Below are 57,671 nucleotides of genomic sequence, written 5' to 3' on the forward strand. Positions count from 1 at the left end.
AGCCACAGGGTCCGACCACGGTACCGCTGACATCACGCACGTCTGGCGCGTGCCAGGTACGATGAACTGGCCCAACGGGGCGAAGTTGGCGCGCGGGAGGTCACCAGAACCGGTCACAGTTGCCGTAGCTGAGCCTTGGGACGGCACGTTTACCGACTCTACCGCATTTGCGGTTTCGGTGTCGCAATTCGCGGGCAAGGTAGACGCACCGCCTGTAGTTTTGGGCGACCTTCCAGATGTCGACGGCGTCGAGGTTTCAGTGGAAGCTGCGTTGCTTCTCGCGGCGAACGATGAGAGGGACAGGTCGTCACACGCTGCCCGCGTAGTCGAGAGGTTGGCATTCGACGGCCTCGCTGCGGAAGTTGCTGCGGCGCTATTCCTGTCAGCCACCGGTGATTGGCTCGGGCGTTATCCTACCGAACAAGCAGCCCGCACGGACTTCGCGAGGCTATGGGGGAAATTCGGCCAAGAGCAAACGCCCGTAGCTACTAGCGCCATCGCTGCACTCACCGCACCGAAGCCGAAACGTGAACCACCTGTGCCTGCGAATGATAATCGGAAGCCTGAGAAGAAGCGCTTTCCAGGTGTGCAATCGAGTGGTGACTTCGTGCGCGATTTCGTACCGCCGGATTATCATATCGACGGCATTGCGCAGGCCGCTTTCTTCTATTCGCTGACGGGAATGACGGGCGCCGGCAAGACTGCCGTACTGCTGCTCATTGCCTATTGCACCGCCTTGGGAAAGCGCCTGGGTGACCGNTTCTTCTATTCGCTGACGGGAATGACGGGCGCCGGCAAGACTGCCGTACTGCTGCTCATTGCCTATTGCACCGCCTTGGGAAAGCGCCTGGGTGACCGTGACGTCCGTAAAGGCAAGGTCATCTACAGCGCTGGCGAGAACCCCGTGGACGTCCAGATGCGTTGGATTGCCATGGCGGCGGAGCTTGGCTTTGACCCCGAAAATATCGACGTCCACTTCATCGCCGGAACCTACAATATCCCGGAGTCTATCGGAGAAATAAAGAAAGCGGCCACGGCGATGGGGGGCGTCGACCTCATCATCATCGACACCAGTGCCGCATTCTTTCAGGGCGATGACGAAAACTCCAACGTCCAGAACGGCAAACACGCCAGGGACATGCGCGCACTGACGGAACTGCCCGGCGCGCCTTGCGTATTCACTGCCGCGCACCCGGTGAAGAATGCAGGGGCCGACAATCTCTTGCCCCGCGGAGGCGGCGCATTCCTGAACGAGGTGGACGGGAATCTGACCTTAGCCAAGGCACCTGGTGGTGCACGGATGCACTGGCAAGGCAAACACCGCGGCGTCGAGTTCGACCCGATACAGTTCGAGCTTCAGACGGTGTCCGCACCGCAGCTTGTCGACAGTAAGGGCCGGCAAATTCCCACGGTGATGGCAAGGTCGTTAACATCCTCGGACGCACGGGCCAACGCCGCCACGGCCCGTAGGGACGAGGACTCCGTACTTCTGGAAATCAGGCGCGATGGCAAGCAGTCGCTCAAGTCCATGGCTGAGAGCCTTGGCTGGATGAAGGATGGCGAGCCAGACAAGCGGCGCGTCTCGTACGCATCCGACAAACTGAAGCGCGACAAACTGGTCACCTATGCCCGCAACGGATGGAAATTATCCAAACCGGGCGAAGCAGCAGCCGCTGAAGCTGCTGCCGACAGGCACAGTGCGGAGGCAATAGAGGCTTTCGTAGGCAAGGCAAACAAGCGTTACGGCGATGACGAATAGGCCGTCCCAAACGCCTCAAAACGATGGGACGGCAAGAGCACGATTTTGAGCCAAGCGTCCCACAATCGTCCCATCGGACGAAATCACGGACGGAGCGCATCAAAATCGGCAGAAACATCAACGAAATCAAACAGTACGATACGGACGGCTATTTCTTAAAAACAATAGGTGGTGGGGGGGCATTTATGCCCCACCCCACGTCGTCCGTACGGACCAGTTTACTGGGTAACGGACGATGGGACGATTTCAGCATTGGAGCTCCAGCATGACCATTACCACCGACGAACCCATCCGCGACATGACCGGCCGCCCCGTCACTGTGGCTCGGCCACGGCTTGGCAGGCGCATCACCTGGGCCGAGCTTTACAAGGAACGCCCTGACCTCCGACCCGCCAACCAGAACGACCGCGAGAGGGACGCGGCATGAGGGGGGGTACGTCAGTCTCTGCCAACCTCCATCCCATGACCGTCGCACCTAGCCACAGAAATCCGCGTGCATAATGGCGGAAAAAAAAGTGGGAGGGGGTGGGTCGCCTTTCTGGGGCGTTCACCGCCAACACTGGCGGCTTAAGGAACTTTTCGCATCCGCAAAATACGAAATTCTGAAGCCGCACTAAGACGGCGATCATAAGGACAAACCAAGATGACGAAATACAGAGGCGGAATGCCGGCCCTGCGCTGGCTCGCCAAAAAAGATCCCGCTGCCGCGCTTGCGGTGATTGAGGCAATCCGCGACTCCCGCCACCAGACACATCACGAGTCGGCACCAGGCTATCTGAATCCGGCTGGTGTAAATGCCGATGATGCTGAAACCTGTGTCGCACCCGATGAGACGTTGACCAGCGAAACGCTAGCAGAGCCAACGCAAGGCGGCCCGGACGAGATCCACGCCGAGGCATTGCACGAAATCCGTCCATCAGAGCGCGATCTATGCCGCGCCCTCGGGTGGGTCGAGTTCCCCTATACGGGGCGCTCCGCACCGCTAGGCTGGTGCATGCGATTACCACACCGGATGATGTGGCCAACGGAAGGCGGCCACCTTCGACCCACTTTTGACGGCACGCGCGCGCACCTGGCAGGAATGACATTCGCGACCGGTAAGGGTGCCGTCAAGCAGCATGGCGGTCTCATGATCAGCTACACCGACGCCACCGGCAAGGAACAGCGGCCATCGTATACCACCAGCAAGCCGCGTGGCGGAAAGCGACCCCACCGGACGAATGCCGCGATTGCGGCCTATCTCGCAATGCCCGCGGCTATCCCGTCACCATTGCGCGTTGATGGCTACCGGCGACCCATGTCTGGCGAACCGGCCTTGATGCCCATGCTGACGCCCCTGCAGCGGCGCGCTCCTGATAAATCGATGAATATCTGCGGCCAGATCGATCGCGAGGGCAGATACGGCGTTGCGGAAGCGCGGGCTGAGCTTGTGGCGTTTGGGGTTGACGGTAGCGTTCCGTTCGAAAGATTGCCGTTCCCTGCGACGCGTTGCCCGACCGTCATAGCACGGGGGGCTCGCTTCATTGCGGGAATCAGCAGCGCCAAACAGACGGCCAGCGTTCCAGCGCCGTCGTGGCAGATGCCCGAGACCAAGGCCCTGTCGCCAATCATCGAGGAAGTAGCGGCTCGCGGCAATCTGGAATCGATCGGCGGAGTCCTTGGCTACAAAGGTGGCTCAAGAGATCGCGCCGGAGGAAAGGCCCTGTTGGCCGCAAGCCGAGCATTGGTTGCGAGTAACGACAATCGCCCGCAGCGCGCAGCACAGGCGGCCTAAGCTTGTTTCTGGTACTTGCCTAGCCAAACAAGAAGGATCGCGCCAGCGGGGCTGTACGGCCTAAACAACTCGGTGCCAAATCACGTTAGGCCGACGCGTAAGTAGTGACACCACAGTGCTATGCTCTGTTGTTGTCCTTAGCACCTTGCCCGGCTTCGTGCCGGGTTTTCTTTTACCCTCAACAATAGTCATTTTCCAAAATCGAAAGGTAAACCAATGCCAACCACATTGGAGGCCATCGACGCCCTGTGCGCTCGGATAGGCTTCGATAAACCCCGCGCCAAGGCAGTCGCCCGCGCGCTCACCGACGCCGGCAGGTTGCCTGCTGGCGGCCCCGGTAAATCACCGGAACTCGACGCGGAACACGTCGTGGACATCGTGATCGGATGTTCTGTCGATGCGCCCCTCCGCGCCATTGCAGACAGCGTTGCGGCTTATCGTGCCATGACGCCGGGTGGTGCCAATCTTGATGGTGCGCCTGCCTCTATCGACACGGCCGGCCGCGCCCTCGACATCTGGGCAGACATCGCCATCCACGGCGACGCTGCCCTTCTGCGGCGCGAGCAGATCGAGATGATCTCGAACTGGCCGGAGATCGCCATCCACTCAACCGGCAGCGCGTCCCGCTTCCGCGAGATCGGGGCGCTGGCGTCGCATTGGGCCGAAACCGGCCATCGTAAATCCACCACCATCAACGGCGCGGCCTTGGTCGATGCCCTGCGCGAACTTTTTACGGAGATAAAATGATGGCACTACTGAAGAAATCCGCGCCGGTAGCATCCGAGCCATACCGCGTGCCGTCCCTGTCTGAAGCCGATGGGGGTTATGCCGCCCTCCAGGTGAGGCGCGGTGAACTGCAGGATAAGCAGCGAGAACTGAGCACCGAGCAGCGCGCCCTGCAGAAAGCTATCGCCTCCGATACCAGCCATGAGGTCCGGCCCTCTATCGCCGAACTACTTGGCGACGAACCCGGAACGAAGGCTTTCAACCGGAAGCGGCTCGCCAAGGTCAACACTGATATTTCCGACTTGGACCAAGCCTTGCGCGTTATCGATCAGAGAATTCGGGACGCCAGGGGCGCTGCTTCACGTGTCGTCTGCGCTTCTGCCCGACCAGAATACGCTCGCCGCGTTCGGGCCATGGTAGCCGCCATGCGGACGCTGGATGAGGCCCACAAGGCTTATGACGAACTTCGTTGGCAGCTTGAGGCAGAGGATATCGCGTGGACGAGTCTGGTGCCCATGTCCCCAGTTTGGCTCGGAAGTTCGAATGAAGCCGACCGGCGCATTACCCGATTCATCCGCGATGCGGAGGCTGCCGGCTATGGCGATTGAAAAAAGCACCGAACGCCGCGCCAAGTCGAAGCGCACGATCAAGCTGCCCGGCAAGGTCGAGCGGTACGCCAACACCGATCCCGTGGATATCGCTCGGGAGCTTCGGTCAAAGTCCCGGCTTGGCCAGCGAGAGGCCAAGTTAGACGCAGCGGAGAAGAAACTTGCCCAATAATACAATCAGTGGCTATGCCGCACGGTTCGGTGACGCGACTGTCATTGCCGGCGAATTCCGTGAGAAACTGGCACCGGGCGCTTTCGCCCGGTCGCTGCGTGAGAAGCCGGATGTGGTGATGTTGCTGGACCATGATTCCGGCCGCGTGCTCGGACGGACGACTGCCGGTACGCTCACGCTGCGGGAGGACCGTATCGGGTTGTGGTTCAGCCTCGATGTCGATCCCTCCACGCCGGAGGGGCAGTCAGCGCTGGGAACAGTCGGTCGCCAGGATGTTAAAGGCTGCTCGTTTGGTTTTCGTGTCCGTGCCGAAAGGTGGGAGGACGGTGGTGTCAAGCTGCCGCTCCGTATCATCGAGGACGTGGATCTGTTTGAGATCACGCTCACGGCGTTTCCCGCATATCCGACGACAAGCGCCAGCATCTCGCGGTCCAACGCATCGAGCGCTGCTCGTCGTGTCCGCGCAAAGGCGGAAGCTGCCATGCACGCGAGGGGAATCTGATGCCGGTCGGTCGAGTAGTTAGCTTTCCCGGCCGGTTTGGCTTCATCGCCACCGACGCCGGCAACCTGTATTTCCGCGCCGCTGACTCTGAGCCGGTCGAGCGAGGCGATCATGTTCGCTACGATACAGAGCCCGGCCCTGATGGTCGCCCACGTGCGGTCAGTGTGCGGGTTGTCGACCCTGCTGCAATGGCAGAATGCGACCGCGTTTTTGGGACGTAGGGGGGGCTGGGTCAGATCCTTCCCGCCACTGCCTTTCACGGACCGGATGGGGCCAAGAGCGCACATAAATCAGATTGAAATGTTGAGGGTCACGCAGACGAAGGTCCCCGAGATGGTGCTGCTCGATAGTCTCCCCACTCATTGAACAACTCGATTTGCAACTGATACAAATCGGAGAATAAGTCTTCATCGCCAAGCGCTTTAGCCGCCAGGGCAGTATCCATCAGAGCACGATGAACGTACTGGCTGAACTGGTCGGCCATTGCCTCGACTGGATCATCTGTGGGTAACATGGGCGCGCGAAAAGCTATGCCGTCATATGCATCCATGATGTGGCACATCGCACCGTGAATAAATCCCGAAAACGTCTTTTCTATAGTTTCGGCTACAGCAACGGCTGCACTCACATCCGATCCTGCATTGTATGTGCGAGCCACGTAAGCCCTTATGTCGCGACGTGAAACGCGGTCACGCTTCTGGGTAGACTTCAGGGGACTTGGGTGGTCAAATTCTTCCTGAACGAACTCGTTGAGATATCGTTCGTGGCTCTTTTCTGGCTTCGATTGAAATATAAGCGGGCCGGCAAGAAATTGGATGTCAGACCCTGTTTCATCCAGTATCCGCATTATTGCGCCCGCATCGAGAGACAGTCCCGCTCGAATAAGCGCTCGAAGTGAAAGCAGCGCGCTGAGCATACGAACCGTTTTCAAGACTAAGGCCTCGCGTATGCCAGGATCACGATATCGAAAGTGTGGCACGGCACTCGTTTTCACGAGAACAGGTGCATCTAACTTCGCAGCCATCTTGGATATTGCATCTTGTATGGCAGCGATCGAGAGGTCTGCTGCCATCTCATAGACGTTAGTACCTGTCATTTTTTGCTCTCGATCGCCCGGAAATCAGTATCCAGGTCGCGAGATTGACAGCAAACCAGGACTAAACACCAGCCCGCCTCGCGCGGGTTTTTCATAGGAAACCTCATGGACTCTTACGACATTGCGCACGCTTCGGCGGAGCGCACTGCCGGCGCTTGCGTTGCGCTTGGCATTGACCCAACCATCACAGCGGACGCGCTGCTAACCGTTGCCTTAGCTACTTGGGCGGCGGAAACCGACAGGCTGGCCGACGCCATCGACTTGCTCACTATCTGGACGGAGGTGCGCGATGGCCGTTGATATGGAGAAACTCGTCGTCCAGCTATCGGCCGACATTAAAAAGTACGAGAACGCCCTTAACCGCGCGATGGGCGTGACCAACCGTCAAGCCAAGGCCATAGAGAGCCGATTTGCGCGGATGAATAAGCGCGTCGCGTCGTCAATGTCGTTTTCCGGCAGCTTCGGCCGGGGCTTGCTCGGTGGACTGGCGGCCGGATTCTCCGCTCAGGGTGTGCAGCAGTTGCTGGATTCCGCCACCAAAATTCAAAACGCACTTAAATCAACCGGCATTACCGGCGAGGAGCTGGCCAAAGTGTATGGCCAGTTGTTTGATGCGGCGCAGCGGAACCAGGCACCGATCGAAGGGCTTGTCACGCTCTATAGTCGGGTGTCGCTCGCCCAGAAAGAGCTTGGAGTTTCCTCCGAGCAGATTGTCGGCCTCGTCGACACCGTGGGCAAGGCAATCAAGCTATCCGGTGGCGATGCGGCCCAGGCCAGCGGCGCGCTGCTTCAGCTTTCGCAGGCTCTCGGTGGTGGCAAGATCCAGGCCGAAGAATACAACAGCTTGATCGACGGAATGCCGGGTCTTTTGCAAGCTGCAGCGGCGGGTATTACGGAGGCCGGCGGTTCGGTTGCGAAGCTCACCGCGTTGGTCAAGGGCGGCGATGTGTCCAGCAAGGCATTCTTTGACGGCATCCAAGCTGGCGCTTCAGTTCTGGATGAACGTCTTGCCGGCGCGGAGCAAACCGTTTCCGGCTCATTTGTTCGGCTGCAAAACGTCCTGACCGACGTGGCAACAAAACTCGGGGATTCGACTGACGCCAGCCGCGTGCTTTCGGATTTTCTGAACGGACCGTTGACCGGCGCGATTCAAGAAGCCGGTGCGGTATTTAACTGGCTGGTCGATCCGATTTCGCAGTTTATCAGCTACGTAGATTGGGCATCGGATGCCGTGCTGCAGCTATCCGCGGACATGGGTAGATTGACAGGCTTGGACGAGGTTGGCCGCGCCCTTGGCGCTAAGCCCTTTGTGTCTCAAGGCCGCATCAAAGATCGCATTGATGGCGCCTTTGTTGGTACCGCCGCGCCGAAGTCGGGGCGAGCTGGTACGGAACTGACCGTAAGCAAGGGGACCGTCGTGCGGCCGGTCACGTTGGCGGATTATCCAGTCACAGGCGGTAAGTCCGCCCGTGGTTCCCGTGGCTCCCGCGAACGCCAAGACGACCTGCAGCGCGAAATCGAGCAGATCAAGGAGCGCACGGCAGCCATACAAGCCGAAACGGCGGCGATGGCGGGGATCAATCCGCTGATCGACGACTACGGCTTTGCGCTAGAAAAGGCCCGGTCCACGCAGGACTTGCTCAACGCTGCGCAAAAGGCCGGTATTGCGGGAGCGTCCGAATTTACGGACGCTCAACAACTCCTGAATGGCAATTTGGAGGGAATGTCGCCGACCGCGCGGGCTTTGGCCGAATCGATACGAGGGTTGGCCACCGGATATGCCAACGCCAGCGTTGCGGCCGAGCAACTTGCGGAAAGCCAGGACAAGGCCCGCCAGTCCGCAGAAGAAATGCGTGATTTGGGCAAGGACGTCATGGGCGGGTTCATCCATGACCTGCTCGACGGCAAATCGGCTGCGGATGCGCTGGCAGGCGCACTAGGCAAGATCGGCGACAAGCTGCTCGATATGGCGCTGGATGGGCTGTTTGATGGGTTCGGCAAGGGCGGGTCCGGCGGCGGGTTTAAAGGTATCTTCGGCGGCGCCATCATTCCGGGAATTCTGCACAAGGGCGGTATTGCCGGCTCGTCGGGCTACGGGCACGGCCGTTCGTTCTCCCCCGGCGTATTTGCTGGCGCACCGCGTTATCACAGCGGCGGAATCGCTGGTCTAAAGCCCGGCGAAGTTCCGGCTATCCTGCAGAAAGGCGAGGTCGTGTTGCCGCGTGGGATGAAGTCGGGCGGCGGTGGGCTGACCATCGACGCTCGCACCACCATAGATGCGCGCGGCGCTGATCCGGCCGCAATCATACGGCTGGAAGCAGCCATGCGCAAGCGGGACGCAGAGTTGCCTGGCCGGGTTGTGGCTGCGGTGCGGGATGCACAGCGGCGGAACGTGTCGCTATGACGGCCGGGCTTCGGCCCGGCCTACTTCCTGCGCTCCCGCCACGACACGCGAACCGGCTGGTACTCTTCGGGATACCGCGCGTCGAGTGACACCGCCACCATGGTCGCCATGATAGCCACGGACGCGGTGAAGCCCGCAAACAAAAGCGACTCCAACACGCCGACGGTGGCCGCAATGGCAATCAGCGCTGCCACGACAACCGAGGCGACTACGAAGAGGGCAGACTTCGTTTGATTGCTCATGGCGTACATCCTTTCTTTTTTCGGATGTAGGCATGCCGCGCTCGATGCGCGACTTGACAGTGTGTTCAATCGGAGCCTGCCAGCCTAAATGCACGCATCACCACTAGGGCAGTGACGCTGTTAGCCAACGGCAAAGGCGCGTTTTGGTTCCGTCCCGGGTATCATGCGGCCCGCAGACGTCGGATGCTGGGATTTCCTCGCTGCGGGTAACGGCGTTCCCATTGTGGGGGGCAGGCGGAAGCCGATGTGCGGCTGTCAAGGATTCGCAGAGACGGAACGTGTCGCTGTAGAAAAACAAACGCACCGCGGGAAGACGGTAATTTTAGCGACTTGTGTAACGCGATGGAAGGCTCACTACGCTATAGACCGAGTTATGGGGATGCACGAGATCACAGCGTTACTTCGTGATAATATCGCCTCCGCCGCACTCGCAATTGTAGCGGTTGTATTCGCGTGCATGCTCGTACTGACCATAAACGGCGTAAGGCTCCGAAACCCCTTTCGGCGCAAAGTATCGTCGACCGAACTTCGATTTCGCAATGTCTTCGGGATGATGGGCGAGGAGCGTCGCCAGGCGCTGATCGACAGTTATTGTAAGAAGTATAAGTGCAATCGGGAGCAGGCCATGCGGCATGCCTTGGAAGAGCGCGATCGGGACGCAAGAAGTTGGCGTTAGCGCAGTCGTCAGGCAACCCCGGTGCCCTTACATCGCGTCTTCCGTGATTTTGAACAGGCCGGGGTGAGCGATCGACACCGCTCGTATTGCGTCCTCCAGTTCTCCGTTGTGAACAAGAGCAACCTTCAGTGCCTCCACGACGTCGCCGCCGTATGTGGCAATGGCTATTTCGGCAGCCTTTTGCAGCCGGACTTCGTCGCGCGGACTCAGTTTTTGTCTCACTCGCATAACACCACCTCGCGATTGACTCCTGCCATTATGTTCCTATTTTGTTCTCCATGCAAATAGAAACCCTCGGCGACGCATTTGCCTACAGCGGCAAGGTCTGGATGGCCTGCGCGCTTGGCCCGTACACCAATGGCATGAAGCGCGGGCGGGAGTGCAATTTTCGCCAGGATCTGGATTTGCCGACGCTGGTCGCGACTCGAGGCGCGTCGTTTCCGATCGGGCTGTTACCGCAACGATTAAAGTGTCCTCGGTGCTCGTCGCGCGTGGTGTGGAGCTTTCCTCCCGTCAGCAGCGAGCACAAGACGTGGGCGGTGGGGTAAACATGGTGCAAAAAAGCCCCGCCAAAGCGAGGCTGAGTTGTTGGAAGGAGAAGCTCGGATCGTCCCGAGCATCAACGCTGACTATGGGTGGCCAGCACGATTACAATACGGGGAATGGGGGCGCTCGGCAAGGGACGCTTCTACCGCCTCGCGTTAGGGCCAATCTGCGCAGCTGTACAAATGTCATCACCGCAAGCGCGGCGACACCGCCTAGGACAGTGATGGTGTAAAATGACCAGAAAAATTGATTGAACACGGCCGGATCCTCCGGCTCGCAAACGGGGTAACAGGCAGTTGGTTCCGCAGCGCTCAAATTTGAAGCCGGCGCGGGTGTGCAATAGATGATTTAACCCGCGCCGGCCTTAGTCATCCCGGCCTCGCGTTTGTGAGGGGAGTGAGGCCGGCACGCCGCCAAGTCGGGTGAACTTTAGCGACAGCTAACTATACGCCTTCTGATGGATGATGACTATTGGACTTGACGTCTAGACAGCCGCACGCCGCTTACGTCCAGGAACTCGATCCCAGCAGACTCTAGCGCTCCGATAATTTTTTCTTTAGTCGCGGAGGTTCCGCCAAGTTCGCCATCGGATGCTTCCAGCCGTTTCAAAGTAGTGGGAGCTACCGTGGCCCGAACGGCCAATTCCGCTTGTGACCAACGCAGTAGTACCTTTGCTGCCTTAACTTGGCGAGTTGTGACCAATCGGGTGGTCATTGTTTCAGCCGATCCCGCAGCCGCACGCCAGGCCCGTTGCCGTTGCTGTCGATGAATAGGACGCCGGCGGCTTCGAGGGCGGTGCGCAGAACCTGAAGGGTTGCTGGCTGAAGCGTCGTCTTGCTGCGTTCGAAATTCCTTATCGTCAGATCGCTCACGCCAGAAGCCTTGGCGAGGTCGCTCTGCGTCCAGTCCTTTAATGCTCTAGCTGCTCTGCATTGTTCGGGTGTCATAGCCAGCACATACGCAGGCCGCTTTGAAAATCGCAACCTCTTTTGAAAAACGTGTTGACTTTTGTTTTTCGAAAAAGGATAACGCTTTCGGTTTTCGAAAGAGGAGACACCAACTATGAACCAGCACAGCATTCCCACCGACATCCACCGCCGCCTCGGCCTGGACAACATTGATCTGTCCGGCGCGGAGGGCGATAGACGATTGGCCGACCTGGAAGCGAAGGCGAAAGAAGCGATCAAAGCGCTCGTGATGGAAGTCCGCATCTACATGTCGCTGCGGGCTTACGCCGATGAGGCGGGCAGCGACGAGGAAATCGAGGACTTTCAGGCTGTCCGCGTGATGGAGGCGCTGAATGCTTTTGAGGAAACCGGAGGTGAAGAAGAATGAACGCCCACACTAAACCCGATGCTCCGGCCAAGAGCTTCGACATGGAATCGGCCACCGCCGAGCTTTGTTCGCTTGTCCTGGCTATCGGCCAGCTACAATCCGAACCCAGCATGAAGGACGTATGCGGCTTTCTGCTCAACATCGCCAACCGCACGGCGCGCGAAATCGAGGCGGCGAGATGACCCCTTCAGCCGCCAAAAATAACGAGCCGTCGCCCGGTGGCCTCGACTCGCTGCGCCAGCGCAAGGCGAAATTACTCGCAGAAGCGGCCGCAGCCAAAACCGACTTCGAAGCCGGCGTGGCGCAAGCCGCAGCAGAGATGACGGCCATGGTCGCGGCCAAAATCTGGGGCGAGACGATCTAACCCTATTGCCCCTGTATCGGCCGAGGATTTCTAACCTTCTAGCCGTAATGGATGATGCGCGTTCGAATCGCGCCGGGGGATCCATCATTCATACGAACAATGCGGCATGATCAGCCGCAGGCTCGCGACGCTGACGCACCACCCGGCGGACGCGAGCTTCCCATCGGCGTGGTCCGGGCTTCATTCACCCGTCTCCTCCCGCGCTGTAGCCCGTCATCCGAAAGGGTGGCGGGCTTTTCTCTTAGGAGGCGCGAACATCGTTAGGCTTATCGTTATGATAAATTTGAATTATATGCCTAAACCATTGATTTTATTGATGGCATGGCGGATGGGGTGGGATTCGAACCCACGGTGAGTTGCCCCACGCCGGTTTTCAAGACCGGTGCCTTAAACCGCTCGGCCACCCATCCAGCATCGATTTCGTCAGCACTGCTCGCTTCTGATCGCTTTCGATTGAAGCGCTTTCGACCGTTCTGCTATCGAATGCCTTTACGGTTTCGCCTTTACCGCGCTGCAGATCGCAGCGTCAACCTGTTCTGCGGCATCCGCCTGCTTTCCTGGCGCCGCACGGGAATAGAGGCCGAGCGGGACGCCGATGGCAGTGCCTCCCAGGCGTTCGCCAGCAATCCTGGTATGGACACCAGCCTCGTTTCCGTAACTGTGCCTGCCCTCTTGTTGGGGTAAACCCATTTCACATAAGTCTATTTTTAGTAAATCCTTAAGTATTAACCAGTTGTAAATAATCTGAGGCTTCGCATATCTCGTTATATGGAGACATGCCGCCCCCCATTGATCGGTTGCAGATTTCATGGCTTCGATGCAACCAGTAAGAGAAGGGGTTTGGCATGGCTACCGAAGGCTTCAACGATAATCTGTACGCATCCGACGCAGCTCGCGAAGACGCTGAGCGCCCGATCGAATTCCAGAGCGAACAGCAAATCCAGGTTGCGCAAGCCGAGGTCGCACCCTCTGCCGGTGCCGCGCCTGCCCCCGCCGCGGTTGCCCCAGTTCCCGCTTCCGTCGTCGTCGCCATTGGGGAAAACAATACGGTCAAGCTGGCGGCTGGTACGTCGATCGAACGCATCGAGATCGACGGCGACAACCTGGTGCTGGTTCAGCCGGACGGCACCCGCATCGTCATTGAACATGCCGCCTTGCATGTGCCGACCTTCGTCATCGACGACGTCGAGATCCCGCAGGAAGCGCTTGTTGCCGCACTCCAGGCCAATGACATCAACGTGGCGGCCGGTCCTGACGGAACGCTTACCGCTGCAGCCGGCGGTTCGGAAAGCGCGGGCGGCAATTTCGATATGCCCTTCCCCGGCATCGGCGATGCCGGCCCCATCATCGACCTGCTGCCGCCGACAGCGCTGCAGTTCGGCGCGCTGGACGAGCGTGAATTTTTCCCGGGCCGTACCAATCGCGGCCCATTGATCGATCTCGACGATGACGACGTTATCGGCGGCGGCGGTGGCGGCGAGGGAGGCAATGGCGCCGGAGGCATCGAGTTGACCGACAAGCAGGTCATGGAAGCCGGCCTTGGCATCGGGACCAACTCCGGTAGCAACAGCGAGTTCGTACATGGGGTCTTTACCCTTTCCGATCCCGACACCATCACCGATATCGTCAGCCTGACGATCAATGGCCATCTGTTCGCCATCGACAGCCTGGCCGGCAAATCCGTGGACGGTCTGTACGGCAGGCTCACCATCACCAGCTACGATGTCGCGACCGGCAAGGCGACCTATGTCTACGAACTGACCAAAGCCTTCGACACCAATCCTGACACCAACAATGGCGCCAACATCGAACAGGATCGCGACCTCTTCGACCTGACGGTCACCGACCGTGGCGGCCTGTCCGGAGAAGCAACGATCCGCATCGACATCGTAGACGATGTTCCCACGATCAGCATTACGGCTGCCCAGAACGGCCAGTCGGAACTTGCCGTCGAGCTCGACGAGACGGTGCAGTCGGGTAACGGCGATCAGCCTCCGGCCCTCGCAGCGCTTGCGGTGGAGGTTTCAGCCGGCAACGACCGCTACAATGGCGGTATCGGCGAAGGCGAGGATGCCGGTGGCAACGCCAACACCGACGATGCCGCTGGCGTGCTCGCGCGCGTCTCAACGGCGGTCGACGGTGGCTTGACGGCCCTTTTCGCCGTCACCAAGCATTACGGCGCCGATCTCCAGGGCCAGAACGACGTCGGCAAGTTGAGCCTCATCGGCATTCCCGAGACGGGCATTGCCACGAATCTGTCCGCTACCCACGGCGGCCCGATCACGCTCTACCTCGAAGGCGGCATGATCGTCGGCAAGGCAATGATCGGTGGCGTCGAGACCAAGGTCCTGACGATCGGGATTTCCGGCGCTCCAGGCAGCGAGCAGCTGACCACGACGCTCTTTGAAGCGATCAATCACGGCAGCGACGGCAACCGGTTCGATACCGAGGCGGTGCTCAAGCTGGTCGGCGACGGTTCGGTCAAGCTGCAATACGAAGTGACGATCGAAGACGGCGACGGCGACAAGACCACGGCGCAGGGCGCGATCGACCTCATCACCAATAGCGGCTCGGCTTTCTCCTTCGACGATGACGGCCCCACACTGACCGTCGATGCGAAGGAAGGTGCGCGGTCACAATTGATGGCCGAACTGGACGAGACGGTTGGATCCGACCGCTACAACGGCAGCGAGTCTCAGGATGGTGGCCCGAACGACGACGTCAATACAAACAATGGCCCTATCCTTGCCCAGACCATCACCAAGATCTCCGACGGCCTGACCAGCCTGTTCGAGATCGGCGGCGATGCCGGCTCCGATGGCGAGCGCGACACGAGCGGCAAGTTGAGCTTTGTCGGCATTCCGACTGAGGGCGTGGCCACAAATCTGTCCGCAACAGATGGTGGCGCGATTAAGCTTCTTCTTGTGAATGGCGGCATCGTGGGTCGCGATACCCAAGGCGACGATGTGTTCACCATCAACATCGTCTACAAAAACGGCATCCCTCAGTTGCAGACGACGCTCTATGAAGCGGTCGAGCACAGCGACGACAACATTTTCGACAGCGAAGCGGTCCTCCGACTTGTCGGCGACGGTTCGGTCCAGCTCCAGTATGAAGTGACCCGCATCGACGGCGATGGTGATTCCATCACGAAGTCGGCGACGGTCGACCTGATCTCGCCCAACGGCTCGGTCTTCACCTTTGACGATGACGGCCCGAAGATCCTGGACGCGCAGGGAACCAGGCATATCGTCGACGAGGACGATATGCGCACATCGCAGTCGACGGGCACCAGCCCTGACGACGGCAATGGCGACGGCTCCTACACGGGCGACGCCAGTGTGAACGCTGGCGGCGCGGCGACGGTGACCGGCACGCTGGCCGGCTATGTCGATTTCGGTTCCGACGGCAAAGGCGGCTTCTCGATTTCCGACCAGGCTATCGCCCATTTCACCAGCCTGGGGCTGAGTTCCAAGGGCGATGACCTCCAGTATTCCGTCAATGGTACGGTGCTGACGGCGGTCGCGGACGGCCGCACGGTTTTCGAGTTCACGATCAACCCGCAGACAGGCGCCTACGAATTCCGCCTGTTCGACCAGCTCGACCATGACCGGCCGAGCAAAGGTGCCGACCAGAACTTCGACCTTCAGGGCGCGGTCCAGGGCGATGTCGTCTGGCTCGATTTCGGCGCAGCGGTGCGCGCCACCGATGGCGATGGCGACTGGGTCGACCTTGCCGGCAAACTGGAAATCAAGGTCCGCGACGACGTTCCGGAACTGGTGAAGGGCGGCAMGGAGTTCGTCACCGTCGACGAGGACGATATTCTGAACGACCAGTCGACGGGCACCAGCCCTGACGATGGCAATGGCGACGGCTCCTACACCGGCAACGCCAATGTGAACGCTGGCGGCGCGGCGACGGTGACCGGCACGTTGGCCAATCTTGTGCATTCGGGGGCGGACGATGGGCTGACCTTCTCGTTCATCGGGGAGAGCAGCGTTCGCAGCCAGCTGACGCAGTTGCATCTGGAATCGCAGGGCCGCGAACTGAGCTAYGACGTGMAGGRCAACGTGCTCTACGGCTTCGTCAAYGCGTCCGGCATCGGCCAGGAGTACAACGAGGGCCAGGACCGGCCGGTGTTCAAGCTGACCGTCAATGCCGATGGCAGCTACRAGTTCGARCTGATCGACCAACTCGACCATGATCTGGGCGGCAACCAGAATACCGGCCTGCAGGGTTCGAACGCCAATTCGATCGACTTTGGCAGCCTGATCAAGGCAACGGACTTTGACGGCGACAGCGTCGTGCTGAAGGACGTCTTCAAGGTCACCGTCCGCGACGACGTTCCGGAAGCCCAGATCGGACTGGGGTCTGGCGCGCAATTGGTGCTGGACGAGAGCGTTGGCGCCGATGCGGCCGATCTGAATGCCGCCGACGAGGCAGGCATTCCCAACCCGTTTGCCGCCTATGGCGACCTGATCGGCCATGCCAAGGCGGGTGAAGGCACGCTGTTCGTCGACAATTCGAAGGGCGGCGCTGATGATGTGGCCGCCACGGTCTACTCCCTGACGCTCGGTGCGAACGGTTCGGGCCTGACGGACACCGCCACCGGCAGCGACATCCTGCTGAAGGTCGATGGCGACAACGTCATCGGCTATGTCATGGAAGGCGGCGCGGAGAAAGTCTCGTTCGTTGTCGCGGTCAACCCGGATTCCGGGTTGGTCGAGGTATTCCAATACCGCGCCATCCAGCATCCCAACACAAGTGACCATGATGAGGCGGGTGCACCGCAGACGCTGGCGAGCGGCGCCATCAGCCTCGTGGTCACCGTCACCGACTTCGACGGCGACTCGGACTCGGATTCCGCCGATCTCGGCGGGGTCATCCGGTTCGAGGACGACGGTCCGACGCTGACGCTCAGCCATGTGGACGGTATCGTCAACGGCCTGTTCTTCAACGGGTTCACGCCGAACAACGATGCCTGGGGCGACGGAAGCGGCTTCACCAACGGATCTGCTGCGGGATGGAGCATCGGATCCTCCGACGAAGGCGGCTCCGGCTCGACCTTGCTCGAGAAGGTCGGCGACGGCTATCGCGACGCGCACAGCCCGACCAACAGCGTCATGGTCGATCTGGAAGCCACGCCGGGCAACGTCCAGGTTTCGCAGGCCATCGCCGGCCTCGCCGACGGCGCGGTCTACAACCTCACCTTCGAGATCGGACGCGGTACGCCCAATAGTGGCGATCACACCGGCACCGCCAAGGTCGAAGTCTTCTGGAATGGTGAGTCGATCGGCGTCTTCGAGCCGAACACCGGCAATATGCAGACGATTTCGCTGCCGGTCACCGCGATTGGCGGCAACAACGGACTGGTCTTCAAGGAGATCGGCGTCAGCGGCGACAGCACCGGCACTTATCTGGCCAACGTCAAGCTTTCCAACATCATCATCGTCGACGAGACGAACGGCAAGGACGCCGATTCGAGCGAAGTCGATGCATCGAGCGTTTCGGCCTTGTTCAGCGGCGTCAATGCCGGGACCGATGCGGACATGCCGGCGACGCAATATGCGCAAGGATCGGGCTCCATCGTCGCTGTCAGCGTCGACTACGGCTCGGATGGCGCCGCGAAATCGGGCAAGCTTGCCTATGCGTTCGATCTCGGTGGCAACGGCCCGGTCGATTCCGGCCTGAAGACCACCGAAGGTAACGCGATATCCCTCGTCAAGGATGCCGACGGGCTCGTGCTTGGCGTCTATTCGAATAGTGATGAAGTTGCCTTTGCGCTGCATATCGATGCGGCCAGCGGCCAGGTGACCGTGGCGCAGTACGTCTCGATCTGGCACGGCGATACCGCCAGCCATGACGAAGGCGTTTCGCTCGACGCGAATACGCTCGGCGTGTCGGTCACGGCGACCGATGGCGACGGGGATTCCGTCACCAGATCGCTCGACATTTCAGGCAAAATCCGCTTCGAGGATGACGGCCCGGCCCTGACCGTGACGCCGAATGGCGAAGCGGTCTCCCTGCTGACGATCGAACTCGACGAGACGGTTGGCGATGATCGCTACAATGTCGGCGACACACCCGATGGCGGCAACCCTGACGATGTGTCCGGTGCGCTCGCCCAGGTGACGACGAGCCTTGGTTCTGGCGGTCTCTCCAGCCTGTTCGACGTCCATGCAACCTATGGCGCGGATGGCAAGGGAGCGGAAGAGGTCCGCACATTCGAGTTCACCGGCTTCCCGGCGCAAGGCGGCTTGCTCACTGAGCTTTCCGCGACGAATGGCGGCCCGATCACCCTCTATCTCGAAGGCGGCATGATCGTCGGCAAGGCGATGATCGATGGCGTAGAGACCGAGGTCCTGACGATCGGGATTTCCGGCGTTCCGGGCAGCGAGCAGCTGACCACGACGCTCTTTGAAGCGATCGACCACGGCAGCGACGGCAACCTGTTCGACAGCGAGGCGATCCTGAAGCTGGTCGATGGTTCCATCGGGCTGCAGATGACGGTGACCGTCACGGACGGCGATGGTGACAAGGTGACGAAGTCGGCCACGGTCGATCTCATCACGTCGGACGGCTCGCCGTTCCATTTCGACGACGACGGTCCGGTGATCACCGGCGTTACGCCCGATCAAGGCGTGTACGGCCCGGAACTGATCGTCAATGGCGGCTTCGAGGACGGCCACGGTCTTGGCGGCAGCAACTGGAACATTTTCGACGGAATAACCGGCTGGACCAAGGGCGACAGCGTGCCGTTCGAGGTCCAGACCGGCGGCGCCGGCGGCGTTCCCGGCAACAACACCGCCATCATTGAACTGGATGGCGACACGCAAACCAACGGCAGCGGCGGCGTCCTGCCCGACGCCCACGGCCACACCAACGCCACCATCCAGCAGACCGTGAACGGCACACACGCCGGCGAGACCTATGAACTTACCTTCCAGTATACGCCGCGCGGCGATGCTGCGACGGCCGGCATGAAGGTCACTTTCGGCGGCGTTGAGGTGACTTTCGACTCTGCCACCTATTCGCAAGGCCAGTGGCACACGGTCACGATCCAGGTCACTGCTCCGATGGACAACGCCGTGCTGGCCTTCACCGGCACGGGCACGCCCGACGAGTTCGGCGCGCTTATCGACAATGTCAGCCTCAAGGCGGTTCATTCACAATCGGTGGACGACGAGAACCTCGTTGACGGTATCGCCGGCGGACCCGGCGACGACGGTTATGGGCTGGTTTCCTCCGGCAAGATCGGTTTCGATGCCGGCAGCGACGGCCTGCGCTCGATCTCGGCCGAACTGACCAATGGCAGTCTGCAGGGCATTCATGTCGGCACCGACGGCGTCGGTACGCCTCACGATATCAATACTGCCTGGCAAGCCGGTCCGGGTGCCGGCGGCACACTGGTCGGGACGATGAAGGTCGATGGCACCGATGTGCCTGCCTTCACGCTCGAAATCCGTCCGGACGGCACCTACACCTTCACGTTGCAGGCGCCGCTCAGCCATCCCGGCCACGGCGATAACGGATCGTTTGAGGACAATCTGGCGCTCGATTTCGACTTCACCATCACCGATGGCGACGGCGACACGGCAAGCAGTTCGTTCTCCATCGATGTCGACGACGACAGCCCGGCCCTGCGCGATGGTGCATCGGCGACAATCACCGTCGACGAGGACGATCTCAGCAACCACGGCGGCGATTCCGGCAACTTCATTCTCTTCGACATCATCGAAGGCTCGGCCGGCTCCAGTCCCAATGACGTAAATTCGGGTACGGATGAAAACAACTACCAGCAGACGCACGGGTTCCCTCTCGGCGACGTGCTGAATAGCGTCCTGAACGGCTCGGTCGTCGGCAACGGCTCGCTGTCGAATCTGGTCGATTTCGGTGCCGATGGGGCGCAGGCAGGCGGCGGCTTCCAACTGAACGCCGGTGCGGTTGACGCGCTCGCCGGCCAGAACCTGACCTCAAAGGGAGATTCCGTCTCCTACACCTCGATTGAATCCGACGCCGGGTCGATCGTCTTCGGCTACGTCAGCAACATCAACGATGGTGCAATCGACGTCATCTTCGGCGCCCTGCAAACCCTGCTGAACGGTGAATCTCTGAGCTTCGCCCAGTTTTTCCAGTTGGGGCAGGCTCTTGGCGACCTGCCGCAGGGCGCGGAGTTCCGCCTGGTGTTCGCGCTGGGCGCGGAAAGCGACGGCGACGTCCAGTTCCGCCTCTTCGACCAACTCGACCATGGCGCGGCCGGCCAGACCGGCGACAGTGACCAGATCTCCATCGACTTCTCGGCGCTGTTCAGCGCGACCGACGGCGATGGTGACAGCATCGGCCTTGGCGAAGGAAGCTTTGTCGTCAAGGTCAACGACGATGGCCCGATGGCCGACATCGTACTGACACCGGGTGCCGCGTTGGTGCTGGACGAGACAGTCGGCGTCAAGGCCGGCGATGGCAATGCAAATGACGAGCATGGCGTGGCGGATCCTTTCGGCAGCGCCTACGGCCAGATCATCGGTCATGCGGGCATAGCCCAGGGTGCGTTGCTTGCAAGCACCATCAAGGTGGGCGCCGACGAACCGGGCAGTGTTTCCTTCTCGTTGAGTGCCGACAAGACGGAATCCGGGCTACTCGATACCGCCACTGGCGCTGAAATCCTGCTCAGGGCCGAAGCCGGGAAAATCATCGGCTACGTCAACGAAAATGGCGCTGAGAAGGTTTCATTCGTCATCACTGTCGATGCCGCCTCCGGCAAGGTGGACGTCTACCAGTTCCGTGCGATCCAGCATAATGATCCGAACGATCACGACGAAAGTGGCGTTTCGGCAGCAATGTTGGCGAACGGCGCGGTCGGCCTGACGGTCACGGTGACCGATAACGACAATGACAGCCGTTCGGACTCCGTCGATCTCGGGTCGATCATCCGCTTCGAGGACGATGGGCCGGTTGCGGTTGCGGACACCGGCTCGGTGCAGGAAGGCCAGACGCTTCACGTCGATGCGGATGGCGGCGTTCTCCACAACGATGCGTTCGGTGCGGACGGAAGCGCATCCGATGGGGCTGTGGTCGGCGTGCGCGCCGCAGGCTCCGACACGACGACGGCGGTGACCGCGGGCGTCGGCGATGTCATCCACGGCGTGAACGGCACGCTGACGCTCCTCGCCGATGGCAGCTACAGCTACACGGCGAACTCGGTGACGGATGGCCAGGGCGATGTCTTCGTCTACACGATCAGGGACGGCGACCGTGATTTGTCGACGGCGACGCTGACGATCACGCCGCAGGACGTTTCCGGCGGCACGGCCTCCGTTACGGCAGTGGCGGAAACGGCCTATGAGGACGGGGCTGACAATGCTTCCGGCCAGCGCGCCAATGACGGCACCGATGCCCTCCTGACGCTCACGTTCGATATGAAGGTGACGACCTCGGATGCGGGCGACCCGGTGGACAGCGCCACGATCGGCGGAATTCCGTCCGGCGCGACCGCATCGGTGACGCTGAGCGACAACACCGTGTTCATCCTGACCAACGGTACGCTGACACGCGGTGCGGATGCCGGTGTCAATCGCCTTCTCGACGATCTGAAGGCGGGCATCGAGGTGAAGGTCAAACTTGCGGAGCATGATTCACGAGACGTGACGCTGACGCTGCAGGCCAAGGTGGACGGCACGGATACGGGCCAGGCGTCCGCGACGACCGTGGTCGACACGGTTGCCGCCCAGCCGACGCTGGACAATCCGGCCGATCAGTTGGTGGGCGAGAGCAATGGCGACAGCACGAGTTTCACCGTGATGGTGACGGCCAATTTCGCAGATCTCGGCGATGGCAACGAGGCACACCAGATCCTGCTCGGCGGCCTGCCGGCGGGCTGGGCGGTGACCGGCGTTGCCGGCAATGGCGCCGTCCCCCTTGCCGGCACCGCGCTCGGCTCCGGCCTTGCAGATGCCTATGCCGGGCAGGGCTTCACCACCTATGGCGTGACGCCCGGTGCCGATGGCACCGTGACCCTGACAGTGACGGTGACGGGGCCAGGCACGGTCGACGCCGATGTCTCCCAGACGCTCAAGATCGTGGCGCGCGCCTATGACGTGCCGAGCGACGGCGAAGTGGCGGGCAACCTTGTCAATAACGTCGCGGTGGCGGAACAGGACGTCATCCTGACGGTGCAGAACGTCAACCAGCCGCTCGTCATCAACGACGCCGTTTCGGGCGTCGTCGAGGAAGAGCACGTATTGCCGGGCGGACTTGAGGATGCCGACGACTTGCGGGGCCTCGATACGGACGAAAGCGACTTCGGCTCGGTCACGAACCAGGTGACCGGCAGCTTCGCCACCAATATCGACCCAAGCGGCATCGACGGCGACTTGAGCTTCGATTTCGCAGCGCTATCAGGCAATCCGGCCGTTATGCGCACAGATGGCGACCCCCTCACCTCGGGCGGCCAGCCGGTTCTGTTTGCCATGGATGGCGGAAACCTCATCGGCTACGTCAACAATGGTGGCGGAAGTGGCTACCAGAATGGCACCGATACCAAGGTGTTCACGCTGACGCTGGATCATGACACGGGCGACTACACCTTCACGCTGAACAGCAAGGTGGACCACCATCCGGTCAATGCTGCCGACGATGTGGAAAACATCATTTCCATCAATCTCGATGGCCGCGTCACCGTCACGGACCACGGCGGCCCGGATCAAGACACCAACGTGGCACTCGATGCATCGATCACCGTGATCGACGATATTCCGGTCGGGACCAATATGACCGTGGATGCCGAAGCCGGTGTCCGCCCGAGCGTCAACATCGTGCTGATGATCGACAACTCGAGCAGCATGAGCGCCACAGATGCCGGGGATGGCAAGAGCCGGCTGGCGCTCGCCAAGGAAGCAGCTCAAGAACTTCTGAACAATACGGACATTGATTATAATAACGTGATGGTCGTGGAGTTTGATGGCAGCGCCCAGGTTAGAGGTGGCGGGTGGTTGGGTGCGGCCACTGCGCAGTCCCAAATTGCCGGTATCACTTTAGGCAGCGGTACCAACTATGATGCTGCACTAAATGCTGTCATGAGCAATTGGGGTGCAGGGCCGGGCGCAGCGACCAAGACCGTTGTCTACTTCATCTCTGATGGCCGCCCCTTCCAGCCATCTGGTAGCGCCGGGATCGATCCGACAGAAGAGAAGAAATGGATAGATTTCCTCACTGACAAAAATGTTGATGCTTCCTTTGCAATTGGCGTGGGCAAAGACATTCAAGGTCCGGCAAATCTGGAGCCTATTTCCTGGGAGACCGGAAATGCCGATCTGCCACCGGTCCTCATCACCCAGGCGTCGCAACTTGAGCCCTTGCTCACCGGCTCGCTGCCGGGCAATCCGAGCGGCAACATTTTCGACAATGGCGGCGGATTCGGTGCCGATGGCGGTCATGTGCAGTCGGTCGAATATAGCGGGCATACCTATACCTTTGATGGCACTCACCCGCAGGTTGTCATCACCGACGCGCTCGGCGGCAAGCTGATCTTCAACTTCGTAGACAATGGTCTCAACAAGGCCGGCGATTGGGATTACTACGCACCGACCAACAATGGCGGAGCACTGAAGTTCGACTACACGCTGGTCGACGGTGACGGCGACCATGCCAAGGGCTCGCTGACCATCAACGTCAAGGTGGACAGCACGCCGGATATCGGCGGTCTTGGGGTCGATGGCGGCGATGCGACGGTCTATGAGGCTGGACTTGCGGACGGCAGTGGAGGGCATACGGCTTCCGATAACGGCAGCTTCACCATCACCTCGCCGGACGGCATCTCCGCGCTGACCATCGGTGGCCAGTCTGTTGCGGTCGATGGCAGCGAAACGACCGTCACGACCGGACTTAGCAATGAGCTGAAGGTCATCGTCACCGACAATGGCAATGGCACCTATACTGTCAACTATACATACACTCTGACGGACAATGAGACCCACAATAAGCCAACCAATGATCAGAACCTGTTCGAAGATCTGACCGTCAAGGTTGTCGACAACGACTCTTCCGGCACCAAGGAGGAAGATACCGGCATTCTTCGCGTGAAGATCGTCGACGACGTGCCGACCATCAATCTGGTGGCCAATGATCCGTCGATCGTCCTGACCACGCAGGATGCGCAGACCATCGGATCGAACAGCGACAGCGATAGCACCAGCTTCGCCAGTGCTTTCGACGCGACGGTCACGCCGGGCGCCGATGGGGTCGGTGCAACGAACTGGACCTACGGTCTCAGCGTTACGACGCAGGGCATGTCGTCCGGCCTGTCGAGCAATGGTGCTGCGATCAAGCTGTTCATGGTGGGTGGCGAAGTGGTCGGCACGACTGCCGCGAAACAGGGAGGTATCTCTTCCGACAACACCATCTTCAAGATCGCGGTGGATGCGGCCGGCAAGGTCACCTTGACCCAAAATGCCGAGATCGATCACGTTCCGAACAGCGATACCGGCAATTACGATCAGCAATTGGCCAAGTTGGAAAATGGCCTGGTCAAGCTGAACGCCACGGCGACCGTGACCGATGGTGACGGCGACATTGCGACCTCGACCAAGTCGATCGATCTTGGCGGCAACATCCAGTTTGCCGACCACGGCCCGACAGCGCGCGACGATTTTGCCACCGTTGCCGAAGGGCACGGCCAGAATTTCAACATTGCGTTTGTGATCGACTTCTCGGGGAGTATCTCCAATAGCGATTTCAATCTGCAGCGCACGGGAATCCTGAAAGCCGCGAAAACCTTCTTCGAAGGAACGAGCGGAGATGTGTCGGTGTCGGCGATCGCATTCGCCAACGGCGCCTATGTCATGTCCGGCAGCCCGTACTCCAGCTATGCTGCCTTCGAGACGGCATTCAACGCAATCTCGAATAGTGGCAATCGCGGTGGCGGCTCAGGATTTACGAATAATACGAACTATACGGCCGCGCTTAACTCGACGATGGCCCATTTCGTGCCTGTCAACGGCGCAACGAACCACGTGTTCTTCCTGAGCGATGGGAACCCGAACCAGCAGGGTTCGGTGAGTACACCGATCCAGTCGGCGACTGCGACCCTATGGAATGCGTTCATCAACAACACCGCCTATGATGTCGAAGTCACCTCGATCGGCGTTGGCAGTGACATCCAGACTGGCCCGCTGCAGGCAGTTGACGTTGACGGTAACGGTGCGCCAATCATGCTGTCCGGCTTTGACGCCCTTGTTGACGGCCTGGTCGACATCATCTCCACGGGTGACGTATCCGGCAACGTGTTGGAAGGCACCGATGGACAGGCCAATACCGCCGACGACGACAGCTTCGGGGCCGACGGTGCGGGCCACATCCTGTCGATCAAGATCGGCGGCGTCACCTACACATGGGACGGCAACAACGTCATCGATCCCGACAATTCAGCCACCAACATCTCGGGCACCAAGCTCGCCAACATCGCGACGCCGGAGGGCGGCAAGCTGACCTTCGACTTTGCTACAGGCGAGTGGAGCTATGTCGCGCCGGAAGGGCACACGGGCACCGAGACCTTCACGTACAAACTCATCGATGGCGATGGCGACACTTCCAGCGCCAATCTGACGATCAATGTCGTGGCGCCGCTGGGGGCTCAGGACGACATCGTGCTGACCAACATCACGGACGGTTCGCCGATCGTCATCCCGACCGAAGCCTTGCTGCACAACGATGGCGGCGGCGACCAGTCGGGACCATTGAGCGTCCAAAGGGTCAGCAGCGCGGCCGGCGGCACGGTGGCGAAGCCGGGCGAAGTGGTGTTCGATCCGACGAATCCGTCTGAATCTCCCGTGTTTAACGAGAATTTCTCGTCGAACTCATGGGGCGGATTTACCTATCAGGACAATCTCTACGGCGGAACGGGTGAGGGTGCGGGCGGCTCACAAAAAAAAGAAGGCCAGGATGGCAATAACGGAGCGCTACACCTCGATCTGGGTGGCCGCGACAAGGACGACCGTTCAGATATGAACGGCGGCTTCCAGCGTACCTTCGAACTCTCAACGGCAGGGCTGGTCGCGATTTCCTTCTCCTACCGCGCCCAACTCAGCGAAAAGACGGACAACGGAGAAGACGTCAGGGTTCTGGCGCGGATCAACGACAAAAGTCTGGACAGAGATGGTTTCGTGCATGAACTCAAAGGCGCAGACGGCGATAACTCGCAGGATTCCGGTTGGAAAACCGTCACATATGACGTCGGACTCGCTGCCGGCACCCACACGCTCGACCTTGGTGGCCTGATGACCGCCAAGACCGATAAAGACGAACACGCCGATATCGACTTCGACAATGTGTCGGTGAAAGTGACGCCAAACGTCTTCAGCGACGGCTCCTTCGAGTATGTCGCCAGCGACGGCACGAGCCAGGACAGCGCCACCGTCACGGTCAAGGCCGTGGAAGGAAGCACGATCACCGGCACCGATGCCGACGAGATTCTCATCGGCGGCGGCGGCAAGGACACGCTCATCGGCGGCGGCGGCAACGACTATCTGGTTGGCGGGGCCGGCGACGACATCCTCATCGGCGGTGACGGCGACGACATTCTTGCCGGTGGCCTCGGCCACAACACGCTGACGGGCAATGACGGCAACAATACCTTCGTTATCGACCATGCGGCGCTCACCGAGGGGCCGGCGATGGCCGATATCATCACCGACTATGAGTACAAAGTGGTTGGTGGCGATGAGGTCGATCTCTCCGCACTTCTGGGGGACAACGTCAACGCTGACAATATTGGCAATTTCGTCCGCACGCTCGAAGGCGGGGATGGCGCAGCCGACAAGTTGCAGGTGAACGAGAGCGGATCGGGCAACGACGCCGACTTCACCACCGTTGCCTTCCTGAACGCCGATGCCGGCGTGAAGATCCTCTACGATGATGATCTGTCAACTACGGTCAATCCTCACACCCCTTGATCAAGGGACAAGCATCGGCCGGCTTTCGCACCGGCCGATGTTGAATTCACGCACTGGTTGTTGTAGCTGTACTGGTGCAAGTTGGGCAGGTTTACGGGGACACGGAGCAATGATTTCAGCGCGCAAGATTCTGGCGATGGCGGCCTTGCTTTCCGTCGCCCTACCGGTGCAGGCAGCCGATCTCGGCGATGGCTACAATCAATGCCAGTTGGCGACCGGCTCCACCTTGCTCAGCCAGACCAGCAATGCGGCGCTCACCGAAGACGTCGTCAAGCTGATGAACGAGGCGGTCAGCGTTGCCGACGACAGCCAGTGGATCAATTCGCGGCGGCCGGCTTTCACCTGGGCTTCCGAAGCCAAGGCGGCATGCGGCAAGGCTTACGGCTACCTCCAGGCAAATTATCGCGACGACGACTCCATCAACAAGTGCGAGTGCTTCCACACCCGCATGGTCCAGTACATGAACTGACGGCGCGCATGGGCCTGTCTTTCCCCACCCGGCGTGGCGTTGTCTGCCTCGGGCTGATGCTGTTCGGACTCGTTGCAGGTTGCCAGTCGTCGGCCGGGCCGGATGCGCTGGAAAGCGTCAACGCCGGCGCAACAGGCGCTGCCGATGCCCCGCCTGTCGCCACCCAGTCATTCGGCAGCGGACCTGTCCGCGTCGACCTTTTCCTCGACGCCAGCATTGACGCCAACGACTATCGCGATGGCGCGGCACTGGCCGTCAAGGACCTTGGCGCAGGGCAATTGACCCTCACCGCCCACGACCTGCGGGCACAAGGCGCCGATGCCGCCGGCAAGATCAAGCAATCCGCCGAAAGCGGGGCGAAACTCCTCATCGGACCGCCTTCCCTCGCCAGGGCCATTGCCAACGGCCCCTCCAAAGCGGCCGCCATTCTTCTGGGCGCCGAGCCTGCGAACTCCGCGGTGGCAATCCAGTCCGACGAAATCGGCGCCGCCATTGAAGTCGCCTCCTATGCGGCGGGGGCCGGACTGGCCAGGATCATGGCCGTTTCGACACGCGCGCTCACCGCATCCGAGGCGCAACGCCTCAAGGCCGGCTTGAAGCAAGGCGGCGCGCAGTTGCTGGACATCGTCACCGATCCCACCTCCGCCGACGGGGAGACCAAACTTGCTCATCTCGGGCAAGCGCAAGCGGTCCTGCTGATCGGGGCCGACGCTCCCAAGGTCGCCGCCCCTGCCCTGCGCCAGCGTGGCGGGCTCGGCGCCAACGTGCCTTTCCTCGGCACCTTCGCCTGGCCAGCCAGCGCCTATGGCGAGCAGGCGCTTGACGGTTCGCTGCTTGCACTCGTCGACCAGAAAGCGCTGAAGCGCATATCGACGCGCTTCCAGGCCGCCTATGCGCGCCCGCTGTCGCTTGAAGCCGCTTATGGATTCGATGCGGTAGCCGTTGCCGCCGGCATCGTGCGTGCCAAGGGGCAGGACGGTCTTGACGCGGCGGCCCTGCGAACGCCTTCAGGGTTCGCAGGCGCGACCGGAGTTTTCCGCTTCAAAGCCGATGGCCGCGTGGAACGGCGTCTGGCCATCTACCGCCTGTCCGGTGGTAAGCCCGTGCTTCAGGACGGGGCGCCGTCGGGGTTCTGACCCTTTTGTTCTACCCGTAACTTGATCCGTTTATTCCTGGCGGAATGCTGGGCTACTGAAGCCTGTTGTCACCTTGCCCGGCTGCGGTTGACGCATTCAAGAACTGGTACTCGATCCAGTCGCGTCCCGGGCCCCGCGTCATGGCCAGCGTCCCTTCCGCCTCGCGCAGGAGATCGTCGAAGCCGATGCGGCTAGATACGATCACGGCGCCGGCACGGATGGACATCGGGTAGGAGGTGCCGGCCGGGTAGAATTGCATCTTGGAGACATTGTCATGGATACGCTCGGCAACGCCGCGCGCGTCGGTTTCGTGCGCACCAGGCAGGAAAACGCCGAACTGGTCGCCCGAGAGCCGGCCGACGATATCGCCGTTGCGCACGGTATTCCTGATTGTTGCCGCGACGCTGCTGAGAGCCTCGTTGCCCCAACTGAAGCCGAAACGAGCGTTGATAACCTTCAGGTCGTCGAGATTGATCAACAGGATCGTGCCGAGGGGATTGCCGCCGGATGCGACGTTGCGATTGGAATAGGTATCGACGAGTGCTGAAAAGGTCGCCTCGTTCAGGCAGGACGTCAAACCGTCATTCTGTGCAGATTTCTGTGCCTGCTTCCGCAAAACGGCGGTCTTCGCCGCCATCAACCCGCATGCCGTGGCAAGCGGCAGCGCGACCAGGAGGGACACCGTCAAGGTCAGGCCAAGTTCCCGTGCGGCAGCGGTCGACGGAGAGATTGCATTGAAAACGCCATAGACGACCAAAGCGACGGCGACGCCAGCGACAGTCCCCCCTGCCGCCCAGGAAAAAGCGGCCTTGTGCCGAAAGAAGAAATTCCTTGCCAATTCCAAGTCCATGGTCCGCTCAACCCCGTTTTTTCCTTAGGCGATTCAATAATGCCTTGGTGTAAAGTTGACGTTGCCGAGACATTTCACATTTGATCGATTCGGCTATAGTCGGGGTAAGGTAAACGCATTGCGGAGTGGCGCTATATGCCATCAAGCTTGATTTCCCGCCTCGCCGTCGCGATTGCGGTGTATTGCTTCGGGTGTTTGGTTGCACCTGCGATCGGCCCCCTGCCCGCTGAAGCCGCATCGCAACAGCCGCAAGTGCGCCAGTTTGATGCGAAAACCGGCAAATGGGTCAAGAAGCATGTCGACAATCAAGAGTTGTCTCGGCGCTTCAATGTCGCACCTTTGCCGCCGCAAGTGATTTCATACGAAGGAAGCGCTCAACCGGGCACAATAATTGTGGATACGGGTCAGCGGCGGCTTCTCTATGTCAACCGCGACGGGACGGCGACCAGCTACATGATCGGCGTCGGCCGCGAGGGTTTTGCCTGGAAAGGGTCGGAAAAGATCAGCCGCAAGGCAGAATGGCCAAGTTGGACACCTCCCGAAGAAATGAGACGTCGCGAGGTCGCCAAAGGCAGGATCCTGCCATTAACGATGGAGGGCGGGCCAGACAATCCGCTTGGTGCGCGCGCGCTTTATCTTGGAGGCACACTCTACCGGATACACGGCACCAACGAGCCGTGGACGTTGGGTAAGGCCGTTTCTTCCGGCTGCATAAGAATGGCCAACGAGGATATCGTTGAATTGTACAGTAAAGTCCAAATTGGAAGTCGAGTTATAGTTCAGTAAAATCTTATGTATATGTGTGACGGAATCGCAACAGCAATTGGAATTAATAAACATCCCCGGGTATGAATTCCCGCAAGGGTTGATGAATCTTGATTCAAAAGGCATAGGGGTAGCAGGGTTTGGTAATATTGGGCTGCGCCTATACGCGGTCAAATGCAGGATGGGGTTGGCGGGCAATGCGTATCTCAGTACTCCATGTCGTGTCGGCGGCGTTGCTTACGGGCGCTGCTTTCTTCTCGACGAGTTCGAGTGCGATGTCGCTCAAGGAAGCGATGGCCGTAACGCTGGAGTCCAATCCTGAAATCGGCCAGGCATCAGAGAACCGCGAAGCGATCGAATTTGAACTGCGCCAGGCACGCGGGCTTTACATGCCCAGCGTCGATCTGGAGGCTTCGGTCGGAGCCCGCGATCTGGACAATCCCTCTAGGCGGCTTGGCGGAATCGAAGACGATCCGCTCTATCCGTCGGAGGTAGGCCTTTCCGTTACGCAAAAGCTTTTCGACGGCGGTGGGCGTCGGGCAGAGCTTGAACGCCAGGCGGCCCGCGTTGACAGTGCGGCGTTCCGGGTCCTCGAGCGTTCTGAATCAATCGGCCTGCAGGTGGTGCGCGAATACCTCGAGATCATGCTGCAAGCGCAGATCGTCGAAGAATCCCGCCGCAATATGGGTTTTCACCAGCAGGTCATTTCCGACATCGGTTCGCTGATCTCGGGAGGGACGCTGACTGAAGCCGACCGCCAGCAGGGACAAGAGCGTTTGCTGGCTGCCAAGGCCCGCGCCAAGGAAGCGGAAGAGGAACTTGAAGCCGCAAAGATCCGCTTCCTGAAACTGGTCGGAAAACCCTTCTCCAATGCCTCGATGCCGTCGTCCATGGCCAAGGCCCTGCCGAAGTCGCTCGATGCGGCGATCGGGTTGGCGAGAGCCAACAACCCGCGCATCAAGGTTGCCAACGCGGATATCGATGTCGCCGATGCGCAGGTAGATGCGGCGCGCTCCAAGATGCTTCCCGAGATATTTCTTGAAGGCCGGGCCCGTACCGGCCACGACATCGACGGCAGCGAGGGCCGCACGTCCGACCTGCAGGCGCGTGTCGTCGCGAAATGGAACCTCTATCGTGGCGGCATCGACGTCGCCAACGAGCAGGAACAGATCCGCCGGGCAAGCGAACAGCGGCTGGTCCTGCATCAGAACTATAGGGAAGTCGAGGAAGCCGTCAGGATTTCGTGGGACCGCCGTTTGCGCCAGATGGATTTGGCCAGCACCTTCCGGGAGCAGGCTGCATCGAACGGCCAACTGGTCAGTTCATATCGTGACCAGCTTGCCGTAGGCCGACGCTCCCTGCTCGACGTGCTCGGCGCGCAGAATTCGCGCTACACCGTCAGCATTCTGGCGAAAACGGCGGAATTTGCAGCCCGCTTTGCCGAATATCGTTTGCTGGCATCGACGGGAACCCTGTTGAGCACGATGAACCTGCAGGCTGCCAAGCAGTCGGATGCCTATGCCCGCAAGGAATTCAACGTTCCCGAGACGGCGCCGACGGAAACCTATCGTCGCTTGCCTTCGCAGCAGGTCAACAACCTACCGCTCGACCTGCTGGCACCGATACAGTAACCAGCGGGAAAGCCTTTGCGGCGTACACTGGGACGGATGGCATGGCTTGAACGCAAGCAGCCGTTTGTCCGGTGGAGTGGACCCTGTTTATTCTGCTTCGCAGCATGTGTCGTCTCGTCTAGCGAGAGGCCTTTATGAATTCGGCGCCCGATTTGTCCGGTGTACGGGCCGCACCTACCGAGCTTGATGTCCCGGTCAAGGGGCAGCCCTTCAGGTCTGTCTTCCAGAGGGTGGCAATCTTCCTTGGCAGACCCGGCTCGGACGTCGTCCTCTTTTCCGGTATCCCCTTCGATGAGGATTCGCCCGGCATCGAAGACGTTCAGCGTTTGAGCGACCGCATCGGCCTCGAAGTCAGGGACTTTGGCTGGCGCGAACTGACGTCCGGCAATCTCGACCTCCCGGCAATCCTTTTGCTGAACGATGGCTCGGCTGTTTCCCTGCTGGAAAATATGGAGGGAGACAGTTCAAGGTCATCCCTGCTGTCACTGGCCAACTCCCAAGCTCAGGGCGGCCCGTTGCGAAGGGAAGATGTCAGGGCTGTCCTGTCCTTCGGCGTAGTCAGCGCGGACACTATGCAGTCCGCCGTGGACGGCCTGGACGGCAGCATCGCGCGCCGCCATTGGCTGACGAGCGCACTGCTCCCCTTCTGGCGTTCCTACGCACAGGTGGCGATGGCAGCCTTGTTCATCAATCTGCTGGCGATCGCGTCGCCGCTTTTCACGATGAATGTCTACGACCGCATCCTGCCCAATAATGCCACGGCGACACTTTGGGTTCTCGCGCTCGGCGTCGCGGGCGCCATTCTATTCGATCTGCTTTTGAAAACTGTTCGCGCCGCCCTTATCGACTACGCAGGCCGACGCGCCGACATCAAGCTTTCCTACCTTCTGTTCGAAAAAGTCCTCAACGCAACCATGGCATCGAGACCGATGCAGACTGGCGACTATGCCAGCCGCGTGACGCAATACGAGTTCGTGCGTGAGTTCTTCACTTCCAACACGATCAGCGTGTTGATCGACACGGTCTTCGTATTTGTCTTTTTGATCGTGATCTACCTGGTAGGCGGCTGGATTGTCATCATCCCAGCCATCGCCTTCGTGTTTTCCCTGGTTATCGGCTTGATTTCACAGCACAGGATCGGGCGCAGAGTAGCCGCCGCATCCAACGAATCGTCGATGAAGCAATCACTCCTCGTCGAAACCATCTCGACGATCGAGACGGTGAAATCATTGAGCGCCGAACGGACATTGCTGCGCAAATGGCACGAGTTGTCGAAGAAGGCGTCTCTAACGTCGGAAGAGATCAAGCAGTTGTCGGCGTCGGCGGCCAACAGCACGCAATTCGTCCAGCAGATGGTCTCCGTGGTCATCATCATTGCCGGCGCTTACCAATTCTCGAAAGGTGAAATGTCTTCCGGTGCGATCATTGCCACGGTCATGCTTTCGAGCCGTACCGTCGCGCCGATGGGACAGATTGCGATGACGCTGTCACGCATGCGCCAGGCGATCCTTTCCCTGCGCATCCTCAATATGGTGATGGAGCAACCGGAAGACCGGCCGACCGGCACCGGCTTTGTCAATCGCGAAATCAATGCCGGCAGCTTCGCATTCCGGGACGTCGAATTTGCTTATCCCGGCTCCGATCAGAAGGTGTTGAACAGCCTGTCATTTTCCGTCCAGCCAGGCGAACGTGTCGGCATCATAGGCCGGATAGGGTCCGGAAAAACAACCATTGGCCGTCTGCTCGGGAGCCTTTATCCGCCAACGGCCGGCAGCCTGATGATCGACGGCATAGACGTGCGCCAGTACCACCCCGCCGTCATCCGCTCGGCTGTGGCAGTCGCCTCGCAATCGGCGGACCTGTTCTCCGGATCGGTCAAGGAAAACCTCCTCATGGGCCGGCCCGACGCGACCGACGCGGAGATCATCGAGGTGGCGCGCAGGACGGGCGTCGATGAATTCGTCTCCCGCCATCCTCGAGGCTACGACATGCCGGTTGGCGAACGCGGCAGCAACTTGTCGGGCGGGCAAAGGCAGGCGATGGCGATTGCTCGCCTTCTGCTGGCCCGGCCTAAGATCATCTTCCTGGATGAACCGTCCGGCGCCATGGACCTCGCCTCGGAACGGCGGCTGATCAGCCAGTTGGCGACGGCAGTCGGTGCCGGAACAACCCTCATCATTTCAACTCACCGCTACAGCATGCTCGAATTGATCGACCGCCTCATCGTTCTGGAAAACGGCCGCGTGATCGCGGATGGACCGAAGAAGGCCGTCATCGAGCAACTCCAGAAGAACGCGGCGCGGCCGTCATGATCAGCTTGTCAGGCCCTTCGGCATTTTTCCCAGCGGTCGGGGGAGAGGCCAACCAATGACCGACAACCCGCCCTTCTGGGCCCGCACCAGCCTTGCCGTCGTTATTCTGCTCATCATCTCATTCGTGGCATGGGCGGCGATTACGCAGGTCGAGGAAATTGCGCGCGGCGAAGGCAAGGTCATCCCGGTCTCCCGCACCCAGATCATCCAGGCGAGCGAAGCCAGCGTCGTGCAGGAGATCGCCGTCAGAGTCGGCCAGATCGTCAAGAAAGGCGATCTCATTGTCCGGCTGGACGATACCGCCACCACATCGACATTGGGTGAACTGGAGGCACGTGCACGTGCGCTGCGCGTACAGATAGCGCGCCTGGAACTGGAGCAGACAGGCGATATGATGTCGCCGATGATTTGCCCGGAGGTGGTTCGAAAGACCAGCCCGGAAGTTTGCGACAACGAAGGCCAACTGTTGAAGGCACGGCGAGATTCCTTCCAGAATAAACTTTCTGTTCTGCAGGAACGTCATTTGCAGAGACGCGGGGAACTGGATGAGGCTCTGGTCGGCATCCAGAGGCTGGAGGCCAATATCAAGATTTCCCAGAAGGAGTCCGCCCTGCTGGAACCGCTTGTCGCCCGCAAGCTCGCGCCCCAGACCGATCTCTTGCGCATTCAAAAGGAACTGACGGACTCGAACGGTCAGTTGAAGCTGTTGCAGGAGTCGCTCGACCGTATCCGCGGGTCGATCAAGGAAGCCTCGCTTCAAGTCGATGAACTGATGTTGGTTTTCCAGCAAGAGGCGCTGGCCGAAAAGACCAAGGTGCTGGCTGACCTGTCGGTGGTGTTGGAAACCATCCGCGGGGCGTCGGATCGGGTCCAGCGCACTGATTTGCGCTCACCGGTGGATGGCGTCGTGAACCGTTTGGAAATCACCACGATCGGCGCCTATGTCCAGCCCGGCACCGTGGTTGCTGAAGTCGTTCCCACCTCCGATGTCCTCCTGGTCGAGGCTCGGATATCGCCCAAGGATGTTGCCTTCATACGGATTGGGCAACCGGCGCTGGTGAAGATAACCGCCTTCGATTTCTCCATTTACGGAGGACTTCCCGGTGAGGTTTCCAACGTGTCCGCCGACTCCATGTTCGACGAGAAATCCGGAGAAACCTTCTATCTGGTGCAGGTGAAGACCGACAAATCCGAGATCAGTCATGACGGCAAGGCGCACTCGATCATTCCCGGCATGGTTGCTTCGGTGGATGTTATGACTGGCAAGAAAACTGTTCTTCAGTATTTGCTGAAGCCAATCAACAAGGCCAGAACAGAGGCCATGCGGGAGCGTTAGAATGGTTTCCGCGTCCGGCGAATCGGATTCCACATCACTTGCCAGCGATGCAGAACCCATCTTTCGCGTGGTGGAGGATCAAGACGCTCGCCGGGGCATACGGCTTGAACGCGCCTATTGGAAAACGCTGCGGGACATTGCTACCGCGACCGCGCAGAAGACCGGGACGCTGGTAAGATCGGTTGTCGGCCAAGCGCCTGAAATGACAAACACGACGTCTTTGCTCCGCGTCTATTGTCTCAAATGGGTGCTGGACGAGCTGGAGGCCGCTCGGCAGGTTTCTGATCCATCCCTCGTCGTCAATCTGGTTCGGGCTTCGCCCGGTGCGACTTTCGCTCTCGGGCTCGACAAGCGCATCATTGCCTACAACCAGCCCTTCCTGACCTTCGTACAAAGCCGCTTTACCTCCGGGGAACCGGGTTCGATCGGAAGGGATTTCCGTCTGGCGCTGGACGCGCACCTGACCACTCTCGCTGCCAACCTGAAGGCCAGCGGTAATGTCCCGACTCAAGTCGGCTTCGTCGTCGGTTTCGGGGACCGCCGGGTGCGCGGCACCCTCAATGCCATACTGGCACCCGTCACGGGCAGCGATATCGTATTGTGCTACGTGTTGTCCTGATGCAGGTCGCCCGAAAGTGGAAACCGGTTTCGGGATAACGACATGCACAAAAGCAAACACTTGAAGCACGGCCGGCGAATCTGAAGGATCACGGCCGCTTTAGGCTCGTGACCGGCGCAGCTAGCGGCCGGCAACCTGTCAGGACGGGTCTTGAACGCCTTCGCCCGGCTGCACGGCTTCCAGTGATGCAGGACGCTTTTGCATCGCAAATTCCGAACCGCGCTTGTAGCCGTGGACCCAGGCCTTTTGGGCACTGAGCGAATAGAGTGCCTGATACTGCGGCAATTGCTTGTCCGTCAGCACTGCATCGCGCAGGTTATCCAACACGTAAGTATTGTTGCTGGTAGAGACAGCCAGCACGGCATGATAAAAATCCCGGCCCGTATCGCGAAGCACCACCAGGGCCATGCTCTCGGCCGGTATCCCTGCCGCTCTGAGCGCCGCCATCTTCAGGATTGCGAAATCCTCGCAATCGCCCTTGCCTTCAGTCAGGATCTCCTTTGGCGTCGCCCAATAGTCGAGCACGCCGTAGACATCCTTGTCGCTTCTATAATCGATCAGGCGATTGACGGCTGTATTCACCGCCGCGATCTTGCGCACCAGTGACAAATCCTGAACCGCATTTGCCGTGTCCTTCACAAGGCTCAAACGGACACGGCAGGGAGCCAAATCCGCACAATCCTCGACGGCAAGGCCATCGGCGCCCGCCTCGATCTCTGTCCAGCGCGCCACCATGCCGGGCTTGAAAGGAAATGCCACGGACGAAAATATACCGGCCACCACCGATCCGGTGCTCATGTAGTCGAGTTGCGTCGACTTCGATGCAAGGCGCGCTTCGGGAATGGCTAGGCTGCCGGACAGCATGCAAGCGACCGCCATGGCGGTGACGGCGCCCCCAGCTCGCTTGCCCGCTCCTTGTATTCCGCTGCCAACCATCTGTCCGCCCTCGGCTTACTGAAGCGAAGGCTAACTCATGGAATTGTACATCCAGCTAAAGGATATAGTGTACTTTGAGTACTTTGATTCCTAAAAATTTAATCAAACAAGTTATATTATCAATTTCGAGTGTGATCATAAATTTCTGACAGGTTCGATAGTATAAATTCATTTCACCTTGTTTTGTCAAATGCCACGAGAACCCGCCCGCACGGGCAGCAATTGAGGGCCGAGGCCCGGTTTTGAAAACCGCTCAAATCTAAACGTTCCGATAGAGTTGGATGCCGACGCCACCTGCATCGACCAGAAACACCCAGGCGTCCAATACCACTAACTCTTGACGCGGTTATGCATCGCGCGTTAGGCCGTTATATCAAGCATCACCACCTCAGATTGGCTTTCAAGCAATGGAAATTTTCACGGCGGCAGGCTTCAGCGCGCTCCTGCAGGTAATTGCCATCGATCTCGTATTGGCCGGAGACAATGCAATCGTCATCGGACTTGCGGCCGCCGGCTTGCCGGTAGACCAGCGCAAGAAGGCGATCCTTCTCGGCGTTCTTGCCGCCACCGTTCTGCGCATTGGCTTTGCCGTCATCACCGTCCAGCTTCTGGCCGTGCTGGGTCTCCTGCTCGTCGGCGGCATCCTGCTTCTGTGGGTTTGCTGGAAGATGTGGCGTGAATTGCGCACTTCGCACGAAGACGAGCACGAGGCTACGGAAGCCTTGTCCGACACCCAAGCGAACGGCGGCAAGGCAGCGACCGGCAAGGCGCCGCGCAAAACGCTTGCCCAAGCTGCAACCCAGATCGTCATCGCCGATGTCTCAATGTCCCTGGACAACGTGCTGGCCGTCGCCGGCGCAGCGCGCGATCACCTCACCGTTCTCATCATCGGCCTGATCCTGTCGATTGCCTTGATGGGCCTTGCAGCCAGCTTCATTGCGAAGCTCCTGCATCGCTATCGCTGGATCGCCTATGTCGGCCTGCTCATCATCCTCTATGTAGCACTCGACATGGTCTATCGCGGCGTTCTGGAAGTTTGGCCTCACCTGAGTGTTGCCTTGGCTTAACCGGCACCACAAGCCACGCAGATACGGCGGGCGCGGTGATACCGCCCGCCGTTTTCGTTCTTCCGGACAATCCGTCGACACCTCGCGTGAACTCAGAGCGCGTCGCGACCTTTCAGATTCGCTGGCGCGCTCCAAGTACCTGTTTCTATGCATGCCATCCTCGTCACCGGCTACAGGGCAACGCCGGGGCTGTTCAGAAGAATGTGTCTCGACGACGGGCCGGCAATCACCGGACTGTTGCGGGCTTGCGAGCGCGCGATGGCCGCAGCATCATAAGCCCCTTCCCGACACGCGATCCCGACATCGACCCTCCGCTGCCAGAGGCGCGAAACCGATGCGGTGCCACTATGCTTGTCTCGTGATTTCAGCCCCGCAGCTTGCAAAGCAAGTCTGGCAAGCTGTTGCTGGTCCTCGTCGCCGAAGCACTCGGACCCGCCGACAACATCGGCCAGACATGTCGCCAAAACAAAAAGGGCGCCTTAAAGGCGCCCTTTCCATTCGTATGTTGGCCTACCGTTTTATTGCGGCAGCTTGTCGTCCACGCCCTTGACGTAGAAGTTCATGCCAAGCAGCGTCTTGTCGTCAGCGACTTCGCCGTCCTTGAGCCACTCGCTGCCATCCTGCTTGAACACCGGTCCGGTGAAGGGGTTCCAGCCACCAGCGATCTTGGTTTCGGTTTCCTTCGCTGCTGCGGCGACATCTTCTGGAAGGTTCGTGTAAGGAGCCATAAGCACCGCACCTTCCTTGATGCCTTCCCAGCGGTCTTCCGGCTTCCAGGTGCCGGCAAGAACCTCGCCGATGCGTTCGATGTAGTACGGACCCCAATCATCGACGATGGCGGTGTACTGGGACTTCGGCGCGAAGGTGATCATGTCCGAAGCCTGGCCGAAGCCGTGCAGTCCGCGTTCCTGTGCGACCTGCAGCGGTGCGGTGGAATCGGTGTGCTGGACGATGATGTCGGCACCCTGGTCGAACAAGGCCTTGGCAGCGTCCGCTTCCTTGCCCGGATCGAACCAGGAGTTCACCCATACGATCTTGGCCTTGAACTCGGGGTTCACAGACTGGGCACCCAGCATGAAGGCGTTGATACCCATCACCACTTCAGGGATCGGGAAGGAAACGATGTAGCCGGCAACGCCCGTCTTGGACTGCTTCGCAGCGATCTGGCCGATAACGTAGCGGCCTTCATAGAAGCGGGCGTTGTAGATACCCATGTTGGCAGCCGTCTTGTAGCCGGTGGCATGCTCGAACTTGATGTCCGGGAACTTGTTGGCCACCTTCAGTTCGGCGTCCATGAAGCCGAACGACGTGCCGAAAATGATCTGGCAGCCTTGACGTGCCAGGCGCTCGAAAGCGCGTTCGGCATCGGGGCCTTCAGCCACGTTTTCGAGATATGCGGTCTCGACCTTGTCACCGAATTCCTTCTCGACGGCGAGACGGCCCTGGTCATGCTGGTAGGAATAACCGAAGTCGCCGATCGGGCCGACATAGACCCAGCAGGCCTTCAGTTTTTCCTGCGCCTGCGCAGTTGCGGCGAACGATAGCGCCGCAGCTGTTGTTGCAAGCGCAATAAGCAGTTTTTTCATCATGTTACCTCTCTGTGTTTAGCCACGGGGCTTCTGCTTGTTGTTAGCGATCTGGCACGAATGGCTGCCCAAGGGAAGCCGGTGTATTCATCATGGTCAAGCGCTTGTTACGCGAGATTAGAACAAGAACCACGATAGTTGCCAGATAGGGAAGCGAAGAAAGAAACTGCGACGGCACCGGAATGCCAAAAGCCTGTGCATGGAGCTGCCCGATCCATACCGCGCCGAAGATATAAGCGCCTGCCAACACCCGGAGCGGACGCCATGAGGCAAAGACCACCAGAGCAAGGGCAATCCAGCCGCGTCCTGCCGTCATGTTCTCGACCCATTGCGGGGTATAGACCAGCGACAGATGCGCACCCGCGAGGCCTGCGCAAGCGCCACCGAAAATCACCGCCAGGTAGCGGTAGCGGATAACCTGAATGCCAAGTGCATGAGCCGAAGTGTGGCTGTCGCCTATGGAGCGAAGCGTCAGGCCCGTTCTCGTCTTGAACAGGAACCATGCAACGCCGATCACCAGAACAATCGACATGTAGAAGATGGGATCCTGGCCGAACAGCAGCCTGCCGATCACCGGTATGTCGGTGAGTACGGGAATATAGAGATTGGGCAAGCGCTCGCCGGGAAGGCCGACGAAATTCGTTCCCATCATGCCGGACAGGCCAAGCCCCAGTATCGTCAGCGAAAGGCCGGTCGCCACCTGGTTGGTGGCAAGCGAAAGCGTCATGACCGCAAACAACAGCGAGAATATCGCACCCAACGCCACGCCGGCTACCAGGCCGATCCACGGCGATCCTGTGAGATAGGCAGCGCCGAAACCGCCGATGGTTCCCATCACCATCATGCCTTCGACACCGAGGTTGAGAACGCCGGAGCGCTCGACCACCAATTCGCCGATTGCCGCGATCAACAGCGGAGTAGCCGCGGTGGCAATCGTCATGAGTATGTTGATGGTGATGTCCATCAGCGGGCCTCCTCCAGCTTTGCCACGGCTTTCGATTTGGGCGCGCCCAGACCAACCAGGCGGATGCGGTAGTGGATCAGCGTGTCGCAGCCGAGCACGAAAAACAGAAGCATGCCCTGGAACACCCGCGCGACCTTGTCGGAGATGCCGAGGACGCTTTGCGCCGCCTCACCGCCGAGATAGGTGAGGCCCAGCACCAGGCCCGCCGCAACGATGCCAAGCGGGTTCAAGCGGCCAAGAAAGGCGACGATGATGGCGGTGAAGCCGTAGCCCGGCGAAATGCTTGGCTGAAGCTGGCCGATCGCCCCCGATACTTCGGATATACCCGCCAATCCTGCCAAGGCGCCTGAAAGCATGAAAGCGAAAAAGACCATGCGGTTCATGCTGAAACCTGCAAACCGCCCTGCCCGCGGGCTGGAACCGAGGACCCGGACTTCGAATCCTTTCAGCATGCGGCTCATCAGGAACCAGACCAGTACCGCGGCAACCAGCGCAAAGACAAAGCCCATATTGGCCCGGCCCGACATCGGCATCAGTTCGGGTAGGATCGCCGAACTGTTGAACTGCACCGTTTGAGGAAAATTGAAGCCCTTCGGATCGCGCCAAGGTCCACGCACCATCCAGTCCAGGAACAGTTGCGCCACATAGACCAGCATCAGGCTGGTCAGGATTTCGTTGGTCCCAAAGCGCGCCTTCAACAGGGCTGGAACGCCGGCGTATAGCGCGCCTCCCACCATGCCCATCAAAAGCATCATCGGCAGCACGAACGGCCCCTGAAGGTCCGGATACATCACCGGGATAAACGAGCCGGCAATCGCGCCGAAGACGAACTGGCCTTCAGCCCCGATATTCCAGATGTTGGCCCTGTAGCAGACCGACAGGCCGACTGCGATGAGGATCAGAGGAGCAGCCTTGATGGCGAGTTCGTGAAGCTGCCACACCTCTGTGATGGGCGAGATGAAATAGGTGAAGAGCGCCGACGCCGGATTGACGCCCAGGAAGGCGAACATGATCGCGCCTGCGGTCACCGTCAGCGCGAAGGCAATGAACGGCGACAGCATGGAAAACAGCATCGAACGCTGCGGGCGTTTTACAAGTTCAAGGCGCATCACGCGACCTCCGCTGCATGTTCGTCACGGCCCGTCTCGGCGCCGCCCATCAGCAAGCCCACCTTTTCGAACGTGGCTTCGGCGATCGGCATCGGTTTCGACAATTCGCCATGGTGCATGACGGCAATCGCGTCCGATATCTCGAACAGTTCATCGAGATCCTGACTGATCACCAGAACCGCCGATCCGCTCCGGGCCAACTCGATCAGCGCCTGGCGGATATGGGCTGCGGCACCGGCATCGACGCCCCAGGTTGGTTGATTGACCACCATGACGACCGGTTTACGGTCGAGTTCGCGGCCGACAATGAATTTTTGCAGATTGCCGCCTGAAAGGGCGGCCGCCTCCGGATCCGGGGCGCTCTTGCGAACGTCCATCGCCTCGATGATCCGCTGTGCGGCGCTGTAGATGGTGCTGCTGTTGACCGTACCGCCGCTTCCGACGAATACCTTGCCATCGGTCGCGTGGCGGGAAAGCAAAAGGTTCTCGGACAACTTCATGCGTGGTGCGGCGCCGTGCCCAAGCCTCTCTTCCGGCACGAAGGCCGCTCCGAGAAGTCGCCTGCCCGTAATATTGAGGCCGCCGGCGTTCTTTTCGCGTATGCGCACCGAAGCAGCATCCTGCTGCAGCACTTCACCGGAAACCGCTTCGAAGAATTCGCCCTGGCCGTTGCCGGCGACCCCGGCGATGCCGATCACCTCGCCGGCGCGAACCGACAGATTGATACCCTTCAGGGGAATGGAAAAAGGCGTCGCGGGCTGGCGGCTGAGATTGGTAATCTCAAGCAGGGAAGGCGCTGTGTCGATGCCTTCCACTGGCTGGCGCACGACTGCCTGGACCTCGCTGCCCACCATCATTCGCGCCAGCGAAGCGGCGGTTTCGTCGCGCGGATTGCAATGGCCTACCACCTTGCCGTGCCGCAGCACGGTGGCGCGGTCGCACATGCGCTTCACTTCCTCGAGGCGGTGCGAGATGTAGAGGATGGATTTACCCTCCGACCGCAATCGCTCCAGCGTCTCGAACAGTTTGTCTGCTTCCTGCGGCGTCAAGACGGAAGTCGGTTCGTCGAGAATGATGAGTTGCGGCGTCTGCAAAAGGCAGCGGATGATCTCGATGCGCTGGCGTTCACCCACTGAAAGGTCGCCGACCAGCGAGTCCGGGTCAAGCGGCAGGCCGTAGCTGTAGGAGAGCGCCCTGGCCTTGGCCGCGATGGTCCCGATCGGTGCGCCGTCATCGAGCGACAGCGCGATGTTTTCGGCAGCGGTCAGCGCTTCAAAAAGCGAGAAATGCTGGAAAACCATGCCGATGCCAAGCTTCTTGGCCGCGCCGGGATTGGTAATGCCGACCTTTTGGCCGTTCCAGAAGATTTCGCCCGCGTTCGGCTCCAGCGAGCCGAACAGCATCTTGACCAGCGTGGACTTGCCGGCACCGTTTTCCCCAAGCAGCGCATGGATCTCGCCCTTGGCGATCGCCAGGTGGATGGTGTCGCAAGCCTTGAGAGAGCCGAATATCTTGGTTAGGCCGCGAACCTCCAACAGGTTCACAGCATCTTGATCTACACTCACAGTGCCTCCCATCCGCAGGCCAGATATGTTCTGTGTTCCCATCGCTATCGTAGGCGCGACTGGGAAATTACGCAAAGCGTCGCGCAGTTTGAAAGACCTTCAAGAATTTCAGCGCCAGTTGCGAACAATTCTACGGGAGGAGGATGGTCGTTCCGGTGGTCTTGCGTCCTTCGAGATCCGAATGCGCCCGCGCTGCATCCTTCAACGGATAACGCTGGTTTATCTTGATCTTGACCGCTCCGCTCAGCACCACGTCGAACAGCGCCTTGGCGGACGCCTCAAGGTCCGGCCGCTTCGCATTGTAGACGAACAAGGTCGGGCGCGTTGCGAACAACGAGCCTTTCTGCGCCAGAAGATTGATGCTGAACGGCGGGATCGGCCCCGACGACTGTCCGAACGACACGAAGGTTCCGAGCGGGCGCAGGCAATCGAGGGAACCGGGAAAGGTGTCGTTGCCCACTGAGTCGTAGACGACGTCGCATTTCTTGCCGGCGGTGAGCCTGGCCACCTCGGCAACAAAGTCCTGCTTGCGATAGTCGATGACATGGTCGAAGCCGTGCGCCTTGGCCAGTTCGGCCTTGTCGGGGGTGCCGGCGGTGCCGATCACCGTAGCGCCCAGATGCTTGGCCCATTGGCCAAGGATGAGGCCGACGCCGCCTGCCGCCGCGTGATAAAGAATGGTGTCGCCGGGCTTTACCCGGAACGTGCGCAACAACAGGTACTCGGCGGTCATGCCCTTGAGCATCATCGCCGCTGCCTGTTCATCGCTGATGCCGTCCGGAACCTTGACCACCTGATCCGCTTCGATCAGGCGCTCTTCGGCATAAGCGCCGAGCTTGACGGCATAGGCGACGCGCTCGCCCGGCTTCAGCCAATCGACGCCTTCACCCACTTCGATAACCGTACCGGCCGCCTCCCCGCCCGGTATTAACGGCAGACTGCCTGGCGCTGGGTAAAGTCCCGTGCGGTAGTAGACATCGATGAAATTGAGGCCGATCGCGGTGTGCTTGACCCTGATCTGCCCATGGCCCGGGTTACCTTGTTCGACGTCTTCATGAACGAGAGTTTCCGGCCCGCCATGGGCATGGATACGAATTGCTTTGGGCATGATCAGGCTTTCTTGGCACCGAGATTAGGAAAGAACTGCATGACGCCGCCGATGCAGAACAGGTAGAGGCCAGTTATGGTGATGCCAATCTTGGTGAACTGACTGACATTTTCGGCGAGCACGCCGATCTGGCTGTAGAACACGGCAAGAGCGGATTCCGCCAGCGCCAGGGCACCGAACCCGCACCACAACAGCGTGATGGTGAGGTTGATCGGGCGCAAGCGCTTGACCCGCACCGGATGCAGGAAATTGATCGGCACGAAGGTCAGCAGGCCGGCAATGACCACGACGGCAAAGGACACCCATTCGCCGGGGCCGACGACGAACAGCGTGAACACGACCATGTTCCAGACAACCGGAAAGCCCTTGAAGAAGTTCTCCTTCGTCTTCATGCCGGTGTCGGCGTAATAGATCGCGCTGGAAACCACGATGATCGCGGCCGAGAGGAAGGAAAGCCCCTCGCCCATCAGCCCGAACTGATAGAGCGCGAAAGCAGGGATCAACACGTAGGTGACATAGTCGATGATGTTGTCGAGCAGTTCGCCCGACCATGTCGGCAGGATCTCCTTGACCTCGAGCTTGCGCGCTATCGGTCCGTCGATGCCATCGACGAAAAGCGCAAGTCCCAGCCACCAGAACATGGCCGTCCAGCGCCCTTCACTGGCTGCCACCAGCGATACGAACGCAAGGAATGAGCCTGATGCGGTCAATAGATGAACCGAGAAAGCCCGCGCCTGCGGCCACGTTACCTTCTTCTTAGGCCTCGGGATGCGGTCCCGGATCTTCTTGCCAGTAATGTTCTTGCTCACGGCCCGCCAGTCCAGTTTGCAATGGCACCAATCGACGACCTTGATCGGCCACCTGCCATCGCCGGTCAATGCGAACCTAATAGCAGCCAAGCGGGCCGCACAAGAAATATCGTCCCGCCGGCAGCCTCACCGGACGTATTGGCTGAAACGCCGCGTTGATGGGTGCAGCGAGTGGGATATACTTGATGGACACGGAGCCGTTTCTCATGTCGAACCTCGCCCAGAGCCAGGAATTGGATCAGCGCGTCATCGTAGCCGGAACCGGCCCTGTCGGATTGATCGCCGCTCTTGCCTTTGCCGACGCCGGCTTCAGGGTCTCATTGATCGGGCCCGCAGCGAATATTCAGGACGGGCGAACGACCGCGCTGATGAACCCGGCGCTTGCCATGCTGGACCGGCTGGGTGTCCTGAAGCCGCTCGCCCACAAGGCTGCTCCCTTGAAGGTCATGCGCATTGTCGACGCAACCGGCCGGCTGATTCGCAGCCCCGTGGTCACGTTCCGTGCCAGCGAGATCGACGAGCATCGCTTTGGGCTCAATATGCCCAATACGGTTCTCAACCAGACGCTCGCCGACACAGTGGCGGCGCAACCGGCGATCGAATGGCGCAAGTCGCTTGTTTCCAGTTGGCGGCTGGAGGCCGATCGGGCAATTGCGGCGCTTTCCGATGGACACGAAGTCGAATCCCGGCTGGCCGTAGCCGCCGATGGCCGGCTCTCACAAGCCCGTCAGGCCGCCGGGATCGCCGTTTCCACACGCCCCTATCCCCAGGCCGCACTGGTGCTGAACTTCACGCACACCAGCGACCATGCCTTCACGTCGACGGAATTCCACACCGAAACCGGGCCGTTCACCCAGGTGCCGCTGCCAGGCAAGCGCTCCAGCCTGGTTTGGGTGGTAAAGCCGGAAACCGCGCAGGAACTGACCGCGCTCGACAACGAGACACTGTCGATGCGCATCGAGAAGAAGATGCAATCGATGCTCGGCCGCGTAACCGTGGAAAGCGGCCGTCAAATCTATCCTCTGTCCGCCGCCACGCCCTGGCGCTTCGCCCACAACCGGGTGGCGCTGGTCGGTGAAGCGGCCCACGTCTTTCCGCCGATTGGTGCGCAAGGTCTCAACCTCGGCATCAGGGACATCGACGATCTCATTGGTGTTGCTCAGCAAAACCGCGCTGATCCTGGATCGGCAAACGCCCTTGCTGCATATGATTTCAAGCGCCGTCCGGATATTCTGGCGCGCAGCAGCGCGGTCAACCTGCTCAACATGACGCTCTTGTCCGACATGCTGCCCGCCCAAATGGCGCGTAGCGCCGGTCTTGACGTACTGCGCGCCTTTGCCCCGCTACGGGCCTTCTTCATGCGCGAGGGCCTGCGTCCAGGCAGCGGCTTTTCAGCCGTAACCGGAGCGTTAAGGAAATAGATCGGGCGGCAATATGCCGTGGGTGATGGCGTAAAGCAGGCTGGTCACCGTCAACACGGACAGGCAGGTGGTGATGAGCACGCTTGCCGATGCGCGTTCGACCCATACGCCATATTGTTGGGCGATGACGAATACATTGGTCGCCGTTGGCAACGCCGCCAGGAGCACGGCCGAAAACAGCCATGTTTCCGAGAAATTGCCGATGCTGCTCAAAACCACGTAGCAGAGCAGCGGATGCACGACGAGTTTCAAGACGGCGATCGGGGCCATTTCGTGCGGCACCCGCTTCAGTGGCCGTAGCGCCAGCGTCACCCCCATGGCGAACAGCGCGCAAGGCGCGGCAGCACTCGACAAATAGACAAGCAGGCGCTCGACAGGCACAGGCGGCTGCAATTCGAAAAAGGCTGCTGCAACGCCAAACGCCGTGGCGATGATGAAGGGATGCAGGGCGATCTTCCTGATCACCTCGGCCGCCAGTTGCAGCGGTGGTCTTCTGTCGTCGCCGGACAGCGCCATCATCATCGGCGCCACGGCGAAATGCATGATGTTTTCAAAGCAGAAAATCAGGGCGACCGGGACGGCGGCGGTCTCGCCGAAGGCAAGCAGCGCAAGGCCTGGGCCCATATAGCCGATATTGCCGTAGGCAGCGGCAAGCCCCTTGATGGTCGCCTCGGCAATGGCGCCGCGCGCAATCACCAGGGAGCCCGAAAACATGATCATGAAGATGGCAAAGGTCGAGAGCACCGAACCGGCGATGAAGCGCCACTCCGTCAATTGTTCGAAGGGCGTCTTGGCAAGCAATTGAAAGAACAGGGCCGGCAGGGCCAGATAGATGATGAAGGTGTTCATCCAGCCGAGGGCATCCAGTGGCTGGCGGGTAATCCTGGCGACGACAAAGCCGAGGAAGATCAGCCCGAAGAATGGAATAACAAGGCCGACAACTTCCAACATACGCTTCACCGCACCCGAAATCTCGAACCGGGGCTATCCTGATGATCTGTCAGGCGTCAAGCCATACGGGATTGAATTGCCGAACCGCATGCTCCAAATAGAGTCAATGGTTAGGATGAATACGATGAAAACAGCCAAATTCTCGATCGGACAGGTCGTGCGCCACCGGCTGTTTGGCTTCCGTGGCGTCGTTTTCGATGTTGACCCGCAGTTCGCGAACTCCGAGGAATGGTATCAGTCGATCCCGGCGGAAGTCCGCCCGCGCAAGGACCAGCCTTTCTATCATCTGCTGGCACAGAATTCGGAAACGGAATACGTCGCCTACGTCTCCGAGCAGAATCTGCTTGAGGACCGCACCGGTGAACCGGTACGTCACCCACAAGTCAGGGAAATGTTCCTGAAAAGCCCGGATGGCCGCTACGAGCCGAAATATCAGGTCCGGCACTGACGTATCGGGTTGACCGTCTAAAACGGCCAACCCGCCCGATTCAGGCGTCCTTTTTCTGAACCGCCACGCGTAGCGACAGTTCCCGCAACTGTTGCGGCGTCGCCTCTGCCGGCGCACTCATCAGCAGGTCATAAGCCTGCTGGTTCATCGGGAACATCGTGACTTCGCGCAGGTTCTTGGCCCCAACCAGAAGCATGACGACCCGGTCGATGCCGGCAGCCATCCCGCCATGCGGCGGCGCGCCATACTGGAAGGCACGATAGAGACCGCCAAAGCGATCCTCGACCGTGGCGCGGTCCAGCCCGACGATCTCGAATGCCTTGACCATGGTTTCAGGCAGATGGTTGCGGATGCCGCCCGAGGCAATCTCGAAGCCGTTGCAGACCATGTCATACTGGAAAGCCTTCAGGCTGAGCGGATCCTGGCCGTTCAGCGCCTCGATGCCGCCTTGCGGCATCGAGAACGGGTTGTGGGCAAAATCGACGCGCTTCTCGTCCTCGTTCCATTCGTAGAACGGGAAATCGATGATCCAGCAAAGCTCGAAGCGGTCGCGGTCGACGAGGTTCAGTTCCTCACCGGCGCGCGTGCGCGCGGCACCTGCGAACGAAACGAATTTCTTCGGATCGCCGGCAACGAAGAACGCCGCATCGCCGTCGGCCAGGCCAAGCTGCTGGCGGATTGCCTCCGTGCGCTCCTCGCCGATGTTCTTGGCAAGCGGACCCGCGCCCTCGATCTTCTCGCCTTCCTTGCGCCAGAAGATGTAGCCGAGGCCCGGCTGGCCCTCGCTTTGCGCCCAGGAATTCATGCGGTCGCAAAAGGCGCGGCTGCCGCCGGTCCTGGCCGGGATCGCCCAGACCTCGGCCTTGGCGTCGTTGGCCAAGATATTGGCGAACACCTTGAAGCCGGAATCGCGGAAGTGATCCGAAACCGCTTCCATGACGATCGGGTTGCGCAGGTCCGGCTTGTCGGAACCGTATTTGCGCATGGCGACATCATAAGGGATGCGCGGGAATTCCTGCGTCACCGGCTTGCCTTCGGCGAAAGCCTCGAACACGCCACGCATCACCGGTTCCATCGTGCTCAGAACATCGTCCTGCTCGACAAAGCTCATCTCCAGGTCGAGCTGGTAGAATTCGCCGGGCAGCCGGTCGGCGCGCGGGTCCTCGTCACGGAAGCAGGGCGCAATCTGGAAGTAGCGGTCGAAGCCGGACACCATGATCAGTTGCTTGTACTGCTGCGGCGCCTGCGGCAGCGCGTAGAAGGTGCCCGGATGAATGCGGCTCGGCACCAGGAAGTCGCGTGCGCCCTCAGGCGAGGAGGCGGTCAGGATGGGCGTCGAGAATTCGGTGAAGCCGACGCTCTCCATGCGCTTGCGCATTTCCGAGATGATGCGGGTGCGCGCGACGATATTCTTGTGCAGCGTTTCGCGCCGCAGGTCGATGAAACGGTACTTCAACCGGATGTCTTCCGGATAGTCGGGCTCGCCGAACACCGGCAGCGGCAGTTCCTTCGCCGCCGACAGCACTTCGATATCGAGTGCGAACACTTCGATTTCGCCAGTCGGCAAATTGGCATTGATCGCCTCAGGCGAACGCGCCTTGACCTCGCCATCGACACGGATGACCCATTCGCCGCGCACGGTCTCTGCCATCTTGAAAGCCGGCGAGTCCGGATCGGCCACGATCTGCGTCAGACCGTAGTGATCGCGCAGGTCGATGAACAGAAGGCCGCCGTGATCGCGCACGCGATGCACCCAGCCGGAGAGACGCACGGAAGAGCCGACGTCGGCTTTTTTCAATTGAGCGCAGGTATGGCTGCGGTAGCGATGCATTGCCTGATTCCGATCAGAAAGTTCCGGTAAGGCCGAAGCACTTGCCCGGCCTGAAAATTGGCGCGAAAAGCGCATGGGCATGGCCTTTTGTCAAGGCGAGAGCAGGAGCAAGCGGGCTTCACCGGCGTCTAACGGACCCGCCCCATATTGCAGTGCGCCTTGACGAATGAACCGGCGGCTGAAATTGAGAGAAACCTCTTGGGCGAAAAAAGCGATTTGATGCACGTCATTACCACACAGGGCGAACTCGAAGCCGCCGTCAAAACACTCGAACAATCGGATTTCGTCACTGTCGATACGGAATTCATCCGCGAGACGACATTCTGGCCGATCTTGTGCCTGATCCAGATGGCCGCGCCTGGCGTCACCGCACTTGTCGATCCGTTGGCGCCGGGCCTCGATCTCAAGCCGTTCTTTGCGCTGATGGCCAACGAAAAGGTCGAGAAGGTCTTCCACGCCGCGCGGCAGGATATTGAAATCATCGTCCACCTCGGCGATCTCATGCCAAATCCCGTCTTCGACACGCAGGTCGCGGCTATGGTATGCGGTTTCGGCGACAGCGTTTCGTATGACCAGCTTGTGCAAAAGATCACCGGTGCGCGGCTCGACAAGTCGTCGCGTTTCACGGACTGGAAATATCGTCCGCTCTCGCAAAAGCAGCTTGAATACGCCCTGGCCGACGTCACGCATTTGATCGACGTATACAAGCATCTCAAGGCCGAGCTCGATCGCGAGAACCGGGCGCATTGGCTGAATGAAGAGATGCGCGTGCTCACCTCGCGCGAAACCTACGATCCCCATCCCGACGATGCCTGGAAGCGCCTCAAGATGCGGCTGCGCAAGCCGCAGGAACTGGCCATCGTGCAAGCGGTGGCAGCCTGGCGTGAACGCGAGGCACGCGAACGCGATGTCCCACGCGGCCGCATCCTCAAGGATGACGCCATCTACGAGATTGCCCAGCAGGCACCGCGCGATGCGGAAGCTCTCGCCCGTTTGCGCAGCACGCCGAAGGGGTGGGATCGCTCCTCCAGTGCCGCTGCTTTGCTTGCGGTGGTGAACGCCGCACTTTCGATTCCCAAGGAGCAGATGCCGAAGCTGCCCAAGCAGTTCCAGCCACCGGAAGGCTCGAACGCCGCCGCGGAGCTGCTGAAGGTTCTCTTGCGCCTCATTGCCGAAAAGGAAGGGGTTGCCACCAAGGTACTCGCTTCCAGCGACGACATCGACCAGATAGCGGCTCAGGGCGAAGCAGCGGACGTCCCTGCCCTGCATGGCTGGCGGCGCGCAGTCTTCGGCGACCAGGCCCTGCGTCTTGTGCGTGGCGATATCGCCATCAGGTTCGACAACCGCCGGATTTCGGTGTTCGACGTCAAGCCCTGATATGAAACAGCCATGAAAATAAATACTTAGAGCAGCCAGCGAATCTGAAAGATCGCGACGCGCTCTAAATGGCGCCCGTCAGATGAAGGGCGAACCCTGCCCATATGATGACCAGGACAACAAATCCCGCAGCGAAGGCCAGGCTGCGGACGCTCAGGTTGTTGCTGGTGACATGCACATAAGCATGCAGGTAGCGCAACGCGACGAAAAGCCAGGCAAGCAACACCGCAACCAATGAAACGCCGTTGGTGACGAACATGGCCAAGCAGACAACGTGGAACAGAACCGGCAGTTCGAACTGGTTCATCAGGTTGTTGGCGGTGGTCACACTGGTATCGGGTTCCTGCGCTCGCACCTTGAATTGACGCGGCTTGGCTTCGCCGCTGGTGACCGCAAGCCGCCTGCGCAAGCCGAGCAGGACATAAACCGCCGAAACCAGGGCGAAATGCGCCACCATGGGCCAGAAGATTGCAATGGGGTTCATGCGTCGTTGTCCCGGTCCTGTTTGTCGCTGCGATGATGTCGCTGACCTGCCAGCACGAATGCAGCGATCACGATGACCGGAACCGCAGCCAATGCGAATTTTGTCACGATCAGCGCTGACGCAAGCTCAAGCGAGTCCGGATTGGCGGAGAGAAAATCCGACAACAGGCGAACAACCACGAGATTCTGCCCGTAGGCAGCCAGCGTATAGGGAAGCACAAGGATCAGGCCAAGCAGCGCCTGCCGTTTGTCGGAAAGGACGGAAAAACCAGGCAGCCGCTGTCCCGCAGCCATGACAAGGCTGATCAGCATCAGCGAAAATAACGCCGGAAACAGGAGATCGAAGGTCAGATAGTGCCAGACGATGATGGTCTCACTACCGCCACGTCCAAGCGCGGTCAGCCAGGCCATGCCTTCATCCGGCGTAAAGCCGAAGACGCGCATGTCCAATGAGGGCAATCCGCCGCTCAGCCGTCGAAAATACAGGTACTCGAGCGCGGTCATGGCAGCGAAAACGATGGCCGACACAAGCGAAATCACCGCCGCATGACGCGGCAGTTGCGCTATCGCGGCAAACAGCGAATGCAGGGCGCCGGGCTGCTCAGATTCCGCCTGGGTAGTTGGGGCTTTCGCGGGTGATCGTGACATCATGGGCATGGCTTTCACGAAGGCCGGCAGTCGATATGCGCACGAATGTGGCACGTTCGCGGAATTCAGCAAGTGTCCGACCGCCGACATAACCCATAGCGGCTTTCAGGCCGCCTGCAAGCTGATGCAGCACGCCCGACACCGGCCCCTTGTAGGGGACCTGGCCTTCAATGCCTTCCGGAACCAGCTTCAAGGTGTCGCGAACCTCTGCCTGAAAATAACGGTCCGCCGAGCCGCGCGCCATGGCGCCGACCGATCCCATGCCCCGATACGCCTTGAAGGAACGGCCCTGGTGCAGATAAACCTCACCCGGGCTTTCCTCGGTGCCGGCAAGCAACGAGCCGATCATCGCGGCACTGGCACCTGCCGCCAGCGCCTTGGCCAGATCGCCGGAGAACTTGATGCCTCCGTCGGCAATGACGGAAACGTCGGATTTCTGTGCCGTCTCGACTGCCGCCATGATGGCGGACAGCTGCGGAACCCCGACGCCAGCCACGATGCGGGTGGTGCAGATCGATCCTGGCCCGATGCCGATCTTGACAGCATCGGCACCGGCGTCGATGAGGGCTTGCGTGCCTTCCGCCGTTGCGACGTTGCCGGCCATGATGCGGAGCGAGTTGGACAGTTTCTTGGCCCGCGTCACCGCGTCCAGCACACGCTGCGAGTGCCCATGCGCGGTATCGATCACGAGAAGATCGACACCGGCGTCGATCAGCCGCTCGGCCCGCTCGAAACCATCGTCCCCGACGCTTGTCGCGGCAGCAACCCGAAGCCTGCCCTGCGCGTCCTTGCTGGCATGCGGGTTTAGCTGGGACTTTTCCATGTCCTTGACGGTTATCAGGCCGACGCAATTGCCCTTCTTGTCGACCACCACCAATTTCTCGATGCGGTTCTGGTGCAAGAGCCGCTTGGCTTCTTGCTGATCGACATTTTCCTTCACCGTGATCAGGTTCTCGCGCGTCATCAATTCGTAGACACGCTGAGCCGGATCCGATGCAAAGCGCACGTCGCGGTTGGTGAGGATACCCACAAGCCGGCCCGCCGTGTGGCCGCCCGTGCCGCCATTCTCTACGACCGGAATGCCTGAAATGCCATGGACCTTCATCAGCGCCAGCGCATCGGCCAGCGTCGCGTCCGGACCGATGGTGACTGGGTTCACCACCATGCCGGACTCGAACTTCTTCACCTGCCGCACCTGTTCGGCTTGCTCGGAGGGACTGAGATTGCGGTGAATGACACCGATGCCGCCTGCCTGCGCCATCGCGATCGCAAGCCGGGCTTCAGTGACGGTATCCATGGCCGCCGAAATAATCGGCAAATTCAAATCGATATCGCCGGCAATTCGTGTGCTGACATCGGTTTCGCCCGGCATCACTTCCGAATGACCCGGCTGCAGCAGCACATCGTCGAAGGTAAGCGCCAGCGCGCCGGTGGAGGTCTCGATGATTTTAGCCATGGCCAGTTCCCGGAATGCATGAAAGGCACGGGAACCAGATTGGACCGCGCCGACTCGTCATCTTCCCTTTCAGGATTGGCGGTGGCTCGTAACACGTCTTGTGGGCAATGAAAAGCACGCGCGCATCAGTAATTGGTGTCGAGGGACACTTCTTGCGGCGCGACATCAACCCCTGGTCGTGATACCGGCAAACGGTCGACAGCCCCGGTCGGCGCCCGATTCCAAGCAACTGGATTCTGATCGTGAATCGCATCATCCCGCTCGTTCTTGCGGTCGCCCTGTTCATGGAAAACATGGATTCGACCGTTATTGCAACGTCGCTGCCCGCGATCGCGGCAGACATCGATACCAGCCCAATCGCGCTGAAGCTGGCACTGACTGCCTATCTGGTGGCGCTGGCGGTCTTCATTCCGGTCAGCGGATGGATGGCAGACCGATTCGGCGCGAAAACCATCTTTCGTTTGGCAATTCTGGTCTTCATGGCAGGCTCGGTCGCTTGCGCCGTCTCCAACTCGCTTGCGTCATTCGTGTTCGCGCGCCTCCTGCAAGGTGTCGGCGGCGCCATGATGACGCCGGTTGGACGCCTGGTTCTCGTACGGGCAACGCCCAAGAACGAACTGGTGGCCGCCATGGCCTGGCTCAGCATCCCCGCCTTGGTTGGCCCGCTCGTAGGGCCGCCTGTCGGTGGCTTCATCACAACCTATTTTTCATGGCATTGGATTTTCCTCATCAACGTACCCATCGGCTTTGCCGGCATCTGGCTGGCGACGCGTTATCTGCCCGACACCGAAAGGCTGGCCACACCGCGCCTCGATGTGGTTGGCTTCCTTCTCGTGGGCATAGGCGCATCCGGGCTTGTGTTCGGCTTGTCGGTCGTCAGCATGCCGGCGCTTCCACCCATAATCGGCATTGCGACGCTGATTTCGGGACTGGTCGCCGGTGCGCTCTATTTTCTGCATGCGCATCGGACGCCAAACCCGCTGCTCGCGCTGGATCTTTTCCGCAATCACACTTTTCGGACAGCGGTCCTCGGTGGGAGCCTGTTTCGCATTGGCGTAGGCGCGGTTCCGTTCCTTTTGCCACTCATGTTGCAAATCGGCTTTGGGCTTACCCCGTTCCAATCCGGCTTGATCACTTTCGTTGCGGCCATCGGCGCGATCGGCATGAAGTTCGCCACGACCCGCGTGTTCCGCATGGCTGGGTTCAGGCGCGTTCTGGTATTCGGTTCGCTGATTTCGGCTATTTCGGTTGCGGCGAACGGCCTGTTCACGCCGACAACGCCTTATATCGTCATCATGACCATATTGCTGGCCGGCGGGTTCCTGCGCTCGATGTTCTTCACCGGCATCAATGCCCTCACCTACGCGGACATCACGACTGAAGACACCAGCAAGGCCACCCCGATTGCCGCAGTTGTCCAGCAATTGTCCATTGCGATTGGGGTAGCCGCTGCGGGTGGAATTCTCGAAGGTGCGACGACATTCCACGGCGGGCCGCTGACGCTCGCCGACTTCCACATCGCATTCTTCATCGTAGCAGCGATATCTGCGCTGGCATCGCTATCGTTCGTGCGGCTTGCACCTGATGCCGGCAGTGCGGTCTCTGGGCATGGCGCCCGCTCAGGGAAGGTGATCGATACCGACACGCCGCCCTGATTATGGAAGGATGGTTTCTTCTGCCGCCTCTGCCCTGCCCTTGAAATCCTTGGCCAGCAAGTAAAGTTCGACGGATTCGTCGCGCGATGCCGGTGGCTTGACGTGATGGACGGACCGGAAATTACGTTTCAACGCATCGAGCAGGCCGCTTTCCGTGCCGCCCTGGAAAGTTTTGGCCAGGAAATGTCCGCCCGGCCGCAGCACCGCCATTGCGAAATCCGCCGCGACTTCGCACAAATGCATGGTGCGCAGATGGTCCGTGCGGCGGTGTCCGGTGGTAGGCGCCGCCATATCCGACAAAACGATGTCCGGGTCCCCGCCCAACGCCTCGCTCAGCTTGGCCGGTGCCTGTGGATCGAGGAAATCCATGAGCAGGATCGCAGCGCCCGGCACCGCGTCCATCTCGAGGTAGTCGATGCCAACGACGTGCGGCGCTTCCTCATTCGATTTCGTGCGCACCGCCGCTACCTGGCACCAGCCGCCCGGCGCGGCCCCCAGGTCGATGACGCGCATGCCCGGTTTCAAGAGGTGGTGCTTGTCGTCGATCTCTATCAGCTTGTAGGCAGCGCGCGAGCGGTAACCGTCCGCCTTCGACCGTTGCACATAAGGATCGTTGAGGTGGCGCTCCAGCCAGCGGCGCGACGATTCCTTCAGCCCGCTCTTCTTCTTTACCCGGGTGCGCAGCACCCGCAGGCTACCGGAACCCGGCTTTTCGGGCTTTTTTGTCATGACCGGGCCACCCTTTGCCGTCCATTTTGCCAAGCACCGTCGTCGGCCATCAATTCGCTCAGAATGCCCTCTCGCAAACCGCGGTCGGCGACCCGAAGCCGATCCGCCGGCCACACCGCCCGAATGGCTTCGAGGATTGCGCAACCGGCCAGCACGAGGTCCGCTCTATCCGCACCGATGCAGGGGTTGGCTACCCTTTGCTGGAAATCCCAGCCGAGCAGTTTCTCCACCATGCGATCGACGCTACCACTGTCCATCCAAAGCCCGTCGACCCGCCGGCGATCGTACCGATCCAGGTCGAGGTGAACACCTGCCAGGGTGGTAACCGTGCCGGAGGTGCCAAGCAGATGGAACTTGGGCGTCGCCAGGACATGGTTCAACCGGTGGCGGCCTTCAAAGGCGTCGAGGCGGCTGGCGACATCGTCGATCATCGCCGTAAACACCTCGCGCGTCACCGTCTTGCCTCCGAACCGTTCGGCCAGCGAAACGACGCCGACCGGCAGCGAGGTCCAGGAGACGATGTGGTTGGCGAGCCGCCCCGAACGGCGCTTCGTGAGGTCGATCAAGGCAATTTCCGACGAACCTCCGCCAATGTCGAACAGCACCACGCCTTGCGTGTCGCGCTCGACCAGCGAACCGCAGCCGGAAACCGCCAACCGCGCTTCGGTCCGACGATCGATTATCTCGAGTTTCAAACCCGCTTCGCGCTCGACGCGTTCGAGGAATTCCGCCCCGTTCTCGGCGCTGCGGCAGGCCTCCGTGGCGATAAGGCGCGAGCGCGTGATCTTTCGGCTGCGCAACTTGTCGCCGCAGATCTTCAACGCTTCGACCGCACGGTCCATGGCGGGGCCGGACAACCGGCCGCTGGTGGACAGGCCCTCCCCCAGCCTGACGATGCGCGAAAACGCATCGATCACCTTGAATTGCCCGTGCCGCGTCGGAATCGCCACGAGGAGCCGGCAGTTATTGGTGCCGAGATCGAGCGCCGCAAACACCGGCAGGTCATTCGCATAATAGCGTCGGACGCCACCGGAAGGCTCAGGGCGGGTTTCCGTCGGCTCGACTGCGCCGGGTTGGTTTGACGGGACATGCTTGGAGAGCGTCGCGACCGGTTCGGCTGGCACCGGCACGGCTTGCGCTACCGCCTCGCCATCGCGCGCAAAAACCTTGCGGCCGCGCCTGCGCTTGCGCCGTTTCCTGGTTTTGCCATTGCCGGCATTCTCGTTGTGGGTCGCGTGTCCCGCCTTGCCGTTGCCGGACA

At 60.3% G+C, this 57,671-nt stretch carries 44 protein-coding genes and 1 tRNA gene (1 of these 45 only partly in view); 25 read left to right on the forward strand and 20 right to left on the reverse strand.

What is annotated here, in order from left to right; translation table 11 throughout:
* The first annotated feature begins 772 nt into the window (after positions 1–772).
* The 7 genes from ASD64_RS21455 (at position 773) to ASD64_RS03805 (ending at position 5,541) form a co-directional block, all read left to right on the forward strand.
* A complete protein-coding gene (locus ASD64_RS21455) occupies positions 773–1,759 on the forward strand; it encodes an AAA family ATPase (protein WP_274533351.1) in 987 nt (328 codons plus the stop codon).
* 265 nt (positions 1,760–2,024) lie between these two features.
* Positions 2,025–2,186, forward strand: coding sequence for a hypothetical protein (locus ASD64_RS20880; protein WP_156459995.1), 162 nt, complete (start codon positions 2,025–2,027; stop codon positions 2,184–2,186).
* 237 nt (positions 2,187–2,423) lie between these two features.
* Complete coding sequence (locus ASD64_RS20885) at positions 2,424–3,533, forward strand: hypothetical protein (RefSeq protein WP_156459996.1); 1,110 nt, start codon at positions 2,424–2,426, stop codon at positions 3,531–3,533.
* 216 nt (positions 3,534–3,749) lie between these two features.
* Positions 3,750–4,280, forward strand: a complete 531-nt coding sequence (locus tag ASD64_RS03790) for a hypothetical protein (protein WP_056100913.1) — start codon at positions 3,750–3,752, stop codon at positions 4,278–4,280.
* Positions 4,277–4,867 (forward strand): hypothetical protein, encoded by a 591-nt coding sequence (locus ASD64_RS03795; RefSeq protein ID WP_056100916.1) that lies wholly within the window; start codon positions 4,277–4,279, stop codon positions 4,865–4,867. The genes ASD64_RS03790 and ASD64_RS03795 overlap by 4 nt, the downstream gene beginning before the upstream one ends.
* Positions 4,857–5,039, forward strand: coding sequence for a hypothetical protein (locus tag ASD64_RS03800; RefSeq protein ID WP_056100919.1), 183 nt, complete (start codon positions 4,857–4,859; stop codon positions 5,037–5,039). The genes ASD64_RS03795 and ASD64_RS03800 overlap by 11 nt, the downstream gene beginning before the upstream one ends.
* The gene (locus ASD64_RS03805) at positions 5,029–5,541 is read left to right on the forward strand and encodes an HK97 family phage prohead protease (protein WP_056100922.1); all 513 of its coding nucleotides are present in this window, start codon (positions 5,029–5,031) and stop codon (positions 5,539–5,541) included. Before ASD64_RS03800 ends, ASD64_RS03805 begins: the two co-directional genes overlap by 11 nt.
* A 310-nt stretch (positions 5,542–5,851) precedes the next feature.
* On the opposite strand, the gene ASD64_RS03810 is transcribed toward ASD64_RS03805, so the two are convergent.
* Positions 5,852–6,637, reverse strand: a complete 786-nt coding sequence (locus ASD64_RS03810; RefSeq protein WP_056100925.1) for a hypothetical protein — start codon at positions 6,635–6,637, stop codon at positions 5,852–5,854.
* 105 nt (positions 6,638–6,742) lie between these two features.
* Between ASD64_RS03810 and ASD64_RS03815 the strand changes: the two genes are divergently transcribed.
* Together ASD64_RS03815 and ASD64_RS03820 are read left to right on the forward strand one after the other, a co-directional pair.
* Positions 6,743–6,937: a hypothetical protein gene (locus ASD64_RS03815; RefSeq protein ID WP_056100928.1), complete on the forward strand. Its 195-nt coding sequence runs from the start codon at positions 6,743–6,745 to the stop codon at positions 6,935–6,937.
* Positions 6,927–9,041 (forward strand): tape measure protein, encoded by a 2,115-nt coding sequence (locus tag ASD64_RS03820; protein ID WP_056100931.1) that lies wholly within the window; start codon positions 6,927–6,929, stop codon positions 9,039–9,041. Before ASD64_RS03815 ends, ASD64_RS03820 begins: the two co-directional genes overlap by 11 nt.
* 20 nt (positions 9,042–9,061) lie before the next feature.
* Here ASD64_RS03820 and ASD64_RS03825 read toward each other — a convergent pair whose 3' ends face one another.
* From ASD64_RS03825 to ASD64_RS03845, 3 genes are all read right to left on the reverse strand, one after another.
* A complete protein-coding gene (locus ASD64_RS03825) occupies positions 9,062–9,283 on the reverse strand; it encodes a hypothetical protein (protein ID WP_156459997.1) in 222 nt (73 codons plus the stop codon).
* 703 nt (positions 9,284–9,986) lie between these two features.
* Positions 9,987–10,181, reverse strand: coding sequence for a hypothetical protein (locus tag ASD64_RS03835; protein WP_156459998.1), 195 nt, complete (start codon positions 10,179–10,181; stop codon positions 9,987–9,989).
* 1,034 nt (positions 10,182–11,215) lie between these two features.
* On the reverse strand, positions 11,216–11,452 hold the full coding sequence (locus ASD64_RS03845; protein WP_200957794.1) for a helix-turn-helix domain-containing protein: 237 nt from the start codon (positions 11,450–11,452) through the stop codon (positions 11,216–11,218).
* 115 nt (positions 11,453–11,567) lie between these two features.
* Here ASD64_RS03845 and ASD64_RS03850 point away from each other — a divergent pair, with 115 nt between their 5' ends.
* Genes ASD64_RS03850 through ASD64_RS03860 form a run of 3 tightly spaced genes read left to right on the forward strand, consistent with a single transcriptional unit; the run spans position 11,568 to position 12,204 of the window.
* The gene (locus ASD64_RS03850; protein WP_056100953.1) at positions 11,568–11,840 is read left to right on the forward strand and encodes a hypothetical protein; all 273 of its coding nucleotides are present in this window, start codon (positions 11,568–11,570) and stop codon (positions 11,838–11,840) included.
* A complete protein-coding gene (locus ASD64_RS03855) occupies positions 11,837–12,022 on the forward strand; it encodes a hypothetical protein (RefSeq protein ID WP_056100955.1) in 186 nt (61 codons plus the stop codon). The genes ASD64_RS03850 and ASD64_RS03855 overlap by 4 nt, the downstream gene beginning before the upstream one ends.
* Positions 12,019–12,204, forward strand: a complete 186-nt coding sequence (locus ASD64_RS03860) for a hypothetical protein (RefSeq protein ID WP_056100958.1) — start codon at positions 12,019–12,021, stop codon at positions 12,202–12,204. The genes ASD64_RS03855 and ASD64_RS03860 overlap by 4 nt, the downstream gene beginning before the upstream one ends.
* Positions 12,205–12,526: 322 nt before the next feature.
* On the opposite strand, the gene ASD64_RS03865 is transcribed toward ASD64_RS03860, so the two are convergent.
* A tRNA-Ser gene (locus tag ASD64_RS03865) sits at positions 12,527–12,614 on the reverse strand.
* Positions 12,615–13,049: 435 nt separating this feature from the next.
* On the opposite strand from ASD64_RS03865, the gene ASD64_RS03875 reads away from it, so the two are divergent.
* The 3 genes from ASD64_RS03875 to ASD64_RS03885 all read left to right on the forward strand — a co-directional run bounded on the left by ASD64_RS03875 (position 13,050) and on the right by ASD64_RS03885 (position 28,754).
* Entirely contained in the window at positions 13,050–27,149 is a 14,100-nt protein-coding gene (locus tag ASD64_RS03875) for a DUF5801 repeats-in-toxin domain-containing protein (RefSeq protein ID WP_056100962.1), read from the forward strand.
* A 109-nt stretch (positions 27,150–27,258) separates the two neighbouring features.
* Positions 27,259–27,618 carry a hypothetical protein gene (locus ASD64_RS03880; protein WP_056100966.1) on the forward strand — a complete coding sequence of 120 codons (360 nt, stop codon included), beginning with the start codon at positions 27,259–27,261 and terminating at the stop codon, positions 27,616–27,618.
* Between the two features lie 8 nt (positions 27,619–27,626).
* On the forward strand, positions 27,627–28,754 hold the full coding sequence (locus ASD64_RS03885; RefSeq protein WP_156459999.1) for a hypothetical protein: 1,128 nt from the start codon (positions 27,627–27,629) through the stop codon (positions 28,752–28,754).
* A 52-nt stretch (positions 28,755–28,806) separates the two neighbouring features.
* On the opposite strand, the gene ASD64_RS03890 is transcribed toward ASD64_RS03885, so the two are convergent.
* Positions 28,807–29,604 carry a GGDEF domain-containing protein gene (locus ASD64_RS03890; protein WP_056100980.1) on the reverse strand — a complete coding sequence of 266 codons (798 nt, stop codon included), beginning with the start codon at positions 29,602–29,604 and terminating at the stop codon, positions 28,807–28,809.
* Between the two features lie 135 nt (positions 29,605–29,739).
* Here ASD64_RS03890 and ASD64_RS03895 point away from each other — a divergent pair, with 135 nt between their 5' ends.
* From ASD64_RS03895 to ASD64_RS03915, 5 genes are all read left to right on the forward strand, one after another.
* Positions 29,740–30,390, forward strand: coding sequence for a L,D-transpeptidase (locus ASD64_RS03895; protein ID WP_056100982.1), 651 nt, complete (start codon positions 29,740–29,742; stop codon positions 30,388–30,390).
* A gap of 176 nt (positions 30,391–30,566) precedes the next feature.
* Positions 30,567–32,000, forward strand: coding sequence for a TolC family outer membrane protein (locus ASD64_RS03900; RefSeq protein WP_056100985.1), 1,434 nt, complete (start codon positions 30,567–30,569; stop codon positions 31,998–32,000).
* Between the two features lie 134 nt (positions 32,001–32,134).
* On the forward strand, positions 32,135–34,312 hold the full coding sequence (locus tag ASD64_RS03905) for a type I secretion system permease/ATPase (RefSeq protein WP_056100987.1): 2,178 nt from the start codon (positions 32,135–32,137) through the stop codon (positions 34,310–34,312).
* A 55-nt stretch (positions 34,313–34,367) separates the two neighbouring features.
* Complete coding sequence (locus tag ASD64_RS03910) at positions 34,368–35,648, forward strand: HlyD family type I secretion periplasmic adaptor subunit (protein ID WP_056100989.1); 1,281 nt, start codon at positions 34,368–34,370, stop codon at positions 35,646–35,648.
* 1 nt (position 35,649) lies between these two features.
* Complete coding sequence (locus ASD64_RS03915) at positions 35,650–36,267, forward strand: ribbon-helix-helix domain-containing protein (RefSeq protein ID WP_056100992.1); 618 nt, start codon at positions 35,650–35,652, stop codon at positions 36,265–36,267.
* Positions 36,268–36,405: 138 nt separating this feature from the next.
* Here ASD64_RS03915 and ASD64_RS03920 read toward each other — a convergent pair whose 3' ends face one another.
* Positions 36,406–37,131: a transglutaminase-like cysteine peptidase gene (locus ASD64_RS03920; protein WP_056100995.1), complete on the reverse strand. Its 726-nt coding sequence runs from the start codon at positions 37,129–37,131 to the stop codon at positions 36,406–36,408.
* 479 nt (positions 37,132–37,610) lie between these two features.
* Here ASD64_RS03920 and ASD64_RS03925 point away from each other — a divergent pair, with 479 nt between their 5' ends.
* The gene (locus ASD64_RS03925) at positions 37,611–38,270 is read left to right on the forward strand and encodes a TerC family protein (protein ID WP_056100997.1); all 660 of its coding nucleotides are present in this window, start codon (positions 37,611–37,613) and stop codon (positions 38,268–38,270) included.
* 518 nt (positions 38,271–38,788) lie between these two features.
* On the opposite strand, the gene ASD64_RS03935 is transcribed toward ASD64_RS03925, so the two are convergent.
* The 6 genes from ASD64_RS03935 to pcsA all read right to left on the reverse strand — a co-directional run bounded on the left by ASD64_RS03935 (position 38,789) and on the right by pcsA (position 45,411).
* Positions 38,789–39,856 carry a BMP family ABC transporter substrate-binding protein gene (locus tag ASD64_RS03935; RefSeq protein WP_056101008.1) on the reverse strand — a complete coding sequence of 356 codons (1,068 nt, stop codon included), beginning with the start codon at positions 39,854–39,856 and terminating at the stop codon, positions 38,789–38,791.
* A 43-nt stretch (positions 39,857–39,899) separates the two neighbouring features.
* Positions 39,900–40,820, reverse strand: coding sequence for an ABC transporter permease (locus ASD64_RS03940; protein ID WP_056101011.1), 921 nt, complete (start codon positions 40,818–40,820; stop codon positions 39,900–39,902).
* Positions 40,820–41,932 (reverse strand): ABC transporter permease, encoded by a 1,113-nt coding sequence (locus ASD64_RS03945; RefSeq protein ID WP_056101013.1) that lies wholly within the window; start codon positions 41,930–41,932, stop codon positions 40,820–40,822. The genes ASD64_RS03940 and ASD64_RS03945 overlap by 1 nt, the downstream gene beginning before the upstream one ends.
* On the reverse strand, positions 41,929–43,506 hold the full coding sequence (locus ASD64_RS03950; protein WP_056101021.1) for an ABC transporter ATP-binding protein: 1,578 nt from the start codon (positions 43,504–43,506) through the stop codon (positions 41,929–41,931). Before ASD64_RS03950 ends, ASD64_RS03945 begins: the two co-directional genes overlap by 4 nt.
* A gap of 118 nt (positions 43,507–43,624) precedes the next feature.
* Positions 43,625–44,602 (reverse strand): quinone oxidoreductase family protein, encoded by a 978-nt coding sequence (locus ASD64_RS03955; RefSeq protein ID WP_056101024.1) that lies wholly within the window; start codon positions 44,600–44,602, stop codon positions 43,625–43,627.
* Between the two features lie 2 nt (positions 44,603–44,604).
* A complete protein-coding gene (gene pcsA, locus ASD64_RS03960) occupies positions 44,605–45,411 on the reverse strand; it encodes a phosphatidylcholine synthase (RefSeq protein ID WP_056101527.1) in 807 nt (268 codons plus the stop codon).
* A gap of 185 nt (positions 45,412–45,596) precedes the next feature.
* Between pcsA and ASD64_RS03965 the strand changes: the two genes are divergently transcribed.
* Positions 45,597–46,832: a UbiH/UbiF family hydroxylase gene (locus ASD64_RS03965; protein WP_056101027.1), complete on the forward strand. Its 1,236-nt coding sequence runs from the start codon at positions 45,597–45,599 to the stop codon at positions 46,830–46,832.
* Here the strand turns inward: ASD64_RS03965 and ASD64_RS03970 are convergent.
* Entirely contained in the window at positions 46,821–47,783 is a 963-nt protein-coding gene (locus tag ASD64_RS03970; RefSeq protein ID WP_056101029.1) for an AEC family transporter, read from the reverse strand. The genes ASD64_RS03965 and ASD64_RS03970 overlap by 12 nt on opposite strands.
* 124 nt (positions 47,784–47,907) lie before the next feature.
* Here ASD64_RS03970 and hspQ point away from each other — a divergent pair, with 124 nt between their 5' ends.
* The gene (gene hspQ, locus ASD64_RS03975; RefSeq protein WP_056101530.1) at positions 47,908–48,231 is read left to right on the forward strand and encodes a heat shock protein HspQ; all 324 of its coding nucleotides are present in this window, start codon (positions 47,908–47,910) and stop codon (positions 48,229–48,231) included.
* A gap of 40 nt (positions 48,232–48,271) precedes the next feature.
* Here hspQ and aspS read toward each other — a convergent pair whose 3' ends face one another.
* A complete protein-coding gene (gene aspS, locus ASD64_RS03980; RefSeq protein WP_056101032.1) occupies positions 48,272–50,062 on the reverse strand; it encodes an aspartate--tRNA ligase in 1,791 nt (596 codons plus the stop codon).
* A gap of 219 nt (positions 50,063–50,281) precedes the next feature.
* Between aspS and rnd the strand changes: the two genes are divergently transcribed.
* Positions 50,282–51,439 carry a ribonuclease D gene (gene rnd, locus ASD64_RS03985; RefSeq protein WP_056101532.1) on the forward strand — a complete coding sequence of 386 codons (1,158 nt, stop codon included), beginning with the start codon at positions 50,282–50,284 and terminating at the stop codon, positions 51,437–51,439.
* Positions 51,440–51,503: 64 nt separating this feature from the next.
* Here rnd and ASD64_RS03990 read toward each other — a convergent pair whose 3' ends face one another.
* Genes ASD64_RS03990 through guaB form a run of 3 tightly spaced genes read right to left on the reverse strand, consistent with a single transcriptional unit; the run spans position 51,504 to position 54,026 of the window.
* The gene (locus ASD64_RS03990; protein WP_056101034.1) at positions 51,504–51,923 is read right to left on the reverse strand and encodes an MAPEG family protein; all 420 of its coding nucleotides are present in this window, start codon (positions 51,921–51,923) and stop codon (positions 51,504–51,506) included.
* Positions 51,920–52,573: a hypothetical protein gene (locus tag ASD64_RS03995; RefSeq protein ID WP_156460001.1), complete on the reverse strand. Its 654-nt coding sequence runs from the start codon at positions 52,571–52,573 to the stop codon at positions 51,920–51,922. Before ASD64_RS03995 ends, ASD64_RS03990 begins: the two co-directional genes overlap by 4 nt.
* Complete coding sequence (gene guaB, locus ASD64_RS04000; RefSeq protein ID WP_056101038.1) at positions 52,524–54,026, reverse strand: IMP dehydrogenase; 1,503 nt, start codon at positions 54,024–54,026, stop codon at positions 52,524–52,526. The genes ASD64_RS03995 and guaB overlap by 50 nt, the downstream gene beginning before the upstream one ends.
* A 242-nt stretch (positions 54,027–54,268) precedes the next feature.
* On the opposite strand from guaB, the gene ASD64_RS04005 reads away from it, so the two are divergent.
* A complete protein-coding gene (locus ASD64_RS04005) occupies positions 54,269–55,681 on the forward strand; it encodes a DHA2 family efflux MFS transporter permease subunit (RefSeq protein ID WP_056101041.1) in 1,413 nt (470 codons plus the stop codon).
* Here ASD64_RS04005 and ASD64_RS04010 read toward each other — a convergent pair whose 3' ends face one another.
* The gene (locus ASD64_RS04010) at positions 55,682–56,410 is read right to left on the reverse strand and encodes an RlmE family RNA methyltransferase (RefSeq protein WP_056101044.1); all 729 of its coding nucleotides are present in this window, start codon (positions 56,408–56,410) and stop codon (positions 55,682–55,684) included.
* A protein-coding gene (locus ASD64_RS04015) for a Ppx/GppA phosphatase family protein (RefSeq protein WP_413813574.1) crosses the window boundary here: on the reverse strand, positions 56,407–57,671 show its 3' portion. Its footprint extends 91 nt past the window's final position; only the last 1,265 of its 1,356 coding nucleotides appear in the window; the start codon falls outside the window, past its right edge; its stop codon occupies positions 56,407–56,409. Before ASD64_RS04015 ends, ASD64_RS04010 begins: the two co-directional genes overlap by 4 nt.

The sequence above is a fragment of the Mesorhizobium sp. Root157 genome (assembly GCF_001427385.1).
In the GTDB taxonomy this organism is placed as follows: Bacteria; Pseudomonadota; Alphaproteobacteria; order Rhizobiales; family Rhizobiaceae; genus Mesorhizobium.

Excerpts from the sequence above, each read along its gene's own strand:
- ASD64_RS20880 (WP_156459995.1), top strand. The coding sequence starts at position 2,025 with ATGACCATTACCACCGACGAACCCATCCGCGACATGACCGGCCGCCCC.
- ASD64_RS20885 (WP_156459996.1), top strand. The coding sequence starts at position 2,424 with ATGCCGGCCCTGCGCTGGCTCGCCAAAAAAGATCCCGCTGCCGCGCTT.
- ASD64_RS03790 (WP_056100913.1), top strand. The coding sequence starts at position 3,750 with ATGCCAACCACATTGGAGGCCATCGACGCCCTGTGCGCTCGGATAGGC.
- ASD64_RS03795 (WP_056100916.1), top strand. The coding sequence starts at position 4,277 with ATGATGGCACTACTGAAGAAATCCGCGCCGGTAGCATCCGAGCCATAC.
- ASD64_RS03800 (WP_056100919.1), top strand. The coding sequence starts at position 4,857 with ATGGCGATTGAAAAAAGCACCGAACGCCGCGCCAAGTCGAAGCGCACG.
- ASD64_RS03810 (WP_056100925.1), bottom strand. The coding sequence starts at position 6,637 with ATGACAGGTACTAACGTCTATGAGATGGCAGCAGACCTCTCGATCGCT.
- ASD64_RS03815 (WP_056100928.1), top strand. The coding sequence starts at position 6,743 with ATGGACTCTTACGACATTGCGCACGCTTCGGCGGAGCGCACTGCCGGC.
- ASD64_RS03820 (WP_056100931.1), top strand. The coding sequence starts at position 6,927 with ATGGCCGTTGATATGGAGAAACTCGTCGTCCAGCTATCGGCCGACATT.
- ASD64_RS03825 (WP_156459997.1), bottom strand. The coding sequence starts at position 9,283 with ATGAGCAATCAAACGAAGTCTGCCCTCTTCGTAGTCGCCTCGGTTGTC.
- ASD64_RS03845 (WP_200957794.1), bottom strand. The coding sequence starts at position 11,452 with ATGACACCCGAACAATGCAGAGCAGCTAGAGCATTAAAGGACTGGACG.
- ASD64_RS03850 (WP_056100953.1), top strand. The coding sequence starts at position 11,568 with ATGAACCAGCACAGCATTCCCACCGACATCCACCGCCGCCTCGGCCTG.
- ASD64_RS03855 (WP_056100955.1), top strand. The coding sequence starts at position 11,837 with ATGAACGCCCACACTAAACCCGATGCTCCGGCCAAGAGCTTCGACATG.
- ASD64_RS03860 (WP_056100958.1), top strand. The coding sequence starts at position 12,019 with ATGACCCCTTCAGCCGCCAAAAATAACGAGCCGTCGCCCGGTGGCCTC.
- ASD64_RS03880 (WP_056100966.1), top strand. The coding sequence starts at position 27,259 with ATGATTTCAGCGCGCAAGATTCTGGCGATGGCGGCCTTGCTTTCCGTC.
- ASD64_RS03885 (WP_156459999.1), top strand. The coding sequence starts at position 27,627 with ATGGGCCTGTCTTTCCCCACCCGGCGTGGCGTTGTCTGCCTCGGGCTG.
- ASD64_RS03890 (WP_056100980.1), bottom strand. The coding sequence starts at position 29,604 with ATGGACTTGGAATTGGCAAGGAATTTCTTCTTTCGGCACAAGGCCGCT.
- ASD64_RS03895 (WP_056100982.1), top strand. The coding sequence starts at position 29,740 with ATGCCATCAAGCTTGATTTCCCGCCTCGCCGTCGCGATTGCGGTGTAT.
- ASD64_RS03900 (WP_056100985.1), top strand. The coding sequence starts at position 30,567 with ATGCGTATCTCAGTACTCCATGTCGTGTCGGCGGCGTTGCTTACGGGC.
- ASD64_RS03905 (WP_056100987.1), top strand. The coding sequence starts at position 32,135 with ATGAATTCGGCGCCCGATTTGTCCGGTGTACGGGCCGCACCTACCGAG.
- ASD64_RS03910 (WP_056100989.1), top strand. The coding sequence starts at position 34,368 with ATGACCGACAACCCGCCCTTCTGGGCCCGCACCAGCCTTGCCGTCGTT.
- ASD64_RS03915 (WP_056100992.1), top strand. The coding sequence starts at position 35,650 with ATGGTTTCCGCGTCCGGCGAATCGGATTCCACATCACTTGCCAGCGAT.
- ASD64_RS03920 (WP_056100995.1), bottom strand. The coding sequence starts at position 37,131 with ATGCTGTCCGGCAGCCTAGCCATTCCCGAAGCGCGCCTTGCATCGAAG.
- ASD64_RS03925 (WP_056100997.1), top strand. The coding sequence starts at position 37,611 with ATGGAAATTTTCACGGCGGCAGGCTTCAGCGCGCTCCTGCAGGTAATT.
- ASD64_RS03935 (WP_056101008.1), bottom strand. The coding sequence starts at position 39,856 with ATGAAAAAACTGCTTATTGCGCTTGCAACAACAGCTGCGGCGCTATCG.
- ASD64_RS03940 (WP_056101011.1), bottom strand. The coding sequence starts at position 40,820 with ATGGACATCACCATCAACATACTCATGACGATTGCCACCGCGGCTACT.
- ASD64_RS03950 (WP_056101021.1), bottom strand. The coding sequence starts at position 43,506 with ATGGGAGGCACTGTGAGTGTAGATCAAGATGCTGTGAACCTGTTGGAG.
- ASD64_RS03955 (WP_056101024.1), bottom strand. The coding sequence starts at position 44,602 with ATGCCCAAAGCAATTCGTATCCATGCCCATGGCGGGCCGGAAACTCTC.
- ASD64_RS03965 (WP_056101027.1), top strand. The coding sequence starts at position 45,597 with ATGGACACGGAGCCGTTTCTCATGTCGAACCTCGCCCAGAGCCAGGAA.
- ASD64_RS03970 (WP_056101029.1), bottom strand. The coding sequence starts at position 47,783 with ATGTTGGAAGTTGTCGGCCTTGTTATTCCATTCTTCGGGCTGATCTTC.
- hspQ (WP_056101530.1), top strand. The coding sequence starts at position 47,908 with ATGAAAACAGCCAAATTCTCGATCGGACAGGTCGTGCGCCACCGGCTG.
- aspS (WP_056101032.1), bottom strand. The coding sequence starts at position 50,062 with ATGCATCGCTACCGCAGCCATACCTGCGCTCAATTGAAAAAAGCCGAC.
- rnd (WP_056101532.1), top strand. The coding sequence starts at position 50,282 with ATGCACGTCATTACCACACAGGGCGAACTCGAAGCCGCCGTCAAAACA.
- ASD64_RS03990 (WP_056101034.1), bottom strand. The coding sequence starts at position 51,923 with ATGAACCCCATTGCAATCTTCTGGCCCATGGTGGCGCATTTCGCCCTG.
- ASD64_RS03995 (WP_156460001.1), bottom strand. The coding sequence starts at position 52,573 with ATGATGTCACGATCACCCGCGAAAGCCCCAACTACCCAGGCGGAATCT.
- guaB (WP_056101038.1), bottom strand. The coding sequence starts at position 54,026 with ATGGCTAAAATCATCGAGACCTCCACCGGCGCGCTGGCGCTTACCTTC.
- ASD64_RS04010 (WP_056101044.1), bottom strand. The coding sequence starts at position 56,410 with ATGACAAAAAAGCCCGAAAAGCCGGGTTCCGGTAGCCTGCGGGTGCTG.